The organism is Streptomyces sp. NPDC002577, assembly GCF_053594815.1.
Genome location: NZ_JBSFWK010000005.1, coordinates 113,319 through 170,989, shown reverse-complemented (window position 1 = coordinate 170,989; position 57,671 = coordinate 113,319). Strand labels below are relative to the sequence as shown.

Below are 57,671 nucleotides of genomic sequence, written 5' to 3'. Positions count from 1 at the left end.
GGGCGTGGTCGTCTTCGCCTGGGGCAGGACGCCGACCTGGACGTCGGAGCCCTTGGCGTCCTCGGGGAGGATCAGGGCGAAGCCGGGCATCAGCTGGTCCGGGCTGACGAACACCGATCCGTCCGGGAGCACGCGCCCGCTGTTCAGTACGAGGATCTCCTCGAAGCGGTTGCCGTCGCCGAGGGTGCGCTGCGCGATGTCGAACAGCGTGTCCTGCTTACCGCCGTTGTCCTGCGGTGACTTGACGACGTAAAACTTCGTGAGCTCCTCGGCCAGGAGCACCTGGCCCGGCCGCTCGCCGGCCGATTCCGCGCCGAGCGCGTGGGCGGGGGCGGGCATCGACATCCAGGTGATGAGCGCGATCGCGCAGGCCGCCATCACCTGTGCCGTTCTGCGCTGACGGTCCGTCTGCCGCGGGTGCGTGGTCGTGGTTGGGGCGTCTCGCATCTTTCTCGTCCTCCTCCGTACAGGGCCGTTGACGCGCACTGCCGGGGCGCGTCGGCCGTCACACGGGCGATGCGGACGGTCGGTTCAACCCGCTGAACCGTTCCGGTGCGACGGCCGTGGACAGGGCGCCGAGCGAACGAGAAGCGGGGAGGCGCTGGAGATGGCACGACGGCACAGCACGGGCTGGGAGGTCCTGGGGTTCACGAGCGACCCCACACCCGGCGATCCGGAGGCGATCCGGACGCTGGCCAGTACCTACCAGGAACTCGGCGACGGGGCGGGTGAGGCGTTCGATCTGCTCCGTGGCGACGGGGCGATACGCCAGGGCAAGGGCAAGACGATGGACGCCCTGAAGGAGAAGATCAACAAAGATCTGCCCGGTCTCCTCGAGAAGACCAGGGACTCCTTCCACAAGGCTTCGGAGGCGTACAACAAGTACGCGGACACCCTGACGAACGCCCAGGACATGCTGGACCGGGCGATCGACGAGGGGCAGGAGGTGGCCGCGACCGCGAAGACGGACGTGCCGGCCCTGGCCCCGGACGCCACACCGGACCAGGTCGACGCGCACACCACGCAGCAGAACGCGGTCAACGCGGCGAAGGACAGGCTGTCGGCCGCCGAGGCGCTGGGACGCGATGCGCAACGGCTGCGCGAGGACGGCTCCCGTACGGCGTCGGTCATCCTGGACGAGGCGGCGGGAGAAGCCATCCCGGAGCGGGGTTTCTTCAAGAAGGTCGGCGACTTCCTCGCGGACAACCCGCTCATCGAGATCATCGCCGGCATCGTCGTCGGCATCATCGCGGTCTTCCTGCCGGTCGTCGGCGTCCTGCTGGGCGCGCTCCTGCTCGGCGCGTCGATCATCCGGATGGTGTCGCAGGGCAAGATCGACGTCGGTGATCTCATCATCGGCGTGCTGACGCTGGTGCCGGGCGGTGTGCTGCTGGGCGCGCTGGGCAAGGTCGGCGGATCGATAGCCAAGTTCGCGAAGCTCGCACCGCTCCTGTCCAAGCTGGGCAAGGGCGCGGGGACGATCTCGGGAGCCCTGGCAAAGATCATCAAGAGCTCGACGTTCGTCCGGAAGATCATCAATCCGCTCGGCAAGGGTCTTGTGGGCCTGTCGGTGAAGCCGGGTGTCGCACTGGCCGGCAAGGTTCTGGTCGACGTGGGTACCGAGTTCTCGCTGGGTTTCCTGGCGACCGGGATCACGGCGCTGGCAGACGGCAAGAAGTTCGACCTGGGGCCCGCGGCCCTGGGCTCCCTGATCGGCGCCCTGTCAGGTGGTGTGCTCTCCGCGTTCGGCGGTACGAAGTTCGCCAACAGCATCAAGGACGCCTTCACCACCAAGGGCAAGTTCAAGAGCAACATCGACAAGGCGTTCTCCAAGGCGAGCCTCGGCATCGTCGACGGCAAGTTCAAGCCGAGCAGCATCCTGCACGTGGACGGCAAGGGACAGGCCCAGAAGAACGGGTTCCACGGCATCAACAGCTCGACCTCGTCCGATCCGTCCGATGGTGTGCTCAAGACCAAGGTCACCACGCCGGACGGTACGAAGACCGAAGCGAAGGTCACGCCGCCCGCCAACAATCCCGACAAAGCACCGCCCGCCGACGACCTGCCCTTCTCACCGCCGGAGAATCCCGTCACGTCGACCAAGACGACGACGCCGGACGGCTTCACCTCGGAGACGAAGGACGGCACGAACACCATCAAGTCCCCGGCCGGGGACAAGGTCACGTCGAACGGCAACACGACCAAGATCGAGACTCCCCTGGGCGGCAAGGGCGCCGGGGAGAAGACCGTCGACGTACTCGGAGGCGATTTCGCCGGGGACATCAAGGACGGTTTCGGGGCGTTCAAGGAGAAGCTGGGATTCGGTGGCAACAAGCCCACGCCCACGCTCAACACCGAGCTGACGCCCGGCGGCGGGTTCAAGACCTCCGGCTCGTTCGGTGACGTCAACCATCAGCCGGGTGGCGGCACGACGTTCAGCACGCCGAACGCCGACGGCAGCGGCAACACGCCGCAGTTCAACGTGAACGGCAACGACATCTCCACGCCGGGCGGCCTCACCGTGACCGACGGCCCGGACTTCAAGACGGTCAGCGGCGGCGGGATCTCCGTCAACAACCAGAACGACACCACCTCGGTGTTCAACACCCCGAACCCCGGGAACAACGTCCCACCCGTGGTCACCCACGACCCGGGCAACGGAAACATCGACGTCAACCTGGGCAACAACACGACGATCACCGGGGACGCGAACAACATCGGCAACGGCGTGACGCTGCCGAGCGGCACCCATACGTCGGTCGACAACGCAGGCAACATCCACGTCAGCAACGGCGGCGCGGGCGGCCAGAACGTCGACGTGGCTCCGATCAACGCAGGCGGCAACGTCACCATCACCGACGGAAACACCACGACCCACATCCCGACGACCGGCGGGGCGACGATCAACACGCCGGGCGGGCCCACTACCACGCTGGACCACAACGGCTTCACGGTGAACACCGGGGGCGCGAACTCCGACACCATCCAGTTCAACGGCAACAACGGAACGCTCGACGTGACCCCGCCCGGCGGGCACCCGCCGGTGACGGTGAGCCCGAACGGCGACGTCAACGTCGGCGGGATCACGACCAACCACACCGGCGGGGGCTCCGTCACGGACGGCACCCACTCGGTGGACTTCTCACCGGGCGACATCAAGTTCAACAAGCCGGACGGGTCCTCGTTCAACGTCAACCCCAACGGCACTTTCGCCGTCGACGGGATCCACAAGACCCCGGACGGGACGATCAACTCGGGCGCGACCACGGTGAACCCGGACGGCTCCGCGACCATCTCGCACGGCGGCCAGGACTTCAACGTCAATCCCAACGGCCAGATCACGGTCACACCCACCGGCGGCAAGCCGGGCATCGAGGGCGCACCGCAGCCGACCCCCGGCAACCCGGTCAACCTGGGCAACAGCACCATCAGCGTGGACGGCGCCGGCCATCACACGATCACCGTCACCGGCAACAACGGCAGCACGGTGACGGTGTCGCCCCACAACGGCACCACGACGGTGAACTCGGGCCCGTTCCAGGTGCACCACGGTCCGAACGGCATCAACGGCGGCACCACGGGCGCCAACCCGATCCAGGTCAGCCACGGCACGGACGGCATCACCAAGGTCAGCAACGGCGGCACCACGGTGAGCACCGGCCCGAACGCTCCGACCACGGTCGGCAACCCGGGCGGCGGCCAGCCCGCGGTCACCGTCCACCCGTCGAACGGGGACACGCCGACGCAGGTCGACACCGGCGGCAACAGCACCACCACGCTGACGGACAACGGCGCCCAGACCGACGTGGGCAACAAGAACGTCGCGAACGGCAACGTCGACAACAACGGTTCCATCACCACAAACGCCCCGGCGGGCGACAACACCACGGTCACCAACACCCCGCAGGGCACCACCGCCACGGACACGGGCGGCAATTTCAGCGTCGACAACAACGGAAACGTCAACGACGGCGGGATCACCGTCAAGCCGAACACCGACGACCACAACCGCCCCGTCGCCGACATCACCAACAACGCAGACGGTGGCGGCAAGGCGACCCTCACGAACGACAAGATCGACTCCGGCGGGATCACCACCAAGGTGGACACGAACGGCGACGTGACCTTCACCCATCAGCCGGCGGGCGGCGGGCCGGGCACGACCGCCACCTCGTCCCCCAACGGCGCGATCACGACACAGGGGCCCGACGGCACGAATGTCGAGCTCGACGGGCACTCCACTCAACTCCCCGGCGGCGGCATCGCGCCCAACAACAACCCCGAGACGAAGATCACCAGCCCGAACGGCGACGTCATCACCTCGAACGGGCAGACCATCACCCACTCCAACGACGGATTCACCACCACCATCGACAACGGCCCGAACGGCCAGACGACCACCACCGTCCACAACGACTCCGGCGTCGGCCACACCATCGACCCGAACGGTCAGGCGACGGTCAACAACTCGCCGAGCGGCGCCGACATCAGCGGCACCAACACCCAGGTCACGGTGAACACCCCGCAGCAGGAGGGCCCGGGCCTGTTCGGCTCGCCGAACCAGACGGGCGGCCAGAACACACTGTCCAACGGCCCGGACGGTCCCACCATCACCACCCACGGCGCCGACCCGATCCACGAACCGGGCAGTACGGTCACGCACAACACCGACCCCGGTCACGAGGGCGAGTTCACGACCACGTACGGACCGGCCGAGGGAACCTTCGGGCCCGGTGGCGTCACCGAACTCGGCCCGAGCAACAAGCACTTCGACCCCGACACGCTGAACCCCATCGACACCGGTCGCAACCCGATCGGCAACGGCCCGGGCGAGACCTCGATCAGCACCGTGCACGGCGACGGCAACAGCGGCATCAACGTGAACACGCCGGGTAACGGACCCACCCTGCACCACGACGGTTTCTTCGGCGGCACCACCAGCGTGGACACCGGCAACGTCAGCATCATCAAGACCCCGGGCACACAGGAGAACGCGGGTACCGCCGGCCAGAAGTCCGGCGTCGTCGACGGCCCGCTCAACCCGCTCGACCCCGCGCCCGCGCCGACGCCGGAGAGCTTCAACGTGGGAGGGAACAACGGCGGACCCAATGTGGAGGTCCCGGTCGGGGGCAAGGGCGGATCCACCGTCCACGGCCCCTTCGATGTGAAGTCGACGGGCAACGGCACGTTCGAGGTCTCACCGCCCGGCGGCGGCAACGGCCCGAACGACAAGGTCACCATCAACAACGACGGCACGCTCAACGGGCCCGGCGTCACCACACCGCCGGCGCTTCCCCCGGGCCAGCAGGGACCGGTACAGCCCCCGCACGCCACGCTCAGCAACGGCACGACGGTCTACGGCCCCGGAGGAGGCGCGGCTCCCACCGTCAACCCGCCCGGCGGCGTCGGCCCGACCACCACGTTCAACAACGGCACGGCGACCACGACCGACGTCGGCAGCGGCGTGACGATCACTCAGCACCCCAACGGCAGCGCCACCTTCAACAGCAACACCGGAGGCGAGCACACCGTCGTCAACGTCAACAACGGCGGTGTGGACGGCACCGTCGTCAAGAACGACGGGAATGGTTTGTCCACGTTCGACGTCAACGTGGGCGACAGCGGCGCCGTCAAGGTCAAGGACGGAAGCGGCAACACCGTCTCCGAACTGGACCCGGCGGGCGGCTTCAACGAACAGCACTCCCCGGTCCACGAGTACTACTCGCACACCAGCGGCCCCACCGCGGTCACCGACCTGCACGAATACGGCTACGAGGCCCTCACCAGCGTCCTCAAGGGCGTCTTCAACCAGGGCATCAGCGCCGCCTACCAGATCGGCGTCAACGGAGCCGACCCCCTGACCACCCTGGAGAACGCGGGCATCAGGCTCGGCAACGGCATCGGCAACTCGCTGGGCAGCAAGAAGATCGAGAACGACTACGTCTTCAAGACCAAGGGCCCCGAGGTTCCGCTCGCCACCATTCCCACAAAGACCATCGGCAATCTGAACAACAACGCCGACATCGATCTGGCGCACCCGAAGGAAGAACAGCCCATCAAGGTGGAACTGCCCACCCAGGCGTGAACCACTTCGGTACGCCCTACGTGTGTAAGGCGCCGGACCGAGAAATCGACTCACGAACTCACGAACTCACGAACTCGCCGATAAGCGAAATCACGAACGGGAGATATTCCGATGGCTGACTACCTCGTCAACGATGAGAAGACCGCCGCGACCGCCTCGACGACCATGAACGAGTACGACATCGCGAAGGCCCAGCTGACGAAGATCAAGGGCGACCTGGACGCTCTGACGGCGGACGGCTACAACACGCCCTCCGCGAAGGACAAGTTCCAGCCGTTCGTCGAGGAGTTCATGAACAGCTACAACCAGGTCACGGACGGCCTGACGGGCATCTCCGACTACGTCAGGAAGTACGGCGAGGCCATCGCCCAGCTCGACAGCGACATGGGCAACAGCCTCAGCAAGTAAGCCGCAACCCCCGACACCACTCCCCTCACCCCCCACCCGCCGGTCGGGTCGGGCCTTCCCCCGGCCCGGCCCGGCCGGCTTTCCCGCCCTCACGCACGTCGTCTTTCCCCCCGCCCCTCTTGTGTGCCCAAGGAGCACCGACCATGCGTCTGACCGTCACCGCCGTCGACCCGGAGCAGGGCCAGACCGCGGACATCATGATCGAGGCCGATCCCGAGGTTCCGGTCGGCGAACTCGCCGAGGAACTGCACCGGCGGCTGCGCGGCGGTGCACCGGACGCGCAGCCGGTCCTGTTCCACGGGGCCACGCCGCTGCCCTCCGACCAGCCGGTGGGCGTCGCGGCCCTGCGGGCGGGAAGCCTGCTGGCCCTGGACGCGCCGGCACCGGAAGCCGGCCAGGAGCCGGACGGTGTCGTGGAGCTCCGGGGGGTCGCCGGTGCCGACGCCGGCGTCGTGTTCCGGCTGCCGCCCGGCGACTACGAGATCGGCGCCGGGGCCCTGTGCCGCATCCGGCTGACGGCTGACGGGCTCGCGAAGACGGCCGCCCGCCTGAAGATCCTCGCCGACGGCACCGCCACCGTGCAGGCAGTGGACCAGAAGGAGATCAGGCTCGACGACAGCGCGGTCGACGACTGGACGCCATGGCCGGTCGGCGGTGTGCTCACGGTCGGCCCGACCCTGCTGGAGCTGGCCGCCCCCTCGGTTCCCGATGCCGCCCTGCAGCCCTCGGACGACGGCGTCGGCCTGGACTACAACCGCCCGCCGCGGCTGCTGCCCCCGCCCGTGCAGAACCGGTTCAAGCTGCCCATGCCGCCCGGCAAGCCGGCCCCCCGCAAGCTGCAGCTCACCATCATCTTCACGCCGCTGCTGATGTCAGGCGTGTCCGTGCTGATCTACCACAACCCCAGATTCCTCGTCCTCGGCCTGCTGTCCCCCATCATCGCCCTGATCACGCAGCTCTCCGGCAAGCGCCGCGGCAAGGAGAGCTACGAGCAGATGCTCAAGGAGCACGAGAAGAAGAAGGCCGATCTGGAACGGGAGGTGGCCGAGGCCGTGCTCGCCGAGCAGCAGGCCCGCCGGGCGGCCTGCCCCGACCCGGCGAGTGCGCTGCTGATCGCCGCAGGCCCGCGACAGCGGCTGTGGGAACGCCGCTGGCGCGACGACGACTTCCTGCTGATGCGCGTCGGCGTGGCCGACCGGCCGGCGCTGGTGGAACTCGAGGACCCGGCCGAGCCTGAGCACCGCCGCAGGATCAACCGGACCACCCATGCGGTGCCGGTGACCGTGCCGCTGCGGCAGGCCGGCGTCATGGGGATCGCCGGGGGTGCCGCCGCCGAGCCGCTGGTGCGCTGGCTGATCGCCCAGGCCGCCGTCCTGCACAGCCCCTCCGACCTGCGGATCTGCGTACTGTCGGGCACCGGTGGCGCGGACCGCTGGTCCTGGGTGCACTGGCTGCCGCAGTGCGCGCCGCTGGGCGAGGACACGGTCAGCCTGGTCGGCACCACCGCCGAGTCGGTGGGCCGCCGCATCGCCGAACTGTCCGCCCTGATCGCCGCCCGGCACGCTTCGGGCGACCGTGCGGCGCGCGGGGGAGCGGTCGGCGAGCCCGATGTGCTGGTCGTCCTCGACGGCGCCCGCAGGCTGCGCTCGCTGCCCGGCGTCATCCAGATCCTGCGCGAGGGACCGGCCGTCGGCGTGTACGCGCTGTGCGTGGACGACGAGGCGCGGCTGCTGCCCGAGGAGTGCCAGGCCGTCGCGGTGGCCGGACCGGAGTGGCTGAGGGTCGAGCGGGCGAAGGCCGACCCGGTCGACGAGGTACGGATGGACGCGCCGGGCCGGCCCTGGTGCCTGGGCGTGGCCAGGGCGCTCGCCCCGATCCGCGACGTGGGCGACGACGCCCAGGAGAGCCTGCTGCCCGGGTCCGTCCGGCTGCTCGACGTACTCGCCCTGGAGCCGCCGGGGCCGGACGGGGTCGCCGCGGGCTGGGCGGTCGGCGGCCGCAGCACCCGCGCGATCCTGGGCGAGGGCCTGGACGGGCCGTTCTCCATCGACCTGGCGGCCGACGGCCCGCACGGCCTCATCGCGGGCACCACCGGCTCCGGCAAGTCCGAGCTGCTGCAGACCCTGGTGGCCAGCCTCGCCGTCGCCAACCGCCCGGACGAGCTCAACTTCGTCCTCATCGACTACAAGGGCGGCAGCGCGTTCGCCGAGTGCGAGGACCTGCCGCACACCGTCGGCATGGTCACCGACCTGGACACCCACCTCGTCGAACGGGCGCTGGTGTCCCTCGGCGCCGAACTGAGGCGGCGCGAGCACATCCTCGCCGAGGCCGGGGCCAAGGACATCGACGACTACATCGACAAGCGCACCCGGCGCCCCGAACTCGGGCCCATGCCCCGGCTGGTGCTCGTCATCGACGAGTTCGCCTCCATGGTCCGCGAACTGCCGGACTTCGTCTCCGGCCTGGTCAACATCGCACAGCGGGGCCGCTCGCTCGGCATCCACCTGATCCTGGCCACCCAGCGGCCGTCGGGCGCGGTGACCGCCGACATCCGGGCCAACACCAACCTGCGTATCGCACTGCGCACCACCGACATCAGCGAGAGCCGGGACATCATCGACGCCCCCGACTCCGGTCAGCTCTCGCCCCGCACACCTGGCCGGGCCTACGCACGGCTCGGGCACGCCGCGCTGCTTCCGTTCCAGACCGGCCGGATCGGCGGTCGCCGCCTTGACCAGGCAGCGTCCGACAAGGACCGCCCGGCCCCGGTGCTCACCGAACTGCACTGGGAGGAAATGGGCGACCCGCTGCCCCGCCCGGTGGCCCAGGAGCACGCTTTCCAGCCGGTGACGGACCTGTCGGTGCTGGTCGAGGCCGTGCGCGGTGCGGCCGACCAGCTCGCCGTGCCCCCCGCACGCCGACCGTGGCTGCCTCCGCTTCCCGAGTCGCTGACCCTGGACGACCTGTCACCGGCCCCCGGCGCGGAGGCGGCCGGGACCGGACGCCTCACCCCCGTGGCGTACGGCCTGATGGACGTGCCCAAGGAGCAGGCGCAGCGCGAAGTCGCCTTCGATCTCGACGAGATGGGGCACCTGCACATCATCGGCTCGCCGCGCGGCGGCCGCTCGCAGACGCTGCGCACGGTGGCCGCGGCACTGGCCGGGGCGCACAGCTGCGCCGATGTCCACATCTACGGTGTGGACTGCGGCAACGGCGCTCTCCAGGCCCTCACCGGACTGCCGCACTGCGGCGCGGTGGCGGACCGTGGCCAGGTCGAGCGGGTGGCACGACTGCTGTCCCGGCTGGTCGCAGAGGTCAGCCGGCGGCGTGCGCTGCTCGGCCGGCAGGGTGCCGCGGACCTCACCGAGCTGCGCCGGCTGCTGCCCGAGGAGGAGCGGCCCGCGCACATCGTGCTGCTGGTCGACCGGTTCGAGGCGTTCGACCGCGACTTCGCGGGCTACGACCAGGGCAGCGTGATGGACGCGATGACCCTGCTGATGCGCGAGGGCGCCAGCGTCGGGGTGCACCTGGTGCTGGCGGGCGACCGGGTGCTGAGCCAGGGCCGGTTCTCCTCCACCACCGAGGACAAGATCGTCCTGCGGCTAAACGACCGTACCGACTACTCCATGGTGGGTCTGAGCGCCCGCAACATTCCCGAGGACCTTCCCGCGGGACGCGGCGTCCAGCTCAGGGACTCCAACAACGTGCAGATCGCGCTGCTCGCCGGCGCCGACTCCAGCGGCGGCGGCCAGGCCCAGGCGCTGGGCGTGCTCGCGGAACGCACCCGCGAACGGGACGCCGAAGTGGCCGATGAACACCGGCCGTTCCGGGTGGACGTACTGCCCGACAAGCTCAGCTTCGAGGAGGCACTGGAGCGCAGGCCCCAGGGCAGCTCCCCGCTGTGGGCGATGGTGGGCGTCGGCGGCGACGAACTGGCCGCCCTGGGTACGGACATGTCGGTGGTTCCGTCCTTCGTCATCGCCGGGCCGCCGCGCTCCGGCCGCAGCACCGTACTGCTCACGATGGCCCGGTCGCTGACCGCCCTGGGCACGAAGATCGTCGTGGTGGCACCGCGCAACTCGCCCATGCGGCAGCTGGCCGGACAGCCCGGCGTCGTCGAGGTCTTCACGGACTCGGACGTCGCGGTGGCCGACTTCCGCGCCGCGCTCGGCAGGGTGGACACGCAGGCCGGGGCCATCTTCGTCGACGACGCCGAGCTGATGTTCAACTCGGAGCTCGACGGCGACTTCATCGCGCTTGCGCGCGGCAGCGCGGGCGACGGCTGGGGGCTGGTCGTGGCCGGCAACAACGAGGCGCTCGGCAGCGGGTTGTCCGGGTGGCAGGCGGTCGTCCGGCGCAACCGGTGCGGGGCGCTGCTCGCGCCGCGGATGTCCAGCGACGGTGAGCTGGTGGGGGCCCGCCTGCCGCGCGGCATGATGGGCCAGGACAGCGAGCCGGGCCGTGCCTATCTGCAGCGCGGGGACGGGCGGTTCGTCACCGTCCGGGTGCCGGAGACGACTGTCGTCTGACGGTTCGCGTCCCTGTTCGCCCCTCGGCCGCCGGCCGGGGGGCGAACAGGCGCGTGCCCCGGCTCGGCCCGGCGCCTTACCCCCTGCCGGGGTGCGGGTACGACGCGAGGGCGCCGTACGTCGTGGGTTGTGCCCACCCTCCCCCAGCCCTGCGGAACGATTTGCCCACAACGGTAGCGGCGATGGTCGCCCCCACCCGGCCGGTAGTCGCCCGCGTGCCCAAGGGGACGTGGCGGGATGTGCGCCCGCTGGGGGTACCTCCCAGGCCCTTAAGGCACTGGGGGAGGCTGGCGCAAACGTACGGCTCGCTCCAAGAACAACGGCTCGGCGCCAGACCGAGGACGTACATGCCGGCGCGGCCCCGACCCAGCCACCGGCAGGTGGCGCACAAGCCGACCACCGGCACCGGCATCGGCACGCGAAAGGGCCCCGGCCGTCCGAAGACGGCCGGGGCCCTACCAGAACGACGTGCTCGTCAGCGCGCCGCGCCGACCGCGACCGGTGCCTCCTCGCCGAAGGCGAACGTCGAGGTGATGGCGTCGAACAGGTCGTAGAGCTGCTCGGCCAGCGGAATGTTCGGGCTGAAGCACGTGACGATGAGGACGCGCTTGCTGTCGGGGACCGGGATGATGGTGTGCATCACCACCAGCTTGTAGGAGACCCCCTCGGCGACCTCGCTCTCCTCGACGCCCACCAGCCGGCCGACCTGCCCGGCTCCGGGAAGCGTCTCCGTGGTGAAGGTCCGCGTCGTGCCCTCGCCCCGCCGGTCCCCGGTCGCGGAGAACTGCTTCGCCAGAGCCTGCGCCGAGAAGTCCTCCCCGGGCGGCGGCGTCACGCTGAAGATCATGAGCCCGGCCATCAGCAGGCCGTCCTCGTACATGGTCGTGGTGCCCGCGGCATACACGGCACCGCGCCGACGGGCCCCGTCCATGATCCGCCGCGCGTTCCGGAAGGCCTGGTTGACGATGTCCCGGGTCGGCTTGTCCGGCGTCTGCTGCAGCATTTCGGCCCTGCGCTCGGCCAGTGAGTCGCCGCTCAGGTCGTACTCGATCCAGTTGTCCGGGATGCCGATCCCGAAGGTCTGCGAACCGCTGGTCATGGGGACCGCGCTCCTTAGCTAGTTCAGCCGTTGCCGTTGTCTCAGCCGTTGCCGTCTTTTTTGTCGCCGTCGAGTGACTGGCCCATCTGCGTGTCGGCGTCCGCGAACGCCTTCACGATGGCCTCGCAGGCGTCCTTGAGGTCCTTGCTGTTCCGCTTGAGCTGCGTACGCCCGTCTTTCCACTTGTCGTCGAAGTGACTGCCGGAGCGCACCATGGGCGCTCCGACATCGTTGGCGTTGAAGCCGGTCGGCTTGGTCTCGACGAGCTGGACCACCCGTCCCAGGAGCGTGCCCAGGCGCTCCACCTCGTCTCCGGGCATTTCGATCTCGGCCATGGACCCCTCCCTGAGTGCGTCATCCCACGGGCGCTTCCCGTCCCGCTCCAGGAACGCGCCAGGAGGCGAGGCGGTTCAAAGGCGTTCGCCGTGGCCTCGCCGATATCCGGGCTCTCCGGCTCTCCGGCTCTCTGCTTCTCCGGCCCACCTGCGGAATCGAAACCGAATCCAGAAATGCAGGCGGCACGCGGGGCGTTGACCAGCGCCCGCGTGCCACTGTTCCCTGAAAGCCCTAACCGCCGACGAGTCGGTCCGCGGCCGTCACGCGCCCTTGCGGATGAGCTTGCCGTCCGCTCCGACCACGAACCACTGCCCGTCCAGGCCCTGGCCGTTGACGTCACCCGGTGCGGCGTCACCGACGTAGTAGTACAGCGGCCAGTCCCCGTACCTGACCTGCACGGCACCACCGGACTTCTTGGCTTCCTTGATCAGCGACGACTTGGCGCCCTGGCCGGCGGAGGCCTTGGAGGCGCTGGTCAACGCGGGCCACACGGCGATGCACTTGGCGTCGCAGTTGCTTGTGCCGGCCTTGTCCTTGGTGAAGGCGTACAGGGTCCGGCCCTGGCCGTCGACCAGGATGGAGCCGAGACCGGAGTTCGCAACGGAGACGGCGGTGGCCTTGCCGTCGGATCCGGATCCCTTCGCCGTGCCGCCGGCGTCGTTTCCCCCGCCGCAAGCGGCCAGCCCCAGAGCCAGCAGCGGTACCGCGATCAGAGCTGTGCGTGCGCGCATTGTGGTGACCTCTCTCAGCTGTCGACAGATACGACGACGTCGTACGTCGTGAATTCCAAAGGGGGGCATCGCGGTGGTATCCCGGTGGCATCCCCGCGACCCACACGTGCCGAAGGGCCTCCGGGTTCAGTCCGCGCGCTTCTTCTTTCACCGGCCCGCGAAATCCCGGTATTGAGCGGGCCGAAATCCATTCGGCCGAACCGGCATTGAACCGGCCGGGCCATCCGCTCGTGAGTCGGGCTGCAAACGGGACAGAATCTCGGAAGGACGAAAAAGATGCGCAAGAGCAGGCTCACTCTCGCGGTGTCGGCCGCCGTTCTCGCTGCCGGTCTGGTCGCGGCGTCCCCGGCACTGGCTGACGGCGGGTCCGGTCATGGCGGCCAGATGGCCGGTATGGCCGGCATGAGCGGCACCTCCCATACCGGCAGTGGTTCCGACGACTCGGACGCCCCGCTGACCGCCGTATCGCCCAAGGAGAAGGCCGTCTCCCTGGTCGCCCGGCTCTCCGGCGACCAGGAGGTTCCCGTCCAGGGCGGTCCCGCCGTGGGCGACCCCGACGGCAACGCCGTGGCCCTGGTCAAGGTCAAGGGCGACCGCGTCACGTTCGCTTTCACCTGGAACGGCATCACCGCGCCGACCCTGGGCCACATCCACGAGGGTGCGGCGGGCGTCAACGGCGCTGTGAAGGTGCCCCTGTTCACCACCCCGATGCCGGACACCGTGCAGTCCGCCGCCGGCCAGACCGCGGTGACCGACGCCGCGCTCGCCGAGCAGCTCCGCACCGACCCCACCAAGTTCTATGTGAACCTGCACACCAAGGAGTTCCCCGGCGGCGCCGTGCGCGGTCAGCTGCGGCCGCTCGCCAAGGCCATCAACCCGCTCAGCATCATCCGGGGCGGCAAGCTGCGGGCCCTCGCGGACGGAGGCCAGGAGGTGCCGACCGGTGACCCGAAGCGGGTCGGCGACCCGGACGGGCACAGCATCACGTTCCTGTACCCGGAGAACGGCCGGGTCGGCTACTCCCTGGCGTGGGTGAACATTGGCGCCCCGCTGGCCGGCCACATCCACCAGGGCACGCTGGGCCACAACGGCGATGTGAAGATCCCGCTGTTCGTCTCCGCCGTCCCGAAGAACATCTTCGCGATCTCCGGCACCGTCAGCGTCGCGGACCAGTCGGTGGTCTCGCAGATCAAGAGGAACCCGACCGGCTTCTACTCCAACCTGCACACCGAGGAGTTCCCCGACGGAGCCGTGCGCGGCCAGCTGTTCCGCTGACCGTCCGCGGCGGCGCCGCGATCTTCACGACTGTGCCGGCCGCGTGGCTCGGATGACGAGCCCGCGGCCGGCACTCAACAGCAAAGTGGCACATGGGTAAGTAAACGGTCGAGAATCCGTCATGGTTCAAAAGCGAACTTGAATGGTCTGGACATTACTGGGACGCTGCTCCCGTGTGGATCCGACGCTTCCGCTCAAGAGCCCGCCTGGCACGGGTCGTTCTGCCCGTCACCCTCGGTGTGTCCGTGGTCCTGGGAGTGGGGATCTTCACGGTCGACGGTACGACCACGGCGCTGGCGGCGCCCGCGTCCGACCGGTACGTCGGCATCGCCTCGGTCGCCCGTGTCGTGTCGCCGGCCGCCGGTCCTGACGCCTCCACCGGGACGTTCACCGAGGACTGCGGCCGTAACGAGAACGGGCACCGCAACGCCGACAACCTCGTCATCTCGCCAGGTGTGACGGGCTCGGCCCACCACACGCACGACTACGTGGGCAACGTGTCGACCAACGCCCTGTCGAGCAACGAGAGCCTGGCCGAGGCCCCGACCACGTGTGTGGGCGGCGATCGCTCCACCTACTACTGGCCGGTGGTGCGGCGGCTGGACAGGACCGGGACGGACGCCCACGCCGTGGGCGGCGGAATGGACGGCAACAGCGGCGAGATCCTCACGCCGTCATCGCTCCGGATCGAGTTCCGCGGCAACCCGGTGAGCAAGGTGGTCGCCATGCCCCGGTTCCTGAGGCTCGTCACCGGAGACGCGGTGGCCGTGATCACGGGAGATGCCCGGGTGCGCGCCCAGTGGGGCTGCACCGGCTACCCGGACCGCTTCACGACGAAGTACACGCTGTGCCCGCAGGGCAGCGGACCCACCCGTACGCTCGACTTCCCGAGCTGCTGGAACGGTCTGGCGACCGACAGTCCCGACCACCGCACCCACGTGGTGTTCCCCGCGGCCGGCGGCGTCTGCCCGCACGCCACGTTCCCCGTGCCCCAACTGCGCATCACCATCGCGTACAAGCTTCCGTACGGCACGCGCTACGCCGTCGACTCGTTCCCCGAGCAGAAGCGCGACCCGAAGACCGACCACTCCATGTTCATCAACGTGATGACGGACCGTCAGATGGCGGAGCTGGTGCGGTGCGTCAACGAAGGCCGCCACTGCCGGCCTGAGTGACGCGAATCACATTGAACCGAGAGCGGCCGCTGCTCGTGTTCAGCGCGTCAGCTCAGGAGAGGACGGGAGTAAGTGGATGGCGGCGCTGTGGTCCCGCGCTCGGGAGAAGCAGAGAACAAGCGACGAGGTACTGATCCGTTCCTTGTACGAGGAACACGGCAGAGCCCTCCTCGCATACGCGCAGCGGCTGACCGGTGACCACGCCGCCGCGGAGGACGTGGTCCAGGAGACGCTGATCCGGGCCTGGAAGCATCCGGACGCGCTGGTGAACGGCAAGGGTTCCGTGCGCGGTTGGCTGCTCACCGTGGCCCGCAACATCATCACGGACCGGTACCGGGCCAAGGCCGCGCGTCCGACCGAGGTCGCCGAGTCCGTGGGCAGCACACCGGTGGAGCAGGACCACGCGGACGCCGTGGTGAACTCGATGCTCGTCATGGAGGCCCTCGACCGGCTGTCGCCGGACCACCGGGACGTCCTGAACGAGATCTACTTCCAGGGCAGGAGTGTCGCCGAGGCCGCGCAGAGTCTCGGGATACCGCCCGGGACCGTGAAATCGCGGTCACACTATGCCCTGAAGCAATTGCGGGACATGTACAGAGACAAACCGAAGACAGCGAAGCTCGTCGCATTGAAGGAGGTGGCCGTATGAGCATTCAGCAGCATGACAGCGCACTGCTCGGCGCCTACGTCCTCGGCGCGCTGGACGATCAGGAGGTGCGGGCCGTCGAGGAACATGTGGCGGCGTGCGAGAGATGCCGCGAAGAACTGGACGGATTGCGGGAGATGGAAGCGGCCCTTGGTGAGGTGCCGCCGGAGGCGTTCCTCGACGGTCCGCCGGAGGGCGGCGATCTGCTGCTGCAGCGCACGCTCCGGCGGGTGCGCAGCGAGCGTGACGGTGTGGAGCGCCGGCGGCGGACGGTCCTGGTCGCGGTCGCCGCGGTCGCGGCTGCGGCCGTGCTGGGCGGTGGCGTGGTGATCGGCCGGGGCATCGGCGGAGAGACGGCGCAGGTCGCGGACCCGCCGGCGACCTCGACCTCGGCTCCGGTCACTCCGGTCCCCGGCGAGAAGGTGGCCTCGGGCACCAACCCCGCGACGGGCACCGAGATGACGGTGCGGGTCACCCCGGCCGCCCAGTGGGTCCGGGTCAACGCCTCGGTCAAGGGAATCCCGGCGGGTGAGCGGTGCCGCCTGATCGTGGTGTCCTCCGACGGCAGCCGCGAGGTGGCCGGCAGCTGGCTCGTCGCGAACGAGGAGAAGGGCGCCAACCTCGACGGATCGGCGGCCGTGCCGGTCGACAAGGTGTCCCAGGTCGTGGTGCAGAACGACAAGGGCAAGGAGTACGTGGCCCTGAAGATCTGACAACGCCGGGATCCCGACGCGGATCCCGGCGGACGGCTCCACCGGCCGGGCTCGGCCGCACACACAGGGGATGTGCGGCCGGGCCTTTGTCATGTGTGGCGGCCGCGGCCGCCGTGCACCGTTCCGAGCGGTCCTGCACAGTCCCCCACGCCACACAAAAAACTTCTGAACCATCCTGCCCTCGCGTACGTGTGCCAGGTGCCAGAGCCCACGAGGCCCCCCACATCCGTGCGGCTCCGAAGAGCGCCAAGCGCTGTTGTCGCGAAGCGAAGGATGAATTGTCATGTCTGATTCATCATCTTTTCCCCCGCCCCTGGCTGACGCCGAGGGAACCCGTCTGCCGCTGACCGCTGCCCAGGTCGGCATCTGGTCGGGCCAGCAAATGGAGGCCGGTAACCCTGCCTACACCGTCGCCGGTTACGTCGAGATCCACGGACCGGTCGATCCACTCGTATTCGAAAGGGCTCTGCGCCGGACCGTCGCCGAGACCGAGGCCCTGCACATCCGGTTCGCCGAGGAGGGCGGCGACCCCTGTCAGTACCTGGGGCGGCCCTCCGAAGACCGCCCGATGATTTTCGTCGACGTCGGTGACGAGGACGACCCGATGGCGGCGGCGGAAGCATGGATGGCCGCGGAGGCGGCGCGGCCGATGGACCCGTTACAGGGGCCCCTCTTCACCGAAGCCCTGCTGCGCGTGACCCCCGAGCTGTTCCTGTGGTTCCAGCGCTGCCACCACCTGGTGATGGACGGCTTCGGCGTCCAGCTCATCGCCCGGCGGGTGGCCGAGCTCTACACGGCCGCGGTGGGCGATGCCCCCGCCCCGCCCGCCGCCTTCGGCTCCTTGCTCCGCTGCCACGCCGAGGAGTCGGCGTACCGTGCGTCGGAGCGTTTCGCCGAGGACCTGCGCCACTGGACCGGGCGGCTGGCCGACTGGCCCGAGGCGGCCGGCCTCGCCGGACGGCAGGCGCCGGCCTCGCACAGCACGCTGCGCCGCACCGCCCACCTGGCGGCCCCGGAGATCGAAGGGCTGGGGGCCGCGGCCGCTCGCGCCGGGACGACCTGGCCCGCCGTCGTGGCCGCCGTGACGGCCGCGTACCTGCACCGCCTGACAGGGGCGGAGGAGGTGACGCTCGGCTTCCCGACGGCGGGTCGCTGGGGGCGGACAGCGAAGCGCACCCCCGGGATGATGACCTCCCAGCTGCCGCTGCGGCTGCCGGTCTCCCCGGAGCTGCCGTTCGACGAACTCGTCCGGCGGGCGGGCCAGGAGATCCGGTCGGCGTTGCGTCACCAGCGCTGCCCGGTCGAGGAACTGCGCGGCGCCCCGGGGGCGCCCGGCGGAGGCCGGCTCTTCGCCACCTCGCTCAACATCCTGCCGTTCCACGGCGAGCTGTTCTTCGGACCGCACCAGGCCGTGCTCCATACCCTGGTGAGCGGGCCGGTGGACGATCTCGCCATCACCTTCCACGGCTGGAGCAGAGACGGCCGACTGCGCGTGGACCTCGAGGCGAATCCCGCTCTCCACACCCCCGATGAACTCACCTTCCATCAGGAGCGTTTCGTCCGGCTGCTGTCGGACATCCGCACCGACGGCGGCCTGCGCGTCGGCGATCTGGACGTGCTCCGCCCCGCCGAACGCCGTCAGCTGCTGCGGGAGTGGAACGCCACCTGGCATCCCGTGCCGCCGGGCACCGCGGGCGAGTCGATCCAGGACCGGGCCGCACGGACCCCGGACGCGACCGCGGTCGTGTGCGGGGACAGCGCCGTGACCTACGCCGAGCTCAACGCGCGCGCCAACCGGCTGGCCCGGCTGCTGATCAGCCGCGGAGCAGGCCCCGGCACGGTGGTGGGACTCGCACTGCCCCGGTCACCGGACCTCATGGTGGCCCTGCTGGCCGTTCTCAAGTCCGGCGCCGCCTACCTGCCGCTCGACCCCGGCCACCCGCCCGCCCGCAACGAGTTCGTCGCCCGGGACGCGGAGCCGGCGCTGTGCGTCACCACGCAGGCCCTCGACGACCGGCTCCCCGAACAGCTGTGGCCGCGCGTCGTGCTGGACGCGCCCGAGACCGTCCGCCTCCTCGGGGAGCACGCGGACACCGACCCGGCGGACGTCGACCGCATCCGGCCGCTGACGGCCGAGCACCCCGCCTACCTGATCTACACCTCCGGCTCGACCGGTACCCCCAAGGGCGTCGAGGTCACCCACGCCGGACTGGTCAACCTGTTGTCCTGGGCGTGCGCGGAACTCCCCCTCGGCCCTGAGGACCGGGTGCTCGCGACGACGACGCTGGGTTTCGACATCGCGGCTCTGGAGCTCTTCGCGCCGCTCGTCGCGGGTGGCGCCGTAATCATGGTGGAACGGCACGTCGTGCAGGACCCGTTCGCGTTGTGCGGTGTCATCCGCTCCAGCGGCGCGACGGTCGCGCAGGGCACCCCGACGCTCTGGGCGAGCGTGGTGGCCGAGGACCCCGAATGCCTGGCGGGCGTCCGGCTGCTGTGCGGGGGAGAAGCGCTCACCGCGGGCCTGGCCTCCTTGCTGAAACGTCACGCCCGTCAGGTGGTCAACCTCTACGGGCCCACGGAGACCACCATCTGGTCCACGGTGTCCGTCCTGACCGGGGAGGGCGCCCACGACGACCGGAGCGGTCCTCCGCCCATCGGCCGCCCTCTGTGGAACACCCGGGTCTACGTGCTGGACGGCGACCGGCGGCTGCTGCCGGTGGGCGCCGTCGGCGAGCTCCACATCGGCGGGGCCGGGGTGGCCCGGGGGTACTGGAGACGCCCGGAACTGACGACCGAGCGGTTCGTGCCCGATCCCTTCGGGCCGCCCGGCGGACGGCTGTACCGGACCGGTGATCTGGTGCGCTGGCTGCCCAGCGGCGAACTGGAGTTCATCGGCCGAGCCGACCTGCAGCTGAAGATCCGCGGCCACCGGGTGGAGCTCGGCGAGATCGAGTCCGCGCTCCTCAGCCGTCCCGAGGTGGCCGCGGCGGCGGTGACCGGCATGGCCGACGGAATCGGAGGCACCCGGCTGGTCGCCTATGTCGTCACCTCCGACGGCAGTGCTCCCGATCCGGTGCGGCTGCGAGGACATCTCGCCGAGACGCTGCCCGACGCGATGCTGCCGGACGTCTTCGTCGCCCTAGACCGGCTGCCCACCACCCCCAGCGGCAAGACCGACCGCCGGGCCCTGCCCGCCCCCGCACCGGCCGCCGTGGCCGCGGGCCGGGCGCCCCGCACCCAGCGGGAGGTGGTCCTGTGCGCGCTCTTCGCCGAACTCCTCGACGTCACCTGGGTGGGCACGGACCAGAGCTTCTTCGATCTGGGCGGGCACTCCCTGCTGGCCGCCCGACTGACGTCCCGCATCCGCTCGGTGTTCGGCGTCGCGCTTGACGTCCGTACGGTCTTCGAGACACCCACCCCCGCCGGGCTCGCCGCGCGGCTCGACAGCGCAGACGCCGACGGAGCGGGCGAAGCGGACGCGGCCGGGGGCAGCTCCCTGGACGTGCTGCTGCCGCTGCGGGGCCAAGGGGAGGGGCCACCCCTGTTCGTCGTCCATCCGGCGAGCGGGCTGAGCTGGTGCTACTCGACCATGCTGCGTCACATACCCCCCGACCGGCCCGTCCACGGACTCCAGTCCCGGGGTCTCACCCTGCCCGAGCCGCCTGCCGTGTCCGTGGCGGAGATGGCCAGGGACTACGCCGAGCAGATCCGCAAGGCGCAGCCCGAGGGCCCCTACCAGCTGCTGGGCTGGTCCATCGGCGGCGGCATCGCCCACGCCGTCGCCACCGAACTCCAGGCCATGGGCGAGCAGATCGCCCTGCTGGCGCTGCTCGACGCCCACCCGGCGGACCCGGAGCTGCACGGCTGGGCGGACCGCCAGGTCGTGGAGGTCGTCCTCGGGGACTTCGGCTACGACCCGGCGATCCTGGACGGCGAACCGCTGGACCAGGACCGGATCCTGGAGCTCGTACGCGGTGCGGGCGGCGCGCTGTCCGATTGGTCCGACGAACGGATCGCGGCCGTCATCCGCGTCACCGGCAACAACATGACCGCCTACCAGGCCTGGGAGCCGCGCCCCTTCCACGGAGACGTGCACTTCTTCACCGCCACCGGCACCGAGCGCGAGCCCGGACAGCACGCGGCGGCCTGGCAGCGTCACGTCCGGGGCCGGATCGAGAACCACGAGATCCCCTGCCGGCACGAGCTGATGATGCGCCCGGAGAACGTGGCCGGGATCGGCCGGAATCTCGCCGGCCTGCTCGAGACCGCCGAGCCCGACCGGAGGAGCCGGTGACCACGAACCGGACGGAGTTCGCCATCGCCGCGGACGACCTCGTCAAGACCTATCCAGGTGGCGTCCAGGCACTGGACGGGCTCTCGCTCGCCGTGCAACCCGGCGAGATCTTCGGACTCCTCGGCCCCAACGGCGCCGGGAAGTCCACCACCATGAAGATCCTCACGACCCTGGCCCGCCCCGACTCGGGCGCGGCCCACGTCGCCGGCCATGACGTGCTGCTCCACCCCGAGCGCGTCCGCCGCGCGATCGGCGTCGTGGCCCAGCGCTCCGGCGCGGATCCGGTGGCCACCGGACGGGACAACCTCGTCCTCCAGGCGAGGCTGTACGGCCTGCGCGGCAGCGCCCTCAGGCGCCGCGTCGACACCCTGCTCGAGCGATTCGGCCTGACCGGTGCCGCCGGGCGGCCCGTACGCACCTACTCCGGCGGCATGCAGCGCCGCCTCGACATCGCGCTGAGCCTCGTGCACACCCCCGACGTGCTGTTCCTGGACGAGCCGACGACCGGTCTCGACCCGCAGGCGCGTACCGCGATGTGGGTCGCGATCGAGCAGCTCGCGGCCGAGGAGGGCATGGCCGTCCTGCTCACCACCCACCATCTGGAGGAGGCGGACCGGCTCACGGCCCGGCTGGCCATCGTGGACCGGGGCCGGATCGTCGTCAGCGGCGACGCGGACGAACTCAAGGGCGCGCTGCGCGGGGACACCGTGTACATCGGCCTCGACGGGGGCCCCGGCCTGCCGGACGCGGATCTCGTGTGCAAGGTGCTCGGGACGGTGCCGGGGCTGCGGGAGATCTCCGTCTCCGGCAACCAGGTCGGCGCACGCGCCGACGACGGGGCGGCCACCCTGCCACGCGCCCTGACGGCGCTGGACCGGATCGGCCTGCGGGCCGCCACCGTGGCTGTCAGCCGTCCGTCGCTGGACGACGTGTACCTCCACCACACCGGCCACCGTCTGCCCCTCTCCGGGAGCCTGTCGGGGGGTGAGCAAGAATGACCGCCTTCGCCCTGCAGAGCTGGTGGCTGGCGCAGCGCCGGATCGAGGTGATGCTGCGTCAGCCCGGGTACCTGCTGGTCGCGCTGATCCAGCCGGTGATCTGGCTGTTCGGCTTCGGCAGCCTCTTCAGGCGAGTCGTCGAGCTGCCGGGATTCGGCACCTCCTCGTACCTCGACTACCTGGTGCCCGGCGTAGTGGTGATGAGCGCCCTGTCCACCACCATGTGGTCAGGACTGAACATCCTGGAGGAGATGGAACGCGGCACGCTCAACCGGTTCCTCGTGGCCCCGATCCGCCGGAGCGCCATCGTCAGCGGCGTCTTCACCGAGCAGGCGCTCAGTACGGCGCTCCAGTCGCTCCTCATCGTGCTGCTGGGCTGGGCGGGCGGTGCCCGCTACCCGGGAGGACTCGGCGGCGTGGCGGTCCTGACCGCCGCGGCGGTGCTGCTCGGTGTCATGGTCAGCGCGCTGTCCACCGCCCTCGGGCTGATGGTCCGCCAGCGCGAGACCCTCATCGCGTTGAACACCTTTCTGCTGCTGCCGCTCACCTTTCTGTCGTCCGCCTTCATGGCCCGTGACCTGATGCCCCCGTGGATCGGCCGGGCGGCGGCGCTCAACCCGGTGAACTGGGCCCTCGACGCCGGGCGCGCGGCGCTCGGCGACCGCCCCGACTGGTGGACGCAGGTCCTGGTCCCCGGCGGCCGGCTCTTCGTGCTCACCGGGCTCGCGGTCGGCCTGTCCCTGCGGACGTTCCGCTCCTACCAGAAGTCGGTCTGACAGGACTTCTCTCTCCAACCAGAAGCCGGTCTGACACGTCGGCCTGAAAGGCCTGTCCCGGCTGATCCCTACCCGTATGAATCGTGAGGTCGAACCATGAGCACTCGTGGAGCCGTCCGCCCGGATCCGGGCGGTGGACAGTACATCGATCCCGCCTGCTCCCGACACATCCCGGTCACCGTCCTGCTCGACTCCGACTCGCTTCCCCTGCGCCGCACCGAGGACGGGGTGCTGGTGGCCACTTCTCGGGAGAGCCCCGACGCGTCGCTGCTGGGCGAGTGGTTTCCCGGTGAGCGGCTGCTCTTCGAACGAGCCGAGCGCCACACCGTTCAGAACCTGATCATCGAGCTGCGCGAGGAGGACGTCGCCGACGAGATGGCGAACGCGTTCACCCGCAGCCATCCGGCGTTCGCCGCCCGGACCGGGATCCGGCCGTGGCAGAAGGCGGCGGCGTGCGCGATCGCCGCCGGAGCAGTCGCACTGCTTGCCGGAGGCGGGGCGGCTCTCCTGCTGCTCCTCCTCGGTGCCGTTCTCGCCTCCGGATTCCTGTTCAAGGTGGCGCTGGGCCTGGCATCGGCCCGGAGAACACCGGCACAGGCGACGGCCCCGCAGCCCGCCGACAGCGAGCTGCCCGGCTATACGGTGCTCATCCCCGCCTACCACGAGGCCGCGGTGATCGGTGACACCGTGCGCTGCATCGCCGGCCTGGACTACCCCGAGGACAAGCTGGAGGTGCTGGTCCTGGTCGAGCGCCCGGACGAGGCGACCGCACGCGCCGTCCGTGAGGTCGATCCACCTGATTTCGTTCGTATCGTTCCCGTTCCTCCGGGACTCCCGCAGACCAAGCCCCGCACCTGCAACCTCGGGCTGATGGCGGCCCGCGGCGAGCTGCTGGTGATCTTCGACGCGGAGGACCGCCCGGAGCGCGACCAACTGCGCAAGATCGCGGCGAAGTTCGCGGCGGCGGACGACAAACTGGCCTGCATCCAGGCCAAGCTGAACTTCTACAACGCGCGTCGTAACCCGCTGACCCGGCTGTTCAGCCTGGAGTTCGCCTTCTGGTTCGACCTGATGCTCGCCGGTCTGGCACGGCTGCGACTGCCTGTGCCGCTGGGCGGAACGAGCAACCACTTCCGGACGGACGTCCTGAGGTCGCTGGGCGGCTGGGACGCGTGGAACGTCACGGAGGACGCGGACCTCGGCCTCCGCCTCGCCTCCATGGGCTACCGCGTCGAGGTGGCCGACTCCACAACCTGGGAGGAGTGCCCATCGCGGCCCTGGGCGTGGATCAGGCAGCGCACCCGCTGGCTCATGGGCTACATGCTCACCGTGCTCGTGCACACCCGCCAGCCGGTCGCCGCGGTCAAGCGGTTCGGCTTGGCCGGCATGGTGTCGCTGTACGGTCTCGTGTGGCTGACGCCGGTCGTCTCCATGCTCTGGCCCCTGGCCTTCGTCCTGCCGTTCGTGCCGGAGGTGCCGTTTCAGGCGGGCGGGGTCACCGTGGATGCCGCCGCCGTCGTCGGCTCGATGATGTGGATCACCGCCGGCCTGATGGCCGTCTCGGTGAGCGTGGCGGCACGCCGGAGGCGCCTGGGCTGGGCCATGGCCGTCTGCTTCCCCCTCTACTGGCTTCTGCACGCCTTCGCGGGCTGGCGGGGTCTGCTGCAGCTCGTCAGGGACCCGTACAGGTGGGAGAAGACGAGCCACGGGCCGTCCGCCGCCGACCCCGCGGACCGCGCCGATCCCGTCGAGCCGGAGGACGAGCACGGCCGGCTCCGGCCCTCGGGCGCACACGGGCGGGGATGACCTCGCCGGTACCCCTGCCGACGGTGCATGCCGCGCTACCGCACCCCGCGCGGTATGCGCCGTTCGGCGTCCGCCTGCTCGTTGCGCTGTCCAGGGCTGTCACCGTCTCAGCGGCCTCAGGCGGCGGTGCCCGGGGACGTGCCCGTCCCGGCGGGGCGGGCCTTCGGCGTCGCGCGGTGGCGGCCACGCATGAGGCGTACGCGGGTCGTGGGCCGGTCCGTCTCGTACGGTGCCCGCTCGGTCGCCCTGGTCCGGGCGAAGGCGAGGGCGAGTTCGGCGGCGCGGACCACCGCGTTGCCTTCCGCCCGTACGGCCTGGCCGAGTTCGCGCGCCGCCTGGATCATCCGGGGGTCGTGCAGGCGCCACATCGCGGAGCGCAGGCGGTCCGTGTCGAGGCGGTGCAGCGGCACGTGCACGCCCACGCCCTGGCGCTGGACGAGCTCGCCCCACATCGGCTGGTCGAGCATCCCGGAGGCCACCAGCGCGGGCACGCCCGCCCGGATCACCGACCCGGTGGTGCCCGATCCGCCGTGGTGCACCGCGAAGCGGCAACGGGGGAGCAGCGCCGTGAGGTCCGCGCTCTCCACCACCCGGATCCGGGACGGGTCGCTGACCGCGTCCGCGGGCAGCCCGGCCCAGCCGGCGGTCACCACGGCGCGCAGCCCCATGTCCCCGGTTGCGCGCTCGATCATCGCCATCATCGCTGCCGGATCGGCGACGGGCATGCTGCCGAAGCCGAAGTAGGCGGGGGCGTCGCCCTCTTCGAGCCAGCTCTCCAGATCCGCGTCCAGGCCGTGCTCGGCGGCCAGCGCCCGGTCCTCGCCCTCCAGTTCAAGCCAGCCGGCGAACGGGCGGTGAGCGGGCCACTTGATGCCGGGCACCAGGAGCGAGCTGTAGCCCTGGATCTCGAGCGCGCCGAGCATGCGGGCGCGCAGCGGGGTCGAGAGCTCCGTCGGCGTCAGCCCGAAGGCCTGCCGCAGCCGGTTGATGCCCTCGCTGCGCATCTCCCACGAGGCGTGCTCGTAGTCGGTGTGGGTCTTCCAGTTGGCGCCCGGGATCGTGGACGGCTTGCTGGTCACGAACGGGTTCGGCACCACGTGGTTCGGCCGTACCGGGAAGAGCTGCAGCAGGGCCAGCGGGATCTTCCGGGCCTCGGCGATCACCGTCGCCATGTCCTCGGTCAGCGAACCGGAGACGATGAGGTCGGCGCCCTCACACACCTGGTACAGGGTCCGGGCGATGTCGGCCGCGTGGGCCGCCATCACCGTACGCAGCCCGGCGAGGAACTCCTCGCTGTCGCTGGATGTGACCCAACTCCGGTCCGGTGACGGCGAACCGAGGAATTCACGCCAGTTCACCGGCAGGGGCTCCAGCGGCAGCCCGGCGGCGCGCACCATGTCGGCGAATCCGGTCGGGACCGCGAGCACGGGCTTGTGCCCGCGCCGTACGAACTCCCGGCCCAGGGCGACGAGCGGCTGGACGTCGCCGCGAGTGCCGTGGGTCATCAAGACGATGCGCAGAGCCTTCATGTTCCAGCCACCTTTCGTACGTGTGAATGTGACCGGAACACGGCCTGGGGACGCGTAGTGGTTCGGTGTCGCCAGGTGGTATAGACCACACCGCCTGGAGGGAACCAGGGGCCGGTGTTCAGCGTCGCGGCCCCGCGGACCCCCGGGCACCGCGCGTTCTCCGTGCCGGCCGGATGGCGGCTGCGTGTCGCCCGTATTGCCGGCTGTGTGCGCGGGCTGTATTGCCTGCCGCGCGCATGGGCCGTATCGACTGCTGCTTCTGGCAGCGTACGGCGGCTGTCGCCGGCGTGAACCCGGTTACGGAAATGGTCGCCCAATAGTCATTCGGCCGAAAATTTTTGGCGAGAAATGCTCTGGGAATTCATACGCCTGAAGCAAAGCGACTCTTCGGTGTCGACTCGAAGGGTCGCTTCGGTGAGGCACGGCGGGGGCATAGCCAGGGCATAGCCGGGGCATGGCAAAGGACCGCTCCACCCCCAGGGGGGAAGGTGGGGGCGGAGCGGCCCTTTCTGGATGCCGCCATGTTCGGGCGGCTTCACATGCAGGAACGGCCCGGTGGCGGGCCTGGTTCGAAGGCTGTGCGAATTTTTTGGGTGAGGTCGATGAAGTCTGCACTGACCTGCGGTTATGTGTTCGGTGACCCTCCTGGAAGATATCCGAAATCAAGAGAAAAATTGGGGCAGAAGGTTGGAGTCGGACACTCCGGTTGTCGTTGACAATGGACTGGACCAGCCGTAGTTTCTTGAACGCGCAAACACCGCTTGGGTGACTCTCCCCGGTGTGACCGGTCTTTTGGTGTTCCCCTTTACAGGACGGCCCAATGACGCTCGGAATATCGCAGCGCAATTCAGTGCTCTCTGCCCTGCGGCACCTCTATGAAACCCAGCCGGAAAAGCTTCTCTTCACCTTCGTCGACGACCACGGCGAGGACGCGGAGACGCTCCGGGCCGGCGAGCTCGCCGAGGCGGTCGACGACGTCGCGAGCTCCCTGCGTTTAGCGGGACTCACTCCCGGTGACCGCGCGGTGCTCGTCTATCCGCCCTCGCTGGACTTTGTGAAGGCGTTCATGGGCTGCCTGGCGGCCGGCGTCCTGCCGGTGCCCGTCTACCCCCCGAACCCGTTCCGGCTCAAACGCGATCTCGTCGGCTTCAACGCGATCGTGGAGAGCTCCGGTTCGAAGGTCGCACTCACCAACGGCCTCTTCGACCGCTCCCGCAGGGCCGGTTCGGTCGGCCGGCTGCTCGGGCGGTCGGAGCACAGCTGGCCCCGTATCCCGTGGCACCGCACCGACCGGCGATCCGGCCGACGAGGCGGGGCCGTGTGCGACCCCGATACGTGGTACGAGCCCGCCGATCCGGGCGAGACCGCGTTCCTGCAGTACACATCGGGATCCACCGGAGTCCCCAAGGGCGTGATGGTCACGCACGGGAATCTCGTCCACGAGATCGCCGCCAACGTGGTCGACCTGAGGCTCAACCCGGATACCGTGGGCGTGTTCTGGCTCCCTCAGTACCACGACATGGGCCTGATCAACGTGCTCCTCAGCACGGCCCTCGGCAACTCGACGACGCACATCATGTCGCCGATCACCTTCCTCCAGCGGCCCTGGGTCTGGCTCGACGTCATGTCCCGGGTCAAGGCCACGATCACCTCGGCGCCGAACTTCGCGTACGAGCTCGCGGTCCGCAAGACGACGCCCGAGATGCGCGCCGGATGGGACCTCAGCTCCCTGGAGATGGCCATCACCGCGGCCGAACCGATCCGCACCAGAACCATCCGCACCTTCCTCGACGCGTTCGCCGTCTCCCGGATCCGCCCCGACGTGTTCTACGGCGCCTACGGCCTCGCGGAGAACACGGCGAGCGTCACGAACCGCGGCCAGGGCGTGCTGCGGCTCGAGAAGAAGGCGCTCGAGGAGGGCGACGTCGTACCGGTGGACCAGCCCTCCGGCGCCTCCGAGGTGCTGGACGCCGAGCGCCATGTCGAGTACTACGGCTGCGGCTTCTCCAGCAAGCCGGGGGACCGTATACGCATCGTCGACCCCGAGACGGGAGTGCCGTGCCCGCCCGCGCGGGTCGGTGAGATCTGGGTGCGGTCGTCGACGACCGCGGCCGGCTACTACGGACGCCCGGAGACGACCCGCGAGGTCTTCCACGCCACCGTGACGGGCGACGACGACCCGACCGAGTACCTGCGCACCGGCGACCTCGGATTCCTGCACGAGGGCCAGCTGTTCATGACCGGCCGGATCAAGGACCTGATCATCATCCGCGGCCGCAACGTGTACCCCTCCGACATCGAGGACAGCGTCCGCGAGTGCCACCCGTCCATCCGGCCCGGCGGCATCGTCGCCTTCGCGCTCGGACCGGACGAGACCTTCCCCGGCGACACCACGAACGGCGCGGACGGCGGGGACGGCAGCGAGCGGCTGGTCGTGTTCGCCGAGACCGGCGAGAAGCGGATCGACGCCGATCTCGCCGCCGAGATCTGCGCGATGGTGCGCAAGTTCGTCTACGCCGACCACCAGTTGTCCTGCCACGCCGTCGTGCTGGGCAAGCCGGGTCTGGTGCGCAAGACCACCAGTGGCAAGGTCCGCCGCAGGGTGTGCAAGGAGGCCCTCCTGAGCGGCGAGATCGACCGTGAGGCCACCACGCTGCTGGTGTCGGTCAGCAGAAACGAGCCCCCCACCCGCGACGAGCTCATCGAAGGGCCACGTCCATGAACGCAAGCAAGACCGCCGGCAACGGCCTGATACTCGCCGCGGGTCCCCGGGATCCCCGCATGTACGACGTCGACGACGACTTCCGGCGGGTCCTCATCGACATGTCCGCGCTGACCGTGGCGTCCGCGACGCGCCGGGACCGCTTCTTCCACGCGACGTCGACGGCGGCCCGCGGTGTGCTGACGGTGCTCGACGCACCCCTGCTGCCCGCCCACGGGTTCCTCCGGCCCGGCCGCCGCTTCCCGGTCGTCGTCCGCTACAGCAACTCGGTCGGCACCGACGACGTCAAGCCGACCGTCCGGGGCCTCACGCTCCGGCTGCTCGACGCCGAACCCGGCACGGCGACCGGCTTCGAACCCGGGCTGCTCGACCTGACCTTCAACACCGGCCCGACCTTCTTCGCCTCGACCGCCGAGATCTTCCGGCGCAGCTTCGGCACCCCCGAGGAGCGGGCGCAGAACATCAGCGAGAAGCCGGAAGTCCGGTCGATCATCTGGAACAACATCAGGACCGCGGGCTCCTACGTCACCTACGACTTCTACTCCCAGGTGCCGCAGGGCTTCGTCGCCGAGGACGGGCGGCAGTGGCTGATCCGCTTCCGCGTCCACCCGGTCGACGAGCCGCTCGTACGCGGCGACTTCGACCACGGCGACCTGTGGTGGCCGCCGGACGCGCCGAACGAGATCCCGCGGCCGGAGGGCGACACCCGCGACCCCGAGTTCCTCCGCGAGGACCTGCGCCACCGTATCCGCACCACCGGCGTCCGCAACGTCCTCCAGGCCCAGCTCCACCCCCTGGACGGCACGCCCGAGGGCACCGAGAGCGCCCTCGACCCGGCGCGCCCCTGGCCGGAGCACCTCTGCCCCTGGTTCGACCTCGGCGACCTGCACCTGGACACCCTCGCCGACGACGACGCGGTCAACCAGATCGCGTTCGACCCCGGTCTCGCCCCGGCGGACCTGGGCATCGCCCTCGCCCGGTCGCCGCACTCCACCGCGTCCCTGAACCATCTGCGGGCGCTGATCTACCAGGCCGCGTCCTACGCCCGGCTCGGTGAGCGGCAGCCGCCCCAACTCACCGCGCTGCTGCGGCCCAGCAGGAACATCACGACGGCGACCACGACGAGCAGCACGGCGGTCACGGCCCCGCCCGCCGCCGGATCCCCCGACACCGCGGGCCTCCCCCGCAGCGTGGTCGTCATCGGCGCCGGACCGAGCGGACTCACCATCGCCCGCGAACTGGAGCGCGCGGGACACCGGGTGACCGTCCTGGAGGCCCGCGAGGCGGTGGCCGGAAAGTGCGAGACCGTCGAGATCGACGGCCGGGCCTACGACCTCGGCGGCCACATCTGCACCAACCAGTACGAGCGGGTCGCCGAGCTGGCGACGGAGCTGGGCGTGGCGACGGAGGCCACGACGCCGTACCGGATCCTCGATGTCGAGCAGGGCGCCGCGACGCCGCAGGACGGGTCCTTCTTCCGTAGAGAAACGTATCTGCGCTATCAGGAGCTCCGCGAGCGCGAGTTCCCCCGTATCGGCGAACCCGGCCTCGCGCACTCCGCGAAGGCACTCGCCGCCCCCGTGGCGCAGTGGCTCGCCGAGCACGGCCTCGAGTCCATGGCCGCGTCCTTCGGCACCGGCTACACGGCGGCCGGCTACGGCTACCTCGACGACGACGTCCCCGCGCTGTACTTCGTCAAGTACGCCGAGATGACCGGGCTGCTGTCCAACAAGCCCGAACTCCTCGGCCACCCCGGCGCCTTCACCATCGCCGGAGGCTTCGCCACCCTGTGGCGCCGGGTCGCCGAAGAGCTCGGCGACCTGCGGCTCGGGGTGCGCGTCGAGTCGGTCGAGCGGCACGCGGACGGCGTACGGGTGCACACGGACGCGGGCCTGATCGAGGCCGACGACCTGGTGCTCACCGTCGCCCTGGACCAGGTGCTGCCGGTCCTGGACAGCACCGAGGAGGAGCGCGAACTCGCCGCGCGCATCCGCGGCAACGCCTACCACACCACCGTCGCCACGGTGTCCGGGCTGCCGGGCTCGGCCTTCTACTTCCTCAAGCAGTACAACGACACCCGCGAGGCGACCGGCCACTGCGTCGCGTACCACCACCGCTACCCCGACAGCGACGTCCAGACCTTCTACTCCTACGGCCGCCCCGAGGACATCACCCCGAAACTGCGGGACGACGTCGCCGGCCTGGGCGGGGAGCTTCAGGAGGTGCATCTCCAGCGCGAGTGGGCGTTCATGCCGCACTTCGGCACCGGCGACCTGGAGAACGGCGTCCTGGACGGGCTCGAAGCCATGCAGGGCCAGCACCGTACGTACTACGCGGGCAGCCTGCCCTCCTTCGAGCTGGTCGAGTGCACCGTCGCCTACGCACAGGACTTGGCCCGCCGTCATTTCCCGTCCACGGACGGGGCGCTGACGCGCACCGTGTCCGCCACCACCGGAACGGCCGTGACTGCTCCCGCACTCGGCGCCGGGCTGACGGTGGACGCCGTACGCGACTGGCTGGTCACCAACATCGCCGCCGAGCTGCGCCTGCCCGCGACCGAGGTCGACACGGCCCGGCCGCTGGAGGAGTACGCGCTGGAGTCGCTGTCCGTGGCGGCTCTGCAGTCCCGGCTCTCCGACTGGCTGGGGTACCGCATCCCCCACACCTTGTTCATGGAGCTGCCCACCATCGACGAGGCAGCCCGGTTCCTCGCGGAGCCCGACGAGGCGGCATCCGCCTCCGACTCCGGCACGGAGGAAGCGCCGCCCGCGCCGCGCCATCTGATCCCCCTCAACACGCCCCGCCCCTTCTTCTGCGTCGGCGGTATCGGCGGCTCCGCGCTCTATCTGACCTCGCTGGCCCGCGCGCTCGGCGACGGACGGCCCTGCTACGCCTTCGAGGTGCCCGGCCTCGACGGCAAGGAGGAGCCCCTCGACGACACGGTGGACCTCGCCGCCCTCTTCGCCGACGAGGTCCAGCGGATACAGCCGCACGGCCCGTACCTCCTCGGCGGCCATTCCTTCGGAGGGATGATCGCCTACGAGGCGGCACGGCAACTGCGGGAACGCGGCGAGAAGGTCCACAGGGTCGTCCTGTTCGACACCTACGTCCCGCTGCCCGGCCGTGGCGCGCCCGCCGACGACGATCTGCGGGCCGTCGAGGAACTCCTCGCGCTGCGTCACATGGCCTGCCTCGTGGTGGACAGTTGCAGCTGCGGTGTCGACCGCTCCAAACCCCTCGAGGAGCAGGGAGAGGAGATCGCCCGGGCCCTCGGAGCGGCCGACCCGGAGTCGTACGAGTCCCACCTCGTCAACGTGGTCGGCACCTACCAGGCGGGCCTGCGGGCCTTCGCGCTCTACCAGCCGGAGCCCTCCGACCTGTCGGTGGTCCTGGTCAAACCGGAGGCCGGATGGGCGCCGCTGGCCCCGGAGGACCACCGCGTACAGATGCACTTCGACCCACCCAACGGCTGGGACACCGTCGAACTGGGCGACCTGACGGTCATTCCGGTGACCGGCAACCACTTCAACATTTTCACGCGTCCGCATCTGGCGGCCGTCGCCGAGGCGACGCGTACCAGCCTGGCGGGTGCGAGATGACCACCTCGCAGGCGATACCGAACGCGGTACCGCACTACGACCCGACCGATCCGGCCGTCCAGGCCGACCCGTACCCGCTCTACCACGCCCTGCGCGAGGCCGACCCGCTGCACTGGAACCCACCGGGCTTCTGGTTCCTCACCCGTTACGAGGACGTACGGAACCTGCTGCGCGACCCGCGGCTCGGTGCGGACAACGGTGGCAACACCGGAAGCATGGGCGGCACCGGGAGCGGCGGCGAAGGGCACACCGAGCGCATGGCCGGCGGTGACACACCGTCCATGATCCTGATGGACCCGCCCGGCCACACCCGCCTGCGCGCGCTGGTCAACAAGGTGTTCACCCCTCGCTCCATCGCGTATCTGCACGAGCGGATCGAGCGGATCGTCGAACGCCTGCTGGACGAGTGGGGGACGGGGGAGCGGGACTTCGTCGAGGGCTTCGCCTACCCGCTGCCCCTGGAGGTCATCTGCGAGATGCTCGGCGTGCCCGAGGCGGACCGCGACGACGTCCGCGACTGGTCCGAGGACATGGCCTACATGGTGGACCCCGTCGTCACCCCTGACACGGTGGCCCGGGGTCTGCGCGGCCGACGGAAGATCGTCGAGTACTTCCGGGTCCTGGTCGCCGAGCGCCGGCGCGCCCCGGGCGAGGACATTCTCAGCGGGCTGATCCAGGCCGAGGCCGAGGGCGACCGGCTGACCTCGGAGGAACTGCTGTCCACCGCGGCCCTGCTGGTGGTCGCCGGACACGAGACCACGGCCAACATGATCGCCAACGGACTGCTGGCGCTGCTGCGGCACCCCGGACAGCTGGAACTGCTGCGGTCCTCGGGGCCCGGCCTGGTGCCGTCGGCCGTCGAGGAGACGCTGCGGTACGACGGGCCCGCCCAGGCGGTGGGACGGCGCGTGCTGGAGGACATCGAACTGCACGGCGTGCGCATTCCGCGAGGCGCCCGTCTGGTGCTGAGCCTGGGTGCGGCCAACCGCGACCCCGCACGGTTCCCCGACCCGGACCGGCTCGACATCACCCGCGGCGACAACCGGCACCTGGGCTTGAGCGGCGGTGCGCACTTCTGCGTCGGGGCACCGCTGGCCCGGATGGAGGCGGTCATCGCCTTCACGGCCCTGATGCGGCGGCACCCGCACCTGGAACTGGCCGCAGAGCCACGGTGGCGGGAGCGGACGGGACTCCGCGGCCTGAGTGAACTGCGGGTCCGGGGCTGAGGCCCCCGCCACCGAGAAAGGCGTGACATGAATTCCCTGCCCCTGTCTTCAACGCTGCCCCTGCCCGCAACCGCACCCGCGTCTCCGGCTGCCGCCCGCGGGGCCGGCTTCTCCCCGGCCGGCATCGTGGCGGCCGTCCGCTCGGTGCGGCAGCCGGTCCTCATCGTGCGGGACGCCGAGAGCGGCCACTTGGGGGTCGCCGGCCCTGAGGAGCCCCACGGAGGCGAGATCGTCGGGACCCTGCCGCCGCTGTACCCGGAGTGGCTGGGCGACCGGTCGTTCGGCGAGACCCACGGCACGCGGTTCGCGTACATCGCGGGTGAGATGGCCAACGGCATCGCCACCACACGTCTGGTGACCGCCATGGCAGAGGCGGAGATGCTCGGCTTCTTCGGCGCCGGAGGGCTCGCCCCCGAGCGGGTCGAGGCCGCCGTCGACGAACTCGCCACCGCCCTGCGCGGCCGCCCCAACTGGGGCGTGAACCTGATCCATTCCCCGAACGAGCCCGCCGTCGAGGAACGGGTGGCCGAGCTGCTGCTGCGGCGCGGCGTGCCCATCGTCTCCGCCTCGGCGTTCATGGACCTCACCCCGGCGGTCGTCCGCTGCTCGGCCACCGGGCTGAGTACGGATGCCACTGGGCGTATCGTCCGGCGCACCCGCCTGTTCGCCAAGGTGTCCCGGCCCGAGGTGGCCGAGAAGTTCATGTCGCCCGCTCCGGCCGGACTGCTGAACGCCCTCGTGGAGCGGGGGCAGTTGACCCCGGAGGAGGCGCGGCTCGCCGCGCGGGTGCCGGTCGCCGAGGACATCACCGCCGAGGGCGACAGCGGCGGCCACACCGACAACCGGCCGCTGGTGTCCCTGCTGCCCGCCCTGCTGGGGCTGCGCGACGAGATCACCGCCCGCCACGGCTACGACCGGACCATCCGGGTCGGCGCGGCAGGCGGCCTCGGCACCCCGGCGAGCGTCGCCGCGGCATTCGCGTCGGGCGCGGCCTACGTCGTCACCGGCACCGTCAACCAGATCGCCGACGAGGCGGGGATCTCCGACGACGCGAAGGCGATGCTCGCCCAGGCCGACCTCGCCGACGTGACCATGGCGCCCGCCGCGGACATGTTCGAGCTGGGCGCGAAGGTGCAGGTCTTGCGCCGCGGCACGATGTTCGCCAACCGCGGCAGCCGCCTGTACGAGATCTACCGCACGTACCCGTCGCTGGAGGCGCTGCCGCCCGAGGAGCGCAACCGGCTGGAGCGGCAGGTGCTCGGTGCCTCCGTCGACGACGTCTGGGCCGAGGTGCTGCGCTTCTGGCAGCGCCGCGACCCCGCCGAGATCACCCGCGCTGAGCAGGACCCCAAGCACCGCATGGCCCTCGTCTTCCGCTGGTATCTCGGCCTCTCCAGCCGCTGGGCGATCGACGGTGACGCCTCCCGCCGGGCCGACTACCAGGTGTGGTGCGGCCCCGCCATGGGCGCCTTCAACCGCTGGGCCGCGGGAAGCTTCCTCGCCGGTCCCGGCGGCCGCCCGGCCGTCCAGATCGCCCGCAACCTGCTGGAGGGCGCCGCGGTGATCACCAGGGCGCACCAGCTGCGCACGTACGGGGTGCCGGTGCCCCCGGGCGCGCTCGCCTTCGCGCCGCGCCCGCTGTCCTGACGCGGCGTCGGCGCTCCCTCTTCATCGCTCTCCTTTCTCTCACCCCTGCCCTCTGCGCTTTTGCCATGCCTCAAGACACCGAGGTGGAAACGATGTCCGAACCCCATCGCCCCCAGCAGGTGCCCATCGCGATCGTCGGTGCCGGCGCGCTCATGCCCGGCTCGGCCGACGTCGGCGGCTTCTGGCGCACCATCGTGAACGGGCGCGACCTGATCACGGATGTACCGCCGACGCACTGGCTCGTCGAGGACTACTACGACCCCGACCCGTCGGCCCCCGACCGGACGTACGGCCGCCGCGGTGCCTTCCTCTCCCCCGTCGACTTCCCGTCCCTCACCTACGGTGTGCCGCCCAACACCCTGGAGGCGACGGACACCTCGCAGCTTCTCGCCCTGATGGTGGCCGACCAGGTGCTGAAGGACGCCACCGGCGGCGACCTGGCGAACCTCGACCGGGACCGGGTCAGCGTGATGCTGGGCACGGGCGCGCTGGAGCTGCTGTACAGCATGTCCAACCGGCTGCAGCGGCCCGTATGGCTGAAGGCGCTGCGCGAGCACGGCGTGCCCGAGCCGGACGCGCAGGAGATCTGCGAGCGCATCGCCGGTCACTACGTGCCCTGGCAGGAGGCGACCTTCCCCGGGCTGCTCAGCAATGTGGTGGCCGGGCGCATCGCCAACAAGTTCGACCTGCACGGCACCAACCACACCGCGGACGCCGCCTGCGCCAGCTCGCTCGCCGCGCTGTCGGCCGCGGTCAACGAACTCGCGCTCGGCAAGTCCGACATGGCGATCGCGGGCGGTGTCGACACGCTCAACGACATCGTCATGTACATGTGCTTCTCGAAAACGCCTGCGCTGTCCCCGACCGGCGACTGCCGCCCGTTCTCGGACGCCGCGGACGGCACCATCCTCGGCGAGGGCCTGGTCATGCTGGCCCTGAAGCGGCTGGCCGACGCCGAGCGCGACGGGGACCGGATCTACGCCGTGCTGCGCGGCATCGGCAGCGCATCGGACGGCCGCGCCACCGCCATCTACGCCCCGCTGCCGCAGGGCCAGGCCCTCGCCGTCCGGCGGGCCTACGAGTCCGCCGGGTACGGACCGGACACCGTCGAGCTCGTCGAGGCGCACGGCACCGGGACCAAGGCCGGCGACGTCGCCGAGTACACCGGGCTGCGCGGAGTCTTCGGCGAAAGCGGCCGCGACGACGGGCCCTGGTGCGCGCTCGGCTCCGTGAAGTCGCAAGTAGGCCACACCAAGTCCGCGGCGGGCGCGGCGGGGCTGCTCAAGGCGGCCCTGGCGCTGCACCACAAGGTGCTGCCGCCCACCATCAAGGTCGACCGCCCCAACGCGAACCTCGACCTCGGCAGCGGCCCGCTCTACCTCAACACCGAGGCCCGCCCGTGGGTGCGCGACGGCGCCCATCCGCGCCGCGCGTCCGTGTCCAGCTTCGGCTTCGGCGGCAGCAACTTCCACGTCACGCTGGAGGAGTACGTACCGAAGGAGGGGGCCGACGCCGAACCCGCGCCCCGGTCCCGTACCGCCCCGTCCGAACTGGTGCTGCTCGCCGCCGACTCGCCCGAAGAGCTGCTGGCGGAGGCGGAGCGGCTCGCCGCCGACGAGCGCGAACTCGCCACGGTGGCTCTGGGGACGCAGCTCGCCTTCGATCCGGCGCGGCGCTTCCGGCTTGCGATCACCGCCGAGAGCACGAGCACCGGCGGGCCCGGTTCCGACCTCTCCGGCAAGCTCGGCCAGGCAGCGGCCCTGATCCGCAGGGACCCTGAGGCGCCGTTCTCCGCGCCCTCGGGCATCCACTACGCGACCGGTGCCGGGGACCGGGGCCGTACCGCCTTCCTTTTCTCCGGACAGGGCAGCCAGTACGTCGGCATGGGCGCCGACGTGACCATGCACGTCCCGCAGGCCCAGGCCGTCTGGGACCGGGCGGCGGACCTGCCGCTCGGCGACCGGCCGCTGCACCGCGTCGTCTTCCCCGTGCCGGTCTTCGACGACGCCGACCGCGCCGCCCAGCAGGCCCTGCTGACCGAGACGGAGTGGGCGCAGCCCGCGCTCGCCGTGCAGAGCCTGGCCCTGCTGTCCGTGCTGGACGCGGTCGGCGTACGGCCGGACTGCGTCGCCGGACACAGCTTCGGCGAGCTGACCGCACTGCACGCCGCGGGCGTCTTCGACGCGGACACGCTGATCCGCATGGCGCGCAGGCGCGGCGAGCTGATGCGGGACGCCGCTGCGACACCGGGCGCGATGCTCGCGGTGGCGGCGTCGCGCGAGGAGATCGAGGCCGTACTCGGCGGCGGTCCGGACGCGGACGGGCACATGGAAGGGCTGTGGGTGGCCAACCACAACAGCCCTCGGCAGACGGTCCTGTCCGGCACCGAAGAGGCAGTCGACGCCGTCGAACCCAAGCTCACGGCAGGCGGGCTGACGGCCAGGCGACTGAAGGCCGCCACCGGCTTCCACAGCCCTCTCGTCGCGCCGGCGAGCGAGCCCTTCATGGACTTCCTGCGCGAAGTCCCCTTCGACCGGGCCCGGTTGGAGGTGTACGGCAACTCCGACGCCGCGGTCTACCCGGACGACCCTGACGAGATGCGCCGCCGCGTCGCGGATCACCTCGCGCGGCCGGTGCGGTTCGCCGACGAGATCGAGGCGATGTACCGGGACGGCGTGCGCACCTTCGTGGAGGTGGGTGCCGGCTCGGTGCTGACCCGGCTGGTCGGCGAGATCCTCGGCGAGCGCCCGCACCTCGCCGTCAGCCTCGACGGCAAGGGCCGCAACGGCGTGACCGGCCTGCACGACGCCCTCGGCCGCCTGGCCGTGCACGGGACCGCTGTGGACTTCGCGGCGCTGTGGGCCCCGTATGCCCTGCCCACGGACGACGACACGACGAACGACGACGAGACGGACGCGACGACCGGCCGGAGGCCGCAGATGACCACCCCGATCCAGGGCAGCAACCACGGCCGTCCCTACCCGCCGCCCGGCGGAGCGGGCGAACTTCCGCCGCCGAACCCGGTCGTGGACCCGAACCCGGTCGTGGACCCGGTCCCGGCCACGGCGCCGGTTCCGGTCACCGCCTCGGTTCCGGTCGCCGTCGCGGGACCGGCTCCTGTCTCGCTTCCGGCCCCTGTAGCGGTTCCGGTACCGACGCCGGCTCCGATCCCGTCGGCAGCGACCGACGCGGCCGCGGCCCAGTGGCTGCACCCCGTGGTGGTCGCTCAGCAGCAGACGGCCGAGGCGCACGCGCGGTACCAGCAGCAGGCGGCCGAGGCCCACACGACGTACCAGCGGCTCATGGCGGAGAGCCACGCTGCGTTCCTGAGGGCGTTCGAGGGCTCGTACGGCGGTACCTACGCCGAGCCGGCAGGCGTGCCGGCAGCCCTGCTCCCCGCCGCCGCCCTGACTGTCGCGGTCGCCCCGGCCGGACCGGACGCAGACACCACGCCGGCCGCGGCGCTGCACGCGGTGCCGCCGCTCGCTGTGCCGCAGCCGGCCGTGCCCGGCATCCAACAGGCACCGATCGACCTTCGACCGGTCACCGAGCCGCAACTCCCCGTCGCGGAACCGCAGTTCCCCGTGTCCGCCGCCCCGGACCCGGTCCCCGCACCTCCGGCTGCCCCGGTGGCGGTGGACCTGGAGGGTCTGTTGCTGTCGATCGTGGCGGAGAAGACGGGTTATCCGGTGGAGATGCTGGCGCCGGACATGGATCTCGAGGCGGATCTGGGGGTGGATTCGATCAAGCGGGTGCAGATTCTGTCGGCGTTGCGGTCGGAGGCGCCGGATCTGCCGGTGGTGGAGACGTCGGAGCTGGGGCGGTTGCGGACGGTGGGTGACATCGTCGGCAAGCTGCGCGAGGGCGGCGACCCCGTGCCGTCCGCCGCCCCCGCACCCGCCCCCGTGCCGGTGGCGGTGGACCTGGAGGGTCTGCTGTTGTCGATCGTGGCGGAGAAGACGGGTTATCCGGTGGAGATGCTGGCGCCGGACATGGATCTCGAGGCGGATCTGGGGGTGGATTCGATCAAGCGGGTGCAGATTCTGTCGGCGTTGCGGTCGGAGGCGCCGGATCTGCCGGTGGTGGAGACGTCGGAGCTGGGGCGGTTGCGGACGGTGGGTGACATCGTCGGCAAGCTGCGCGAGGGCGGCGACCCCGTGCCGTCGGCCGGACCGGTCACGCCGGACATCGTCGAGCCTGCCGCCCCGGGCGGACTCGTGCACCACGCGGTCCGGGCCGTCGTCGCACCCCCGTCCGGGCTGGAGATGCCCGGCCTGAGCGGCGGTCTGCTCGCCGTCACCGACGACGGCCGAGGCGTCGCCGCGTATGTCGCCGAGCGGCTGAACGCGCACGGGCTGTCGGCCGCGGTCGTCACCGAGGTCCCGCAGGACGCGTACGGGGTCGTCTTCCTGGGCGGCCTGCGCGAGACGGCGACTCCCGAGGAGGCGCTCACGGTGCACCGCGAGGCGTTCCGCGTCGCACGGGCCGTGGCGTCGCGCTTCGAAAACGGCGGCGGGGTGTTCGTCACCGTCCAGGACACCGGGGGAGACTTCGGCATCGGCGGGCGTGCGGGCGTCCGCGCATGGTCGGGCGGCATCGCCGCGCTCACCCGTACCGCTGCCCGCGAGTGGCCCGACGCCTCCGTCAAGGCCATCGACTGCGAGCGCGCGGACCGGACGCCCGAAGCCGTTGCCGAAGCGCTCGTATGCGAACTGCTCACCGGCGGAGACACCCTGGACGCCGGCCTGCGCGCCGACGGCACCCGCCTGACGGTGTGTGAGGCCGAGGTCACCGCGGAAGCCGGCGGCGACCCGGCGAACGTCGGACCCGACTCGGTGATCGTCGCGACCGGTGGTGCGCGCGGGGTCACCGCGGCCTCGCTGCTGGCCCTCGCCCGCGCCCGTCAGCCGCGTATCGCACTGCTCGGCCGCAGCCCCTTGGACGAGGAGCCCGCGGCGCTGCGCTCCGCCGCCGACGAGGCGGCGCTCAAGCGGGCCGTCATCGAGCAGGCCCGCCAGCAGAACGCGGGCCGCCCGCCCGCCCCCGCCGAGGTCGGCGCCACCGTGGCACGGGTGCTGGCCGCCCGTGAGGTGCGGGAGACCCTCGCCGCGCTGGAAGAGGCCGGTTCCAAGGTCCGCTATCTCGCCGTCGACGTACGGGACGAGGCGGCGGTCGCCGCGGCGCTGGACGAGATACGGCAGGAGTGGGGGCCGGTCACCGGCATCGTGCACGGAGCCGGCGTGCTCGCGGACAAGCGCCTCACGGACAAGACCGACGAGCAGTTCGACCGGGTCTTCGACACCAAGGCCGACGGGCTGCGGGCGCTGCTGGCCGCCACCGCGGACGACCCGCTCGAGGCGCTGAGCGTGTTCTCGTCCGTCGCCGCCCGGTACGGCAACGCGGGCCAGAGCGACTACGCCATGGCGAACGAGGTGCTGGGCCAGGTCGCGTGCGCCGAGCGAGCGGCCCGGCCGGGATGCAGGGTCAGCGCCATCGCCTGGGGACCCTGGCAGGGCGGCATGGTCGACCCCGCGCTCGAAGGGCACTTCAGGAGCCAGGGCGTCGAGCTGATCCCGGTCGAGGAAGGTGCGCGGGCCTTCGTGGAGCTGTTCACGGCTCCCGGTCCCGACACCCAGGTCGTCGTGGCGGGCCAGGGCGTGGCCGGCGCCTTCGGCGGCACGGCGCGCCGGGAGACCACCGCCGGGATTCGGCTGACCGGCGACTCCCACCCGTACCTGCGGGACCACGCCATCGGCGGCACACCCGTACTGCCCATGGCCATGGCCCTGGAGTGGCTGACCGCCGCGGCCCGCACCGGATCCGGGCTGCCGGCCGGGGCTCCCACGGCGGTGCGGAACGTGAACGTGCTGCGCCGTATCGCACTGGACGAGCTGGACGGTGCCGGACACCGCCTCGCCGTCCAGGGACGGCGCGACGGCGCGCTGACGTTCCGTCTCCTCGGCGAGGGCGGCGTACCGCACTACAGCGCCGAAGCCGTCACGACGGACGAGCCGCTCGCCCCCGGAACATGGACCGCACCGGCGGACCTGCGGCCGTCCGACCGTGCCGGGGCCGAGATCTACGACGGGCACGTCCTCTTCCACGGCCCCCGGTTCCAGGCGCTGCGCTCGATCGACGGCGTGTCTCCGGCCGGTGCGACCGGCACTCTCGCCGGCCTGCGCGAACTGGGCTGGGACGACCGGCCGTGGTGGACCGACCCGGCCCTCACGGACGGCGGCCTCCAGCTCGCCGTGGTCTGGGCGGAGCAGACGCTCGGTGGGGCGACGCTGCCGATGTCCGCTGCCGAGTACCGGGTCCACCGCACCGGTCCGGCCGCCGGAGAGGTCCGCTGCGTGGTCCGGGCGGGGGACGTCCGGGCCGAGGGCGCCACATGCGACATCGGCTTCCTCGACGAGGACGGCTCCGTACGCGCCGAACTGCTCGGCGTGTCCCTCGTACTGCGTCCCTCCTGACACGCCGCGAACGACCGGAGAGCGAGACACCACGCATGCGATTCGAACCGATCGCCGTCGTCGGGCAGGGCTGCGTACTCCCCGACGCGCTGGACCCCGGCACCCTCTGGAAGAACATCGCGGCCGGCCGGGTCAGCCTGTCCTCCACCCCCGAAGGACGGTGGCGCCTGCCCCGCTCCCTGCCCCCGGGCACCGCCGACGACGCCGCGGACCGCTCCTGGACCGGCATGGGCGGCTACGTGCGCGGCTTCGGCTCCGTCTTCGAACCGGACGCCTACCTGGTGGGCCCCGAGCGGATCACCGGCCTCGACCCGGTCTTCCAGTGGGTCCTGCACGGCGCACGCGAGGCGCTGCGCGACAGCGGGCAGCACGGCCGCCCGATGCCCCGCGCCGGTCTCGTCCTCGGCAATCTGTCGTTCCCGTCCGCCGGGATGGCGCGGTACGCCGAGCACGTGTGGCGGGACGAACAGCCAACCGAGGTCGGCGAGTTGTGGGCCGGCGCGGAAGGCCGTGAGGGCGGTCGCCCGGAAGCCCGGAACCGCTTCTCGTCGGGTCTGCCCGCGCACTTCGCGGCGCGCGCCCTGGGCCTGGGAGCGGGCGCGTACGCGGTCGACGCCGCCTGCGCCTCATCGCTGTACGCCGTCAAGCTCGCCTGCGACCGCCTGCACGACGGCACGGCCGACCTGATGCTGGCCGGGGCCGTCAACTGCGCCGACGACCTCTTCATCCACCTCGGCTTCCGCGCCCTGTCGGCGATGAGCCGCACCGGGCGCAGCCGCCCCTTCCACCGCGGCGCCGACGGGCTGGTACCGGCCGAGGGCGCGGCCTTCGTCGCACTGATGCGGCTGCAGGACGCCGTCGCCGAGGACCGGCCCGTCCTCGGGGTGATCCGCGGCGTCGGCCTGTCGAACGACGGCCGGGCCGGCGGGCTGCTCAACCCTGCCGAGGACGGCCAGGTCCGCGCGATGCGGCTGGCCTACGAGTCGGCCGGGATCGACCCGCGCACGGTGTCGCTGGCGGAGTGCCACGCCACCGGCACACAGGTGGGCGACGCGGTCGAGATCCGGTCCATGAGCCGCGTGTTCGACGGCTGCGACGGTCTGCCGGTCGGTTCGGTCAAGTCGAACCTCGGCCATCCGGTGACCGCCGCCGGGGTCGCCGGGCTCCTCAAGGTGCTCGGCGCGATGCGGGCCGGCATCCGGCCCGCCACCGCCGGAGCGGACGAGCCCACCGAGGCACTGGACGGCACGCCACTGCGTCTGCTGCGCGAGAACGAGCCGTGGGAAGGCCCGCGCCGCGCCGCGGTGAGCGCCTTCGGCTTCGGCGGCAACAACGCGCACCTCGTCGTGGACGCGTGGGAGCCCGAAGTTGTGGGCAGGCGTTCCGCAGGGCGATGGGGGTCCCCCCTGCTCGAGCGAAGCCGAGAGCTTGGGGGAGGGTGGGCACGACGAGCCCACCGGGCCGCAGACGAAACGGGGGTCCGGGGCGAAGCCCCGGTTTCGGGAAGGGGCGGGGCAGGGGAGAAGAGAGCACCCCACCGCACTCCTGCCCCCGTGGCCATCGTCGCGATAGGCGCCCGAGTCGGCGCCGGAACCGACGTACACGACCTGACGAACGCCCTCCTGACCGGCACACCGACACCGGACCCGCGCCCCACGGTGGACGTCGAGCTGACGGGCCTCCGCTTCCCGCCCCGCGACCTGGAGCGGGCCCACGCCCAGCAGCTGCTGGTCATGGAGTCCGCCCGCGAGGCGGTACGCGACGTCGCGCTTCCGAGGGAGCGGACCATGGTGCTCGTCGGCATGGGCTGCGATCCCGAGGTCGCGCGCTACCACGCCCGCTGGCGGGCCTCCGCCTGGGCGGGGGACGGCGACATCGGTGACGCGTTCGCCCCGCCACTGGACGCCGCCGGCGTACTCGGCACGATGCCCAACGTCGTCGCCAACCGCATCAACGCCCAACTGGACCTCGCCGGGCCGGGCTTCTCGGTCTCCGCCGAGGAGGCGTCCGGTCTCGTGGCCCTCGACATCGCCGCGCGTGCGCTCGCCGCGGGCGAGGCGGACGCCGCCGTCGTCGGCGCCGTGGACCTGTCGCACGAACCGGTCCACCAGGCCGCGCTCGCCGAACTCGGCCTCGACCGGGCGCCCGGAGACGCCGCCGTCGCACTGGTGCTCAAGCGCCTCACCGATGCGCGCCGCGACGGCGATCCGGTCATCGCCGTGCTCGGCGAACCAGGCCAGGAGCAGGCGGACATGACCGTCGGCGCACAGGCCGAGGAGAGCGCGGACGTACGGGACGAGGCTTCCGGGCGCCGCCCCGGCTTCGACCCCGCCGCCCTGTTCGGCACCGCCCACGCCGCCACCGGCCTGGTCGCCGTGGCCTGCGCGGCCCTCGCCCTGCACCACCGGGCCCTGCCGGGCGCCGTCGGCCGACCGGCCGCCCCGGCCCTCGGCATCCGTACGGCCGACGTGGTCGTCACGCCACTGGACGCACCGCCCGCCCGCATCCGGCTCAGCGCCGCCCACGACACGGACACGGCCGCATGGCTCGCCGGACCGCCGCCCCGGCTGCACGTCTACTCGGGCCGGGACCTGCCCGGAACCCTGGCCGCGCTGGAGGCCGGGCACGAGTCCGACACGGGACCGGCCCGGCTGGTCATCGTCGCCGCGACCGCCGGTGAACTGGCCGAACGCGCGGCCGCCGCCCGTCGCTGGCTCGGCGGTGAGAGTATCCGCCCCGACGGAGTGGCCTTCCGCGAGAAGCCACTCGACGGCGAGGTGGCCTTCGTCTACACCAACGGCTCGGCGACGTACCCGGGCATGGGGCGCGAACTCATCCTGGCGTTCCCCGATATCACCGCCGAACTGGAGTCCCGCTGCGGCCCGCTGGAGGAGACCGTCGGCTGGGCCTACCGCAACCACCCGGCGGGCGACGGCGACGACGGGCCCCGCCACGCCCACGTACTCGACCAGATCTGGGGCGCCGCCCTGCTCGCCCAGTTCCACACCGAGATCAGCCGCCATGTGCTCGGCATCGCACCGGACGCCGTCCTCGGCTACTCGTCGGGCGAGTCGGCCGCGCTCGTGTCCATGCGTGCCTGGCGCGACGTCCGCTCACTCGTCACCGACATCCGCGCCTCGGAGATCTTCACCGACGGCGTGGTCGGGAGGCTCGACGCCGTACGCAGCGCCTGGGCGAAGACCGGAATCCACGGCGACCGCTGGGCGAGCCATATCGTCAGCGCCCCCGTCGGCACCGTACGGAAGCTGCTCGAGGGAAACCCGGCCGTGCACCTGATGGCCGTCAACGCCCCCGACGTGTGCGTGGTCGGCGGCGAGGAGACCGAGTGCGAGCGCGTCCTCGCCGGCCTGCCCGCGGGGCACGCCATCCGCCTCGACTACGACATCGCCGTGCACGCACCCGAGGTCGAGGAGGTGCGCGAGGAGTGGCGGCGGCTGCACCACCGGCCCACCGAGGCGGTGCCCGGCGTACGGTTCTACACCGGCGCGACCGGCGACTGGTACACGCCGGCGCCCGACGCCGCCGCCGAAGCCGTCACCGCCCAGGCCGTCGGCACCATCAACTTCGACCGCATGGTGGAGAACGCGTACGCCGACGGGGTACGGGTCTTCGTCGAGCACGGCCCGCGCGGCCTGTGCACCGGCTGGATCGACCGCATCCTCGGCGACCGCGACCACCTCGCGGTATCGCTGGACGCGTCGGAAGGACAGGGCATCCGCCGCCTCGTCAGATCGGTCGCCGAGCTCGTCGCGGCGGGCGTGCGGGTGGACGCGGACGCGCTGTTCGACCACTTCGCGTCGATCGCCCCGGCCCGCCGGGCAGCGGACAGCCGGCTGACCTTTCCGGCCCACCCGCCGGCGGTGCGGGTACGGCCACCCGCCGGCCGGGAGGGCACGGGGGACCTGCGGCTTGGCTCCCGGACCCAAGGGGCCCAGGTGGACCCGGCGGCCACGGCCTGGCCGGCCGACGGCCAAGAGATGCTCCCGGCACCGTGGCTGCCACCGGTCGGCGCCGCGACCTCCATGGCCACGCTCACCGAGCCGGCGACCGCGGGCGTACAGGAGATGCCGCGGGCGCCGTGGCTGCCGCCGGTTTCGCCCGATGGCTCAGGCACGCCGACCCGGACGCGCCCGGGGGCCTCGATCCCACCGCAGCCGGTCGTCGGCCCGACGGTCCTGGCGCCTTCCGGTGTTGCGGTCGGGGCGCCTTCGGGCCCGCCGGAGTCCGCCGCGCCGACGATCCGGGCCGGCATCCCCGCGTACGCCGGCCCAGCCGCAGGCGGCGCGGTGCGCCTGGCACACGTGCAGGCGGCGACGGATGCGTACCAGCGGGGACTGGCCTCCGCCTTCCAGGAGTTCATGACCCAGCAGGCAAGGGTCCACCAGGATTTCCTGGCGATGCGTCAGCGGGCCGCGGCCGTTCTGCTCCACGGAGCCCCACTGGGGCGCCCGACGGTGACCCCGCCGCCCGCCCCGGTCCCAGCCTCGATCCCCGCAGCGCCCGCACCCGCCCCGACCACACCCACGCCGACCCCGCCCGGTGTGCCCCCGCGGCCGGAACGGCCAGGCCCCCAGTTCACCCGCGACCAGCTGGAGCAGCTCGCGAGCGGCCGGATCTCGGAGCTCTTCGGCCCGCTCTTCGCCGCCCAGGACGGCCTGCACCGCCAGACGCGGATGCCGCAGCCGCCCATGCTGCTCGCCGACCGCGTCACCGGCATCGACGCGGTGCCCGCGTCGATGGGCACCGGCACCATCTGGACCGAGACCGACGTACAGCCGGACAGCTGGTACCTGGACCCCGCCGGCCGTATGCCCGCAGGCCTGATGGTCGAGGCCGGGCAGGCCGATCTGCTGCTCATCAGCTGGCTCGGCGCCGACCTGCAGGGACACGGCGGCGACCGCGTGTACCGGCTGCTCGGCTGCGAACTGACCTTCCACGGCAGCCCGCCCGTCCCCGGCGAGACCCTCCGCTTCGAGATCCGTATCGACGGGCACGGCGAGCACGACGGCGTGCGGCTGTTCTTCTTCCGGTACGACTGCTACGTCGGCGACGAGCTCCGGCTGACCGTACGGGACGGGCAGGCCGGCTTCTTCACCGACGCCGAACTCGCCGGCACGGGCGGCGTGCTGTGGGACCCGGCGGCCGACGCCCCGGACAGCGCGGCCCCGCTCGCCCCGCCCGCGCTGCCGCTCCCCGCATCCCGTCGCTCCTTCGCCCGGGACGCCGTACGGGCCTTCGCCGAGGGCCGCGCGTACGACTGCTTCGGCCCCGAGTGGCGCCCGACGCGCGCCCATGTCCGCACCCCGCGTATCGCCGACGGCCGCATGCTGCTGCTCGGCGAGGTGACCGAGCTCGACGTCTCCGGCGGCCCCTGGGGGCGCGGCTATCTGCGCGCCGAGACCCCCATCCGCCCGGACGACTGGTTCTTCGCCGGTCACTTCAAGAACGACCCCTGCATGCCGGGCACGCTCATGCTGGACGGCTGCCTGCAGGCGATGGCCTTCTACCTCGCAGGACTCGGCTTCACCGCCGACCGCGACGGCTGGCGCTTCGAACCGGTGACCGACGGCGCGTACAAGATGTTGTGCCGCGGCCAGGTCACACCGGCCAGCCGCCTCCTGACGTACGAGGTGTTCGTCCGCGAGCTGTCCGACGGCGCCGACAGCGAGGCGCCCGGCGTCGGCGAACCCGTCCTCGTGGCCGACGTCCTGTGCACGGTCGACGGGGTCAAGGCGTTCCTCGCCCGCGGCCTCGCGCTGCGGCTGGTGCGGGACTGGCCGCTGGAGCACTGGCGCCTGCACGGCCCGCCCGCACGGCAGGAGACCGGCGCGCCCGTGCCGCTGCCCTCCCTCGGCGGCCTGACCGGACACCGCGAGAACACCGAGGCCGCGTACGGGTATCCGGAACTGCTGGCCAGCGCCTGGGGCCGGCCGTCGGAGGCGTTCGGGACGCTGTACGGGCCCGCGGAGGACGCCCGCCGCGTGCCCCGGCTGCCGGGTCCGCCGTACCACTTCATCAGCCGCATCGTCTCGGTCGACGGCCCGCCCGGCGCGATGAAGGCCGGCGTGACGGTCGTCGCGGAGTACGACGTCAGCGCCGCCGACTGGTACTTCGAACAGAACGACAGCCCCGTGATGCCGACGGCCGTGCTGATGGAGGTCGCCCTCCAGCCGTGCGGATGGCTCGCCTCGTACGTGGGCTGCGCGCTCGGCTCGGACAGGGACCTCCTGTTCCGCAATCTCGACGGCACGGCCACCGTCAGCGGCCACATCGGCCCGGACACGGCCACCGTGCGCACCCGCGCCGGGCTGCGGGAGATCTCCCGCAACGGCGACATGATCATCGTGTCCTTCGAGGTCGAGTGCACCGCGGACGGCCGCCCGGTCTTCCGGGCATCCACCGTCTTCGGCTTCTTCCCGCCCGAGGCCTTCGCCGACCAGGCGGGCCTGCCGCCCACGGACGCCGAACGCCGCCGCCTGGCCGAGCCGTGCGACCGGGCACCGGCGCTACGGACGAACCAGCTCGCCGGTCCCATGCTGCTCATGCTGGACCGGGTGACCGGCTACTGGTCGGGGGGCGGGGCGGCCGGACTCGGCCGGCTGCGGGCCGAGAAGGACGTCGACCCGGGGGAGTGGTTCTTCAAGGCGCACTTCCTCTCGGACCCCGTACAGCCCGGCTCGCTCGGCGTCGAGGCGATGTGCCGCCTCCTTCAGACGTATCTGATCGAGACGGGCGCGGACAGCGGCCTCCGGCGGCCCCGCTTCGAACTCCTCACCCTCGACCGCCCGCTGAGCTGGAAGTACCGCGGCCAGGTCGTGCCCGCCAACGAACGCGTCACGGTCGAGTTGGAGATCACCGAGACCGGCGAGGACGAACGCGGCCGCTACGCGGTGGCCGAGGCGTGGCTGTGGGTCGACGGCAAGCGCATCTATCACGTACGGGACCTCGGGATGCGCGTGGTCGAGGGCGACGACGCACGAGGCGGTACCGGAACCGGCATCAGCACAGGCGCCGGTACCGAGATCGTGCTCGACCCCGCGGCCGACAGCTGGCTGTCCGACCACCGCCCGACATGGACGGTGCCCGCGCTGCCCGGGATGTCCACCCTCGACCTGCTCGCGCAGGCGGCCCAGGCGCACACGGGCCGGCCCGTGACCTCCCTGCGCGATGTCCGGCTGCACCGCTGGATACGGGTCGCGGAGCCGGTCCGCCTGAGGACGGAGGTCACCCCCGCCGACGGAAGCGGCTCCCGACACGGCTCCCACGGCGGCGAACTCACCGTGACCCTCCTTGCCTGGCGTGAAGCGGCCACCGCCGCCCTGTCCCGCTTCGAACCGGTCGCGACCGCCAAGGTCCGCGTCGGCGAACGGGCCCCGGCCGACGCCCCGCCCGAGCCGTTCGCACCGCTGCCGGACGCGGCTCCCGCCGACGACCCGTACGCGTCGGGGGCGCTGTTCCACGGCCCGGCGTTCCAGTACCTGGTCTCGATGCGTGCGGCGGCCGGGGGCGCGTCCGGCGTCCTCGACGCGGGACGCGGCACGGTGCCGCGCGGCCTGCTCCACCCGGGCCTCCTGGACGCGGCCTTGCACGTCGTCCCCCACGACCGGCTCTGGCGCTGGTCACCGGAGATCGGCAGGGACGTGGCCGCGTTCCCGCACCGCATCGCCGCGTTCGACGTGTACGGCCCGGTCCCGTCCACCGGCGATGTGCACGTCGAGGCCCGGTTCGCCGGGTTCGACGACGAGGACCGGCGGCTGCCCGCCTTCGACCTCCAGCTCTCGGCCGGCGGCCGGCTGCTGGTGGCCTTCCGCCTGGTGGAGATCCTGGTCCCCAAGGGGCGGATCGCGACGGCCGACCCCGTTCTGCGCCGCACCTTCCTGCGGGACCGGCAGTACGCCGAGGGCATCGGGCTGTCCGTGACCCAGGACGGGGTGACCCGCCTTTCGGCGGAGGACGCCGACCGGTTCGACTGGCTGCCGGGCACGGTGGCGGAGGTCTACGGTCTCCCGCCGGGGACACGCGGCCGGGACCAGCTGGCCGAGATCGCGGTACGGGACCACATCGCCCGCACCGCCCGCGTGCACCCCTCGGCGGTCGTGGTGGCCGACGACCTCACCAGGGGCTGGCCGGCCGGCGGGCCCGACGCGGCCCACGTGGTCCGGGTCGACCGGGACGGCGAAGGAGTGGAGGTGCGGGACGCGGGGGCGCCGCTGCCGGATGACCGCTAGTGGTCCAGACCTATTGACCCTTGGTCCAGACCTTTCTATTCTCAGCCCACTGCGGTGAGCATGTCATGGACATGCGCGCTCGATCTTTGAGCGCGCATGTCTCTCGTGCACGCGTGCTCACGGGCGGCGCAGGCCTGGTTCGACCCCCATGAACGACCGGACCTCACCCCGAGGAGGCGCAGATGCGCTTCAGAGACAGAGCTGTGGCAGGGCTGACCACCCTGCTGCTCCCGCTCGCAGCCCTGGTCGGCCTGGCGGGCCCCGCCGAGGCCGCGACATCCGCCACGGCCACGTACACCAAGACCCAGGACTGGGGCACGGGCTTCGAAGGCAAGTGGACGATCACGAACAGCGGCACCACGAGCATCAGTTCCTGGACCGTCGAGTGGGACTTCCCCTCCGGCACCTCGGTGACCTCCGCCTGGGACGCCGACGTCACCAGCTCGGGCACCCACTGGACCGCCAAGAACAAGTCCTACAACGGGACGCTCGCCGCCGGCGCCTCCGTCTCCTTCGGCTTCAACGGGGCCGGTTCCGGCTCGCCGAGCGGCTGCAAGATCAACGGCGCGTCCTGCGACGGCGGCAGCGTCCCCGGCGACAACCCGCCCTCCGCGCCCGGCGCCCCCACCGCATCCGACATCACGAACACCTCGGTCAAGCTCAGCTGGACCGCGGCCACCGACGACAACGGCATCAAGAACTATGACGTCCTGCGCGACGGCGCCACGGTCGCGACGGTGACGGGGACCTCGTACTCCGACAGCGGCCTGACCGCCGGCACCGACTACTCCTACTCGGTGCAGGCCCGTGACAGCGCCGACCAGAGCGGCCCGGCGAGCGACGCGGTCAAGGTGCACACCACGGGCGGCACCACCGACCCGGGCCCGGCGGCGGGCGAGGTCAATCTCGGGTACTTCACCGAGTGGGGCATCTACGGCCGGAACTACAACGTCAAGAACCTCGTCACCTCCGGCTCCGCCTCGAAGATCACGCACATCAACTACGCCTTCGGCAACGTCACGGGCGGCAAGTGCGCGATCGGCGACTCGTACGCCGACTACGACAAGGCCTTCACCGCCGACCAGTCGGTCAGCGGCGTGGCCGACACCTGGGACCAGCCGCTGCGCGGCAACTTCAACCAGCTGCGCCAGCTGAAGGCCAAGTACCCGGGCATCAAGGTGCTGTGGTCGTTCGGCGGCTGGACCTGGTCCGGCGGCTTCACCGAGGCGGCCAAGGACCCGGCCGCGTTCGCCGACTCCTGCTACAGCCTGGTCGAGGACCCGCGCTGGGCCGACGTCTTCGACGGCATCGACATCGACTGGGAGTACCCGAACTCCTGCGGCCTGTCCTGCGACACCAGCGGGGCGGCGGCCTACAAGAACCTGATGGGGGCCCTTCGCGCCAAGTTCGGCTCCGGCAACCTGGTCACCTCCGCCGTCACCGCGGACGCGTCCTCCGGCGGCAAGATCGACGCCGCCGACTACGCGGGCGCGGCCCAGTACGTCGACTGGTACAACGTGATGACGTACGACTTCTTCGGCGCCTGGGACGCGGACGGCCCGACCGCCCCGCACTCCCCGCTCACCTCCTACAGCGGCATCCCGCAGGCCGGTTTCACCACGGCCGACGCGATCGCCAAGTACAAGGCGAAGGGCGTGCCCGCGAGCAAGCTGCTGATCGGCATCGGCTTCTACGGACGCGGCTGGACGGGCGTCACGCAGTCCGCTCCGGGCGGCACCGCGACCGGGCCGGCTGCGGGGACGTACGAGCAGGGCATCGAGGACTACAAGGTCCTCAAGACGTCCTGCCCGGCCACCGGCACGATCGCCGGCACGGCCTACGCGTACTGCGGCGGCAACTGGTGGAGCTACGACACCCCGTCGACGATCGCCGGAAAGATGACCTGGGCCAAGGACCAGGGCCTCGGCGGCGCGTTCTTCTGGGAGTTCAGCGGTGACACCGCGAACGGCGAGCTGGTGAGCGCCATCAGTAGCGGCCTGCAGTAGACGTGGCCTGCAGTAGACGCGGCCTGCAGTAGACACGGCCTGCAGCCGCACCCGGACGGACCCGGGGAGACGGGAACGCCCCTCGCCTCCCCGGGTCTTGCCGCCTTGACCGGGCCTTCCAGCCCGGCCGGCGATGTCCCGACCGGGATGTTGTATTCCGTTTGTGGTGAGATCGTATGGGCTCGTCGATATGATCAACCCAAGCGTGACACCACATGACGCGAAGCGTTGAACTATGGGTTGCGCCGTGAAGTGCGGTAAGCGTACAAAGGACGTGTCCAATGTCTTTGGACGGATCGTCCAATGCGATTGGACGCTAGCCTTTTCGGTGTCCGGCCGCAAGCGCATTTGCGAGAGTTTGGCCAATCGACTTGTTGGAAGGAAGAATCCACCTCGTGGCCAACGCACTGCAGGAATTGGTGAAGAGCCGGCTGGAGCAGCAGGGCTGGTCCTACGGCGACGTGGCGCGACGCGGCGGTATTCCGCGTTCCACCGTCCATCACCTGGCGACTGCGGAGCGAGTGACCCGTATGCCGCAGCAGAGCACGCTGGAGGGCCTGGCGCGCGGCCTCGAGCTGCCGCTGGACTCCGTGCGCAGGGCCGCCGCCGAGGCCTGCGGGATCCATCTGTACTTCGAGGAGCCGGCCGACACCGCCGCCGCCGACCCCGAGGTCGCCACCCTCATCGCCAGCGTTCAGCGGCTGTCCGTGGCCGACCGCCGGCACGTCACCGCGCTCATCGAATCCCTCCTGCGGAGCACCCCCGGCAACGGTCACCGCCGATAACGGTTCCCGCTAGCACGATTGACGGTGGGCGACTACTGCGGATGGACCTGGTCGCCTGATGTGCCGGTCGTCGCCCTGCGTTCTACCTCGGGTTCTCACTCATCGTTATATATCCCTGGAGATCGGCGGATTTCGGCTCCGCCACGCCCAAGCCATACCTGATCATGCATGACATGGCGAAGTATCAGATCAGACAAGAAATGGTTCGATCGAGGCTATCCTCATCCTCGCGGGGGCGGGTGAGCCGCCCGAAGCCTCCGTGAGAGGGGGGTGTACGTGCTTGTCGTTCCAGGAGCGATTGCGACCGCCGTCGTCCGTGACAGGACCGGAGAGCCTGTCGTGCTGCTCTCCGGTGAACTCCCTTCGGCCTTCACCCCGTCCAGCATGCAAGACCTTCTGAATCTGGCCGCCGCCGTGCTCAACGCGGAGGAGTTGGAGCTCTTCCGGAAGTGCCTCGCGGCACTGCGCTGCGGAGAGCAACTCGAGGAACGCCGCATCGAGGTGAGCGGAGCCGTGCTGACCGTCTATCGGGGCTGATCCCCGAACAATGACAGGGGCTCCCGGGAATCGCTTCCCGGGAGCCCCTGTCAGATGTCGAACGGCTCAGACCCGATCAGTCCGGATCAGTAGTACCGGCGGCCGTAGTTCCACCAGCAGTCCCCGTAGTTGCGGTGGTGCCTCCAGTAGCCGTTGTTCCAGTGCGACCGGTAGCCGCGGTCCCAGCGGTAACGGCAGTCGTCGTCGCACCGGTTGCGGTAGCGGTCCCAGTCGTTGGCCCTGAAACCGTAGTAGTCGCAGTCGTCGTCGTCCCAGTCGTGGTTGAGCTGCACGGCTCGGGGTGCCTGGGCCGGGGCGGCCATGGCGGTGCCCGTCAGGGGGATGACGACCGCGCTCACGGCCAGGGCCGCCGTCGCAGCGGCGCGCGCCAGATTTCTCACCAGAATTTCTCCTTGTGTTCGGTGGATTTCTGATGGCCCGTCGGACATTACTCGTAACCGCGCATCGAGTTCATTGACTCAATCGAGCCGCGAGGGCTTATCGGGTGACCCGCGACTTTTGAACATGGATCGCTGAAAACACGCCCTGAGCTCTGCTCATGCAGGTTTCCCAACTTGCGGAAACGGCGCCTACAAACACTCGCCAAGGTGATTCAACTTCGGTGTGTCGGCAGGGTGTTGCGAGTTCCGCGGTGAAATGCGAAAACCCCTTCCGTAGGTGCACCGCGTAATGCGTTGATGAATTCGTTTCCGATGTCGTTCGCCGGGGGTTGGCCTGCGGAAACGACGGGCGTCGAACGGTATTCCGCACCGTGTTCCGCGCAGCCGGTCGCCTGGTCAGCTGCGGTAAATGGTCAGCACGGCTCCGCTCACCTCGATGCGGCGTTCCTCGAGTTGCTCTCCGCAGCGCAGTGCCGCGAGGCACTTCCGGAAGAGCTCCAACTCCTTCGCGTTGAGCACGGCGGCGGCCAGGTTCAGCAGCTCGTCGAGGCCGGACTGGGTGAGGGCCGAGGGGAGTTCGCCGGAGAGCAGCACGACAGGCTCTCCCGTCCTGTCACGGACGACGGCGGTTGCGGAGGCCCCTGGAACAACAAGCACGTGCACCCCTCTCGGGGAGGTTTCGGGCGGATCCACCCGCCTTGGGCGACGAGAGAATGCCATCGAGGGCCCGGGCGCCGCTCGTCGAAGTGCGCCCGATTGGGCCGATCAGGTGAGGCTGTGAGTGGGCCGGCACCTGGTGCGACCTCGCCCTTCACCTCTCCCACCTGCTGTTTCCCGTCTATGCACGGCGTGTCCGGCGGGAAGCGAGATGTCGCGAGTCGCTTGTCCAACGTGATTGGACGGTCTACTGTCCAATCTCGTCAGACAGATCGTCCGGCATGGATGGACGCTTTTGGGATTCGGTTCCGTCCGTCCGTGCCCTTCGTGCAAAGGACCCCACCATGCTCGGCATGCGAGAGCTGGACGCAGAGGCTGCGCAGCTGCTGCCCGGCCGCGAGGCCCTGGGCCGGCTCCGGTTCGACTTCTTCCAGTCCACCGATGTGACCCGCCACGTCGCCTACGTCGGCGCCCACAACGAGTCGACCGCGGCCAACTTCTGCTCCCCGGACGCCATCGCGTCCTCCGGGGCCGGCCAGTCCATCAACGTCAGCCAGTAACCGGCGCTCCCTTCCAGAAAGGCTCCACCGTGAACATCGACCAGCTCAACGCCGAGGCCACCGCCGAACTCCTGCCCGGCCGCGAGGCCCTGGGCCGCCTGCGCTTCAACTGGCTCTCGACCCACAACGTGACCAAGCACGTCGCCTACGTCGACGCCCACAACGAGTCGACCGCGCTCAACGTGAACTCCCCGGACGCCATCGCGGCCTCCGAGGCCAACCAGACCATCAGCATCAACCAGTAGCCGGCGCTCCCCGCCGAGAAAGGGTCCACCGTGAACAACGAACAGCTCAACGCCGAGGCCGCCGCGGAACTCCTGCCCGGACGCAAGGCCCTGGGCCGGCTCCGGTTCAACTTCACCACGACGAGCCACGTGACCAAGCACGTCGCCTACGTCGACGCCCACAACACGTCGACCGCGGCCAACGTCGACTCCCCGGACGCCATCGCGGCCTCCGAGGCCACCCAGACCATCAACATCCACCAGTAACAAGCCCGGATGTGCGCGGACCGCGTCTTGGGGGCGCGGTCCGCCCCGGGAGGAAGAGCAGGACGGTGACCGACAGCCAAAGGGTTCACTACCCCGGTCCCGTGGGGGCGGCGGCCTGCGACGTGGACGAAACACTCTCCGCGTACGAATACACGGACCTCGCGTACGAATACACAGAGATACTGTTTCCCGTTCCGCGACGCAGCGCAGGACTCCAACTGCTCGGCGAATACCAGGGATCCGGCTTCACAGAGCCCAAGTACCTGGTCCGCCGGGGCGACGGACAGGTGGTCCAGCTGTCCCGGCTGCTCTATCTGGTGGCGGAGGCCGTCGACGGCGTCCGGAACACCGAGAGCATCTCGCACCGCGTCAGCGGGCGCTTCGGGCGTGAAGTCAGCGCGGACAACGTCGAGTACCTCATCGAGAACAAACTCGATCCGCTCGGCGTCACCGTGCCCTTCGGCCAGGAGGACGATCAGGTCGCCGGTCCGACCTCCGATCTCCTCCTGGCCCTGAAGGGCCATCGGGTGATCTTCCGCGAGCGGCAGGTCGCCCGTATCGCGAAGGCCCTGGCCTGGCTGCACCGGCCACTCGTGGTGGTCCTGGTGCTGGCGGCCGCCGCCTGTATGGACTTCTGGCTGTTCGCCGTGCACGGAGCCATGAAACCGGTGCTGCAGATGCTGGAGCAGCCGGTGCTCATGCTGGCCGTGTTCGTGCTGATCGTGGCATCGCTCGTCTTCCACGAGTTCGGTCACGCCTCGGCGTGCAGATACGGCGGCGCACGGCCGGGATCCATCGGGTGCGGCCTCTATCTGATCTGGCCGTCGATGTACACCGAGGTCACCGACGTCTACCGCATCGGGCGGGGCGGCCGGATCCGGACCGATCTGGGCGGGGTCTACTTCAACGTCGTCTTCGTGCTGGGGCTTGCCTGCGCGTACTTCGTCACCGGCCAGTCCTTCTTTCTCGGCGCGGTGTACCTCGTCCACTTCGAGATCCTCGAACAGCTGATGCCGGTGGTCCGGCTGGACGGCTACTACATCCTCGGCGACCTCGCCGGAATCCCCGACCTCTTCGGCAAGATCAAACCCATCCTGCTGAGCATGGTGCCGGGCCGCCCGGTGCCTGCGGAGGTGGCCGACCTCAAGCGTCATTCGCGCATCATGGTGACCGGCTGGGTGCTGACCATGGTGCCGCTGCTCATCGGCGAGCTCGCTTACGCCCTGTGGAACCTTCCGCGGCTGCTCATCACCAGCCTCCGCTCCCTGACGGACCAGCTGGGCGGGACCTGGATGGCCTTCGTCGACGGCCAGATCGCCGCCGGACTCGTCGGCATCATCGGAAGCTTCATGCTCGTCTGCCCGCTGGCCGGCGCGGTGTACCTCACCGTACGGCTGGGCGGACGGCTCGTGAGGTACACCGTCCGGGCGACGGAGGGCAGGCCCCGGATGCGCCTGGCCCTCTGCGGGGGCCTGCTGGCGGGAGCCGGCGCACTCTGCGCGGCGTGGCTGGGCGGCATGACGCCCGAGCCGCTGCCACCGCAGCCGCCCATCACCCCGATCCTTCAGCCGAACGTTCCCACGGTGCGTCCGACGCCGTCGGCATCCGTCGACGAGCAGCCGAGCCCCGCGAGCTCGGTGCCCTCCGGCCTCACCGGCTCGCCGTCCGAGGCGGGCTCGCCGACGCCGTCAGCCGACACCAGCCCGTCCGCCGAAGCCACCACCGCGAGCAGCTCCCCGTCCGCGAGCCCCGAGAAGGCCGTTCCGACGCCCGGGCCGACGAGCCCGTCTCCGACGCCGAGCCGCACCCGCACATCGGAGCCGCCGTCGCCGACGCCCAGCGTCAGCGACACGTCCGGCACGCCGAGCGCCTCGCCGTCCGAATCCCCTTCGCCCTCGGTGACCGCCTCCGAGTCGCC

General features: G+C 71.0%; 31 protein-coding genes (2 of these 31 cut by a window edge). 24 read left to right on the top strand and 7 right to left on the bottom strand.

Annotated features, from left to right (window positions below):
- Positions 1-447, bottom strand: partial view of a hypothetical protein gene (locus ACWD4J_RS10040; protein WP_451394847.1) — the 5' portion only. It extends 1,119 nt beyond the left edge of the window; the window shows 447 of its 1,566 coding nt (coding positions 1-447); its start codon is at positions 445-447; its stop codon lies beyond the left edge, outside the window.
- A gap of 160 nt (positions 448-607) precedes the next feature.
- Between ACWD4J_RS10040 and ACWD4J_RS10035 the strand changes: the two genes are divergently transcribed.
- From ACWD4J_RS10035 to ACWD4J_RS10025, 3 genes are all read left to right on the top strand, one after another.
- Positions 608-6,085, top strand: coding sequence for a beta strand repeat-containing protein (locus ACWD4J_RS10035; RefSeq protein WP_451394846.1), 5,478 nt, complete (start codon positions 608-610; stop codon positions 6,083-6,085).
- Positions 6,086-6,196: 111 nt separating this feature from the next.
- Positions 6,197-6,493 (top strand): WXG100 family type VII secretion target, encoded by a 297-nt coding sequence (locus ACWD4J_RS10030; protein ID WP_451394845.1) that lies wholly within the window; start codon positions 6,197-6,199, stop codon positions 6,491-6,493.
- Positions 6,494-6,636: 143 nt separating this feature from the next.
- Complete coding sequence (locus tag ACWD4J_RS10025) at positions 6,637-11,022, top strand: FtsK/SpoIIIE domain-containing protein (protein ID WP_451394844.1); 4,386 nt, start codon at positions 6,637-6,639, stop codon at positions 11,020-11,022.
- 475 nt (positions 11,023-11,497) lie between these two features.
- Here ACWD4J_RS10025 and ACWD4J_RS10020 read toward each other — a convergent pair whose 3' ends face one another.
- The 3 genes from ACWD4J_RS10020 to ACWD4J_RS10010 all read right to left on the bottom strand — a co-directional run bounded on the left by ACWD4J_RS10020 (position 11,498) and on the right by ACWD4J_RS10010 (position 13,188).
- Complete coding sequence (locus tag ACWD4J_RS10020) at positions 11,498-12,121, bottom strand: hypothetical protein (RefSeq protein ID WP_451394843.1); 624 nt, start codon at positions 12,119-12,121, stop codon at positions 11,498-11,500.
- A gap of 41 nt (positions 12,122-12,162) precedes the next feature.
- Positions 12,163-12,456: a hypothetical protein gene (locus tag ACWD4J_RS10015; protein WP_451394842.1), complete on the bottom strand. Its 294-nt coding sequence runs from the start codon at positions 12,454-12,456 to the stop codon at positions 12,163-12,165.
- 261 nt (positions 12,457-12,717) lie between these two features.
- Complete coding sequence (locus ACWD4J_RS10010) at positions 12,718-13,188, bottom strand: COG4315 family predicted lipoprotein (RefSeq protein ID WP_451394841.1); 471 nt, start codon at positions 13,186-13,188, stop codon at positions 12,718-12,720.
- 276 nt (positions 13,189-13,464) lie between these two features.
- Between ACWD4J_RS10010 and ACWD4J_RS10005 the strand changes: the two genes are divergently transcribed.
- The 8 genes from ACWD4J_RS10005 to ACWD4J_RS09970 all read left to right on the top strand — a co-directional run bounded on the left by ACWD4J_RS10005 (position 13,465) and on the right by ACWD4J_RS09970 (position 24,871).
- Positions 13,465-14,463, top strand: a complete 999-nt coding sequence (locus tag ACWD4J_RS10005; protein ID WP_451394840.1) for a CHRD domain-containing protein — start codon at positions 13,465-13,467, stop codon at positions 14,461-14,463.
- Positions 14,464-14,702: 239 nt separating this feature from the next.
- Positions 14,703-15,638 (top strand): DUF1996 domain-containing protein, encoded by a 936-nt coding sequence (locus ACWD4J_RS10000; protein WP_451394839.1) that lies wholly within the window; start codon positions 14,703-14,705, stop codon positions 15,636-15,638.
- A 76-nt stretch (positions 15,639-15,714) separates the two neighbouring features.
- Positions 15,715-16,287, top strand: a complete 573-nt coding sequence (locus ACWD4J_RS09995) for a sigma-70 family RNA polymerase sigma factor (RefSeq protein ID WP_451394838.1) — start codon at positions 15,715-15,717, stop codon at positions 16,285-16,287.
- Entirely contained in the window at positions 16,284-16,997 is a 714-nt protein-coding gene (locus ACWD4J_RS09990; RefSeq protein ID WP_451394837.1) for a zf-HC2 domain-containing protein, read from the top strand. The genes ACWD4J_RS09995 and ACWD4J_RS09990 overlap by 4 nt, the downstream gene beginning before the upstream one ends.
- A gap of 283 nt (positions 16,998-17,280) precedes the next feature.
- Positions 17,281-21,291, top strand: coding sequence for an amino acid adenylation domain-containing protein (locus ACWD4J_RS09985; RefSeq protein WP_451394836.1), 4,011 nt, complete (start codon positions 17,281-17,283; stop codon positions 21,289-21,291).
- Entirely contained in the window at positions 21,288-22,289 is a 1,002-nt protein-coding gene (locus ACWD4J_RS09980; RefSeq protein ID WP_451394835.1) for an ATP-binding cassette domain-containing protein, read from the top strand. Before ACWD4J_RS09985 ends, ACWD4J_RS09980 begins: the two co-directional genes overlap by 4 nt.
- Positions 22,286-23,065, top strand: a complete 780-nt coding sequence (locus ACWD4J_RS09975; RefSeq protein ID WP_451394834.1) for an ABC transporter permease — start codon at positions 22,286-22,288, stop codon at positions 23,063-23,065. Before ACWD4J_RS09980 ends, ACWD4J_RS09975 begins: the two co-directional genes overlap by 4 nt.
- A gap of 96 nt (positions 23,066-23,161) precedes the next feature.
- The gene (locus tag ACWD4J_RS09970) at positions 23,162-24,871 is read left to right on the top strand and encodes a glycosyltransferase (protein ID WP_451394833.1); all 1,710 of its coding nucleotides are present in this window, start codon (positions 23,162-23,164) and stop codon (positions 24,869-24,871) included.
- Positions 24,872-24,987: 116 nt separating this feature from the next.
- Here ACWD4J_RS09970 and ACWD4J_RS09965 read toward each other — a convergent pair whose 3' ends face one another.
- Positions 24,988-26,400, bottom strand: coding sequence for a glycosyltransferase (locus ACWD4J_RS09965; protein WP_451394832.1), 1,413 nt, complete (start codon positions 26,398-26,400; stop codon positions 24,988-24,990).
- A gap of 820 nt (positions 26,401-27,220) precedes the next feature.
- On the opposite strand from ACWD4J_RS09965, the gene ACWD4J_RS09960 reads away from it, so the two are divergent.
- The 9 genes from ACWD4J_RS09960 to ACWD4J_RS09920 all read left to right on the top strand — a co-directional run bounded on the left by ACWD4J_RS09960 (position 27,221) and on the right by ACWD4J_RS09920 (position 53,644).
- Positions 27,221-29,122, top strand: coding sequence for a fatty acyl-AMP ligase (locus ACWD4J_RS09960; protein WP_451394831.1), 1,902 nt, complete (start codon positions 27,221-27,223; stop codon positions 29,120-29,122).
- Positions 29,119-32,721, top strand: a complete 3,603-nt coding sequence (locus ACWD4J_RS09955) for an alpha/beta fold hydrolase (protein ID WP_451394830.1) — start codon at positions 29,119-29,121, stop codon at positions 32,719-32,721. The genes ACWD4J_RS09960 and ACWD4J_RS09955 overlap by 4 nt, the downstream gene beginning before the upstream one ends.
- A complete protein-coding gene (locus tag ACWD4J_RS09950) occupies positions 32,718-33,947 on the top strand; it encodes a cytochrome P450 (protein WP_451394829.1) in 1,230 nt (409 codons plus the stop codon). Before ACWD4J_RS09955 ends, ACWD4J_RS09950 begins: the two co-directional genes overlap by 4 nt.
- 27 nt (positions 33,948-33,974) lie before the next feature.
- Positions 33,975-35,594: a PfaD family polyunsaturated fatty acid/polyketide biosynthesis protein gene (locus ACWD4J_RS09945; protein WP_451394828.1), complete on the top strand. Its 1,620-nt coding sequence runs from the start codon at positions 33,975-33,977 to the stop codon at positions 35,592-35,594.
- Between the two features lie 92 nt (positions 35,595-35,686).
- Positions 35,687-42,067, top strand: coding sequence for an SDR family oxidoreductase (locus ACWD4J_RS09940; protein WP_451394827.1), 6,381 nt, complete (start codon positions 35,687-35,689; stop codon positions 42,065-42,067).
- Positions 42,068-42,102: 35 nt separating this feature from the next.
- Entirely contained in the window at positions 42,103-50,316 is an 8,214-nt protein-coding gene (locus ACWD4J_RS09935) for a beta-ketoacyl synthase N-terminal-like domain-containing protein (protein WP_451394826.1), read from the top strand.
- Positions 50,317-50,498: 182 nt separating this feature from the next.
- Complete coding sequence (locus ACWD4J_RS09930) at positions 50,499-52,322, top strand: glycosyl hydrolase family 18 protein (protein ID WP_451394825.1); 1,824 nt, start codon at positions 50,499-50,501, stop codon at positions 52,320-52,322.
- A gap of 395 nt (positions 52,323-52,717) precedes the next feature.
- Positions 52,718-53,107, top strand: coding sequence for a helix-turn-helix domain-containing protein (locus ACWD4J_RS09925; RefSeq protein ID WP_451394824.1), 390 nt, complete (start codon positions 52,718-52,720; stop codon positions 53,105-53,107).
- Between the two features lie 384 nt (positions 53,108-53,491).
- On the top strand, positions 53,492-53,644 hold the full coding sequence (locus ACWD4J_RS09920; protein WP_451394823.1) for a hypothetical protein: 153 nt from the start codon (positions 53,492-53,494) through the stop codon (positions 53,642-53,644).
- An 86-nt stretch (positions 53,645-53,730) separates the two neighbouring features.
- Here the strand turns inward: ACWD4J_RS09920 and ACWD4J_RS09915 are convergent, their stop codons facing one another.
- A complete protein-coding gene (locus ACWD4J_RS09915; protein ID WP_451394822.1) occupies positions 53,731-54,045 on the bottom strand; it encodes a hypothetical protein in 315 nt (104 codons plus the stop codon).
- A 396-nt stretch (positions 54,046-54,441) separates the two neighbouring features.
- Complete coding sequence (locus ACWD4J_RS09910) at positions 54,442-54,702, bottom strand: hypothetical protein (RefSeq protein ID WP_451394821.1); 261 nt, start codon at positions 54,700-54,702, stop codon at positions 54,442-54,444.
- A gap of 344 nt (positions 54,703-55,046) precedes the next feature.
- On the opposite strand from ACWD4J_RS09910, the gene ACWD4J_RS09905 reads away from it, so the two are divergent.
- From ACWD4J_RS09905 to ACWD4J_RS09890, 4 genes are all read left to right on the top strand, one after another.
- Positions 55,047-55,262, top strand: a complete 216-nt coding sequence (locus ACWD4J_RS09905; RefSeq protein ID WP_451394820.1) for a hypothetical protein — start codon at positions 55,047-55,049, stop codon at positions 55,260-55,262.
- A gap of 29 nt (positions 55,263-55,291) precedes the next feature.
- The gene (locus ACWD4J_RS09900) at positions 55,292-55,507 is read left to right on the top strand and encodes a hypothetical protein (RefSeq protein WP_451394819.1); all 216 of its coding nucleotides are present in this window, start codon (positions 55,292-55,294) and stop codon (positions 55,505-55,507) included.
- 30 nt (positions 55,508-55,537) lie between these two features.
- The gene (locus tag ACWD4J_RS09895) at positions 55,538-55,753 is read left to right on the top strand and encodes a hypothetical protein (RefSeq protein ID WP_451394818.1); all 216 of its coding nucleotides are present in this window, start codon (positions 55,538-55,540) and stop codon (positions 55,751-55,753) included.
- A 65-nt stretch (positions 55,754-55,818) separates the two neighbouring features.
- Positions 55,819-57,671: the 5' portion of a M50 family metallopeptidase gene (locus ACWD4J_RS09890; protein WP_451394817.1), read on the top strand. Its footprint extends 37 nt past the window's final position; the window shows 1,853 of its 1,890 coding nt (coding positions 1-1,853); it begins with the start codon at positions 55,819-55,821; its stop codon lies beyond the right edge, outside the window.

Coding starts and splice junctions, on each gene's coding strand:
- ACWD4J_RS10035 (WP_451394846.1), top strand. CDS start 608: ATGGCACGACGGCACAGCACGGGCTGGGAGGTCCTGGGGTTCACGAGC.
- ACWD4J_RS10030 (WP_451394845.1), top strand. CDS start 6,197: ATGGCTGACTACCTCGTCAACGATGAGAAGACCGCCGCGACCGCCTCG.
- ACWD4J_RS10025 (WP_451394844.1), top strand. CDS start 6,637: ATGCGTCTGACCGTCACCGCCGTCGACCCGGAGCAGGGCCAGACCGCG.
- ACWD4J_RS10020 (WP_451394843.1), bottom strand. CDS start 12,121: ATGACCAGCGGTTCGCAGACCTTCGGGATCGGCATCCCGGACAACTGG.
- ACWD4J_RS10015 (WP_451394842.1), bottom strand. CDS start 12,456: ATGGCCGAGATCGAAATGCCCGGAGACGAGGTGGAGCGCCTGGGCACG.
- ACWD4J_RS10010 (WP_451394841.1), bottom strand. CDS start 13,188: ATGCGCGCACGCACAGCTCTGATCGCGGTACCGCTGCTGGCTCTGGGG.
- ACWD4J_RS10005 (WP_451394840.1), top strand. CDS start 13,465: ATGCGCAAGAGCAGGCTCACTCTCGCGGTGTCGGCCGCCGTTCTCGCT.
- ACWD4J_RS09995 (WP_451394838.1), top strand. CDS start 15,715: ATGGCGGCGCTGTGGTCCCGCGCTCGGGAGAAGCAGAGAACAAGCGAC.
- ACWD4J_RS09990 (WP_451394837.1), top strand. CDS start 16,284: ATGAGCATTCAGCAGCATGACAGCGCACTGCTCGGCGCCTACGTCCTC.
- ACWD4J_RS09985 (WP_451394836.1), top strand. CDS start 17,281: ATGTCTGATTCATCATCTTTTCCCCCGCCCCTGGCTGACGCCGAGGGA.
- ACWD4J_RS09975 (WP_451394834.1), top strand. CDS start 22,286: ATGACCGCCTTCGCCCTGCAGAGCTGGTGGCTGGCGCAGCGCCGGATC.
- ACWD4J_RS09970 (WP_451394833.1), top strand. CDS start 23,162: ATGAGCACTCGTGGAGCCGTCCGCCCGGATCCGGGCGGTGGACAGTAC.
- ACWD4J_RS09965 (WP_451394832.1), bottom strand. CDS start 26,400: ATGAAGGCTCTGCGCATCGTCTTGATGACCCACGGCACTCGCGGCGAC.
- ACWD4J_RS09960 (WP_451394831.1), top strand. CDS start 27,221: ATGACGCTCGGAATATCGCAGCGCAATTCAGTGCTCTCTGCCCTGCGG.
- ACWD4J_RS09955 (WP_451394830.1), top strand. CDS start 29,119: ATGAACGCAAGCAAGACCGCCGGCAACGGCCTGATACTCGCCGCGGGT.
- ACWD4J_RS09950 (WP_451394829.1), top strand. CDS start 32,718: ATGACCACCTCGCAGGCGATACCGAACGCGGTACCGCACTACGACCCG.
- ACWD4J_RS09945 (WP_451394828.1), top strand. CDS start 33,975: ATGAATTCCCTGCCCCTGTCTTCAACGCTGCCCCTGCCCGCAACCGCA.
- ACWD4J_RS09940 (WP_451394827.1), top strand. CDS start 35,687: ATGTCCGAACCCCATCGCCCCCAGCAGGTGCCCATCGCGATCGTCGGT.
- ACWD4J_RS09935 (WP_451394826.1), top strand. CDS start 42,103: ATGCGATTCGAACCGATCGCCGTCGTCGGGCAGGGCTGCGTACTCCCC.
- ACWD4J_RS09930 (WP_451394825.1), top strand. CDS start 50,499: ATGCGCTTCAGAGACAGAGCTGTGGCAGGGCTGACCACCCTGCTGCTC.
- ACWD4J_RS09920 (WP_451394823.1), top strand. CDS start 53,492: ATGCAAGACCTTCTGAATCTGGCCGCCGCCGTGCTCAACGCGGAGGAG.
- ACWD4J_RS09905 (WP_451394820.1), top strand. CDS start 55,047: ATGCTCGGCATGCGAGAGCTGGACGCAGAGGCTGCGCAGCTGCTGCCC.